Raw genomic sequence first — 57,671 nt, 5'->3', positions numbered from 1 at the left:
TTTACTTTTTGCCCTCTTTTGTACAAGATTTCGTTGTAGTTATCCAAAGTTTCCTGCAAAGGCGCAGAAAATAGCAGATCATATCTCTTTTGCAGGCAATTGCACAACTCCTTTGCCATTTCCACTGTTGGAAAGGTTTTCCCCGTTATTTGTTTTAGCGAAACCGGATTTGTCACGCCATCGGCAAAAACGGTCTGGTTGATGTTGAGGCCAATCCCCACAATGGCAAATTGCCAATTCTTGCCGGCAAGGACGTTTTCTATTAAAATTCCCCCTGCCTTTCTGTCACGCCAGTAAATATCATTTGGCCATTTAACCGCAACATCGTCAATCGCATATTTTTTAAAAAAGTCATAACAACCGGCAGCAATTGCCGCGCTTAAGAAGAATTGCCGGGTGACCGGAAGCCCCGAAGGCTTAAGCACAATGGAAAGCATGATGTTTTCCAGCGCCGTGGTTTTCCATTGGCGCCCCAATTGTCCCTTTCCGGCCGTTTGTTCGTGGGCAAAAAAAGCCGCTCCGTGAGTGGCCAATCCTTCATGTGCCATTGCCATGGCATAGTTGTTGGTGCTGTCAATACTAGCCAATTCGGTAAAAGGGAAGCCTATAGTTACCATACATAAAGAAGTTGGAAAAGATTATTACTTTTGAGCGTTGCGAATGTAGTATTTTCTTTATTTTGAGATGGTAAAGGCCGCTGAAAAACAGGAATTGAGTTTCAGCCACTTTTTGAAAACCGTAAGGCAACTTTTGAATGTAGTTTACTTTAGTTACGGGGCTATTTTAGCTAAGAAACATCCCCGGAATCACAATAGCAACCTACTAATATTTAATTACTAAAAGATTTCATTATTGGAACAATTGTCAGTATTAGCTACCCGCAAACGTAGCAGTGTAGCAAGGTTAACGAAGAGCTCCAAAATCCTCAAGGTCATCATTCATGCTATTCAGGAAAAAAAGGGTGAAAACATAATAGCTATGGATCTTCGAAAAATCCCAGAAGCAGTTGCAGATTTTTTTATCATTTGCCAGGGATCATCCTCTCCACAAGTAAAAGCTATATCAGATTCTATAGAAATGGAAGTGAAAAGCCAGTGCGATGAAATGCCTTACAGGCAGGAAGGGCGCTCGGCTTTACAATGGGTGCTGATAGATTATGTGAACGTTGTCGTGCATGTGATGCAACCCGAAACCCGCAAGTTCTACAAACTCGAAGAAATGTGGAGCGACGCGGAAGTAACTGAGCATAACGGCTAGGCATTGAACCAACAAAACAACATAGCAATAATTTAGAACAAGACTAATATCATGTTACCAGAAGATAAACAACCAAATAACAAAGGCCAGTTCCCAAAGATGCGTCCCAAAGATGACAGAAACGCTCCGAAAGGACCAAAATTCAACATCTATTGGGTGTGGGGAGCTATCGCAGCGATCCTGCTCAGCTTTCAGATTTGGGGTTCGTTCAATCAGGACGGACAAAAGATAAACCAGTCCGATTTTTTTCAAAACATGCTGATGAAAGGCGATGTTGATAAAATGGTAGTGGTTAGCAACAAAAAGGTCGTAAAGGTTTTCATTAAATCAGATAGTCTTAAAAAGGCTTACTATCAAAGCTTTACCTCAAAAAATTCAATGCGTGTTGTAACCGATAAAGGCCCGCAATTTGAATTTGAAATTGGTGAACCTAAAATATTTGCGGACGACCTTCGCGAGTTTTATACAAGAAATCCGACAGTTAAAGCGATTACACCCAATTACGAAAGCGAACCTGAATGGCTCACTCAGTTTCTGGGATATATTTTCCCAATTGTGGTGATAGTGCTGATCTGGATATTGCTGATGCGTAAAATGGGTGGCGGCGCCGGCGGAACCGGCGGCCCCGGCGGCATATTCAGCATTGGAAAATCTAAAGCTACACTATTCGATAAAGGCACAAAAGTAAACATTACTTTCAGCGACGTAGCCGGTTTGGACGAAGCGAAAGTAGAGGTGATGGAAATAGTTGACTTCCTGAAGAATCCGAAAAAGTATACGTCGCTCGGAGGTAAGATACCGAAAGGTGCATTGCTTGTAGGCCCTCCGGGAACAGGTAAAACGCTTTTGGCAAAAGCCATGGCAGGTGAAGCGCAAGTTCCTTTCTTCAGCATGAGCGGTAGTGATTTCGTTGAAATGTTTGTGGGTGTGGGTGCGAGCCGTGTGCGTGACCTGTTCAAACAAGCGAGAGAAAAATCACCTTGCGTAATATTCATCGATGAGATTGATGCGATCGGTCGTGCACGCGGTAAAAACGCGATCATGAGCAACGACGAGCGCGAAAGCACATTGAACCAGTTGCTGGTGGAAATGGATGGATTTGGTGGCGACAGCGGAATCATCGTTCTGGCGGCAACTAACCGTCCGGATGTTTTGGATACCGCACTATTGCGTCCAGGTCGTTTCGACAGACAGATCAGCATTGATAAACCGGATGTGAAAGGTCGTGAAGCGATCTTCAAAGTGCATCTGAAACCAATCAAAATTTCAAACACTGTAGATATTCATAAACTGGCTGAACAAACTCCGGGTTTCGCAGGTGCAGATATCGCCAACGTATGTAACGAAGCTGCATTGATCGCTGCCCGTAAAGGTAAAGCCGGTGTGGAAATGGAAGACTTCCAGGATGCAGTTGACAGAGTGATCGGTGGTTTGGAGAAAAAGAACAAGATCATTTCTCCTGACGAGAAAAAGATCATCGCTTACCACGAAGCCGGACACGCTATTTGCGGTTGGTACCTGGAACACGCATATCCTTTGCTGAAAGTTACCATCGTTCCGAGAGGTACTGCTGCATTGGGTTACGCTCAATATACTCCTAAAGAACAATATCTGTACAACACAGATCAACTGTTGGATCAAATTTGTATGACGTTGGGTGGACGTGCAAGTGAAGAGATCTTCTTCAACAAAATTTCTACCGGTGCACAAAACGACCTTCAGCAAATTACACGCACTGCATATGCAATGATAACTGTGTATGGCATGAATGATAAAATAGGTAACGTAAGTTTCTATGATCCGCAAACGGAAAATTCATTCACCAAACCATACTCTGAAGAAACTTCCAAAATGATTGACGAGGAAGTAAGAAAATTGATTGATGCTGCTTACGAACGTACCAAGGCTTTACTTACAGAGAAGAAGGGCGATGTAGCAAAACTAGCAGAAGCATTATTGGACAAAGAAGTTTTGTTCCAAAGCGATGTAGAAGTTTTGATAGGAAAACGTCCGTTTGAAGAGAAGAAAGTGCTGGACGTAGACGGCAAAGATCATGGTAGCAGTTCAACAATGGGAGAGATCAGTGAAGGCGTTCCTCCTTATGATAGCGATGTAACAAACAAAGCTTTGAATAATTAGTTGAGAATGGAGAATTGAGAGTTGAGAGTTGAAAATGCCTGTATCGTTGGTCATTCAAGCTTAACTCTCAACTCTCAACTTTCAACTCTCAACTTTCAATTGATATGAACGTTTCACCATCCAAGGAAAATATTTTAAAGAAAATAAGAAAGGCGTTGAGTAGTTCAACGCCTATTCCTTTTTTACAAAGTGAGGGAAATAGCTCTGTATTTCAGCCCTCACGACAAGAATTGGAAGTGCAGTTTGCCGAAGAATTCACCAACCTGAAAGGCAAATTTGTGTATTGCATGAACAAAGAAGAGTTGGCCCATCAGCTTTCTCAGCTTGCAACATCCAATCAGTGGGAAAAACTATTTTGCAATGAAACAGCCCTGCGCAATAACTTTTCAGGCACTCTGGGCCAGTGGTATACAGATGATCTCAAGAATTGTGATGCAAGCATTACCTCATGCGAATGTTTGGTTGCCAGAACAGGCACCATTGTAATGAGTGCGGGTCAGGAAAGCGGACGCACCGTGAGTGTGTATGCGCCCATTCATATTTGCATCGCTTACACAAAACAATTGGTGTATGATGTGAAGGATGGACTGCTGTTTATGAAAGATAAGTACGGAAATAATCTGCCTTCCCTGATCACTTTTGCAACCGGTCCCAGTCGCACAGCTGATATTGAGAAGACATTGGTTGTAGGTGTACACGGTCCGAAGGAGGTGTATTGTTTTTTGGTAGAGGGAGGCAATGACTGAATAACTGATTAACTGAATAACTGAATGGTTGAATACCAAAAAGTCTTCATAGCATAGAATCACTCAGTTAATCAGTTATTTAATAGTTCAATATGTCAACCTGCTTGTTCGTATATGGCACACTTCGAAAGCCCTTTCCAGCGCACTCGATGATAGAAGAATATTTTTCCTTTGTTTGCAACGCGCAGATCAGGGGAGTGCTCTATGATGAAGGCAATTTTCCTGCGGCTGTTCCAACGGACGCGCAGCTGTTTATACAAGGAGAATTGTATAAGCTGAAAAACGATGATCTTTTTGTAGACGCGTTTGCCAAACTCGACAAGTATGAAGAAACGCAGAGTGAATTATTTGTAAGAGAAACTACAACTGTTTTTGCCGATAATAATTCAATAAAAGCGTGGATCTACTGGTACGGTAAAAGTGTTGAAAATTTAGACGTGATAGAATCCGGAGACGTAGTGGAGTATTATAACAATCAAAAAAATAAAGTGAAGTAAGAATGGAATTGGCGCCCAATAAAAAAGTTTATTTTCTATCAGATTTTCATTTAGGTGTTCCTGATCATGCAACAAGTCTCACCAGGGAAAAACGCATTGTGGAATTTTTAAGCATCGCACAAAAAGATGCCGCGCACATTTTTATTGTAGGCGATCTGTTTGACTTCTGGTATGAATACAGAAAAGTGGTACCAAAGGGCTACGTGAGGATTTTGGGAAAAATGGCAGAGATCACAGATAGTGGCATTCCAATAACATTCTTTGTAGGCAATCACGATATGTGGATGCGGGATTATTTTGAGAAAGAATTAAACATTCCTGTTTACTACGAGCCGAAAGAATTTGTTTTCAACAACAAAACATTTTTAGTGGGTCATGGCGATGGCCTTGGTCCCGGAGATCACGGTTATAAATTTATCAAGAAAATATTTCGCAATCCCGTTTGTAAATGGCTGTTTGGCGTGTTGCCACCAGCAATAGGCGTTGGTGTTGCAAACTACATGAGTCATTCCAGCCGCGCTGCAACAGGTGAAAACGACAAGAAGTTTTTAGGTCCCGAAAACGAATGGTTGATCATTTACAGCAAAGAGATTTTGCAAAACAAACACTACGATTACTTCATTTTCGGACACAGGCATTTGCCAATAGATTTTGATCTTGGCCAGAACAGCCGTTACATAAATCTTGGCGACTGGATTTACTACGACAGCTACGCAGAGTTTGACGGCAATGACCTTCACTTAAAATATTACAAGGCTTGAGAAAGTTTTTAGTCATATTATCCCTCGTTGTATTCAATACCTCATTGGCTATTGCATTTCCTTCCAGCAATGATGCACAGGTTGTCTATCAACTAACCCAGCCTGCTAACGTCAGTCGGGCAGGAACTAACAACCAACAACTCCTCACTGACACTGTTCCCCCGGGCGCAGACCTCAAATTGCTGCAAGTGATCGAAGGAGACATCATCAATTTCACCGTTGACAACCTGGGCAATGTTTATCTCATCAACAGTAAATACCAACTTAAGAAACTCAATGAGAAGGGGGATTCTGTGGGTGTTTTCAATGAAGTGAGACGATATGGCAACCTTACTTACATCGATGCAACAAACCCTTTAAAGTTGTTGTTATACTTCCAGGATTTTACAACGGTTGTGGTGCTTGACAGGGTTCTGAACAAACGCTACACTTTTGATTTACGTCAGCAAAACATAATGCAGGCACGAGCCATCAGCCAGTCGTTCGATAATGGCATTTGGGTATATGATGAAGTAGAAGCAAAGCTTAAAAGGCTTGACGACAATGGAAATGTGATAGATAATAGCTCTGATTTTCGTGTGTTGTTCAGTACGCCGCCAACGCCTGTTGATATTGAAGATCATAACAAACTGGTTTATCTCTACGATCCCAAACAAGGGCTGTTCATTTTTGATTACTATGGAAGTTTAAAAAATAAAATTGCTTTGCTGGGTTGGGAAGATTTTCAGGTGATTGACAAAACTGTTTTCGGCAGAAAGGGTAACGTATTGGAAAAATATGAAACCGGCACACTCATGCTAAACGAACAGGCATTTCCTTCCCTGCTTACTAATGTAGAAAAATGCCGTATCTCTGTAAATAAACTGTACTGCCTTTCCGGTGGGAAAGTCTATGTGTATGAATTGTGAGAGGAGTTGTTTGTTGTTAGTTGATAGTTGTTAGCAGAAGCCGCAAGGGACTGTCTTAACTATAAGTCTAACAACTAACAACCATCAACTAACAACTAATTTGAAATGAATTTCCTTCAACACGAATTTCTTAGCAATACTATTGAGAGCTATATCATATGTGCGATCACGATTTTTATTATCCTGATCTTTAAAAGATTATTCTCAAAATATATAGCCAGCATACTTTTCAGGCTTATCAAGAATACATCCTGGAAAGTGAGCCGTGAATCTTTTTTTGACCTGCTTGTGCAACCACTTGAAATTTTCCTGGTGCTGCTTGTCACATTTGTAACGTTGGATAAACTCACCTTTCCCGCAGCATTTCATTTCTCCATACATAAGGTAACCGCTGAGCAAATTATTGATTCCATTGGCAGCTGTATTATCATTATCGCATTCATCGGAATGTTGTTGCGGTTTATTGATTTCATCGCTACCACCATGCAGGACAATCAGGCGCAGTTTTCCCATCATGTGGCGCAGACGAAAATGGTTTCCTTCTTCAAAGACTTTTTTAAAGCGATCATTATTCTGATAGGCATTATACTAGTCATTCGTTTTGCATTTCATAAAGACGTTACCAAACTGCTTGCAGGTTTAAGTATTGTGGGTGCAGCCATCGCTTTGGCTGCAAAAGAAAGTCTGGAAAACCTGATCGCTTCGTTCATCATCTTTTTCGATAAGCCTTTTCATATTGGCGATAGTGTGAAGGTGTTAAATATTTCCGGTTCTGTAGAAAAGATTGGATTGAGAAGCACAAGGATCCGCACGGATCAAAAGACCTTTGTGACCGTACCCAACAAGCAAATGGTGGACAGCGTATTGGACAATCTTACATTGAGAAGTTTGCGCCGGGGAGATATCCGATTGGAAATAAGTTTGTCTACCTCTGCCGATACGATGCAGCAAATAGCTGACGGCATAAAAAGAATACTGGGCAATCCGGTTGTAACAAACAACAATGTAACCTTCAGCGACATTACACAAAACGCATACATTTTAACCGTGGAATATTACACTGGTGTAATTCCCCAGGATGATTTCAACCAGCTAAAGCAAACGATCAATTTGCAGGTATTACGATTGCTGGAGGTAAATAAAGTGGAGCTTGCGGGCAAGGACACGAGGATAATTATAGGGAAAGAAGCTTAATGCAGAACGCCCAATGCAAAACGCCTGACACTTAATACAAAATCATAACAAATCGTGAGAATCATGAGAATCAGCGTTCGTTCTCTACATGTTAGCTTTCAACTCCAACAAGAAGGCCTTTAGTTTTTGCAATGAAACGGTAATCTCAAATTGCTGATCAGCTTTTTTCTTTTGATTTTTAATGTAGTCTTTCGCGCCTTCCATAGTGTATTTTTTCTCGCGCAAAAGATGGTAGATCATGTGAATGTTTTTTACATCCACCGGGCGGAAGAAGCGGTCGCCCTTTCTGTTTTTCTTGGGTTGCAGAAACCCGTCGAATTCATTGGCCCAGAGGCGCAGCAAAGAGTAGTTTACATGAAACATTTCCGCTACCTCACCAATAGAATAATATTGTTTTTGAAAAAGCACCTCATCATCGGGAATATTGATAAGGTCAACCTCCGCATTCATTTCCTTGAATGACTTACGGCCGCGTTTGCCCGGTTGTTTAGGCAAAGAAGAAGCCGCTTTAGGCTTTCTGCCCCGCGTAGTTTTCGGCATTGTTGTTGGCATAGTTACGTGAATTTTCGCTGTCGGCATCGGTGCGACGACCTGCACAACTGGCGTGATTTCAGAAACCTCGTTTACAACGGCGGGAACCGGGGAAGATGGAGATGCTTCTTCAGATGCAGGAACTTCATTTGGCACTGCACTGACAGGCGGAGTCGGAACCGGTTGAGCCGGCTCTTCAAATCCAAAATCCAATGCTGTTTGTCGAAATTCCCTCATCATAGGCTTGGTAAAGATACAATCCTTGATGGTAGTGGCACGGGGATTTACGTGACTGTGGAAAAGTCGTTAACAGTTGAGAATGGAGAGTTGAGAGTTGAAAATGAGTTGAGAGTGGATAGTTGAGAATTGAGAGTTAAGGGTTATCTCAACTCCTGGTTTGCAAAAAAGAAAACCGGTTTGAAGAATGGTCTCCAAACCGGTTTAGTCTATTTAAACAACTCTCAACTCTCAATTCTCAACTCTCCACTCTCCACTCTCAACTCTCCACTAATCAAAGCTCTGGTTGCTCGCCGCGGCCATCTTAAGCAGGCGGTCGAATTGTTCAGGTGTTAAGTCGTTATAGAAAAAGTAAACAGGATCGAGAGGTTTACCGTTTTTGTGTACTTCGTAGTGGCAGTGCGGGCCGGTAGATTTTCCGGTACTGCCCACATAGCCGATGATCTCACCGCGCTTTATCATTTGGCCGGGAGAACATTTCACCTTCACCATGTGACCGTACAGTGTTTCGTAACCGTAGCCGTGGTTAATGATCACGTGGTTACCATAACCATTACCGGTATTGCCCGCAACGGTAATAGTGCCGTTTGCAGTAGCATAAATCGGTGTTCCCTGTGGAGCAGCAAAGTCTAGACCAGCATGCATTTTAACGGTTTTGTACACCGGGTCGATACGGTGACCGAAACCAGAAGCAATGCGGCTAAGATCTTTATTGCTCACCGGCTGAATAGCAGGAGTGGCTGCCAGCATCACCTCCTTATTTTTTACAAAACCCTCAATTTCGTTGTAGGATTTATCCTCGTATGCAATGCGCATCGTAAGATTGTTGAGCGTGCGTGCAATGGAACCCGAAAGATCGCTTTCATCCATACCCTGCAACAGTTCCAGCTCTTTTTTCTTTTCCATTTCCTTTACTCGGGCACTGTCCGGAATGGGATCTGCTTCGAAAATGGAGCGGTAAACATTATTGTCGCGTTTTTCGAGGTCTCCCATTTGTTGCTGCAGCTTTTGAACACGGTCCTGCAGAACAGCGTAGTTATTTTGCATATTCTCAAACCGGCCACTCATTACTTTTTCTTTCGGAGAATCTATATATCGGAAGGCGATGGCTACAATAATTAGTGAGGTAACAATACTCGCGGCTATAAAGCCCAACACTCGTAACAGTTTTACGTGTAGAGGGGTTTCAAGCTTTTCATAGCGAAGGCTATTGGTATTATAGAAATATTTTATTTTTTTCATGGCCACTGCGAAAAAAACACGCGTTTTGTTAGCGTCAGCGTTAAAAATACGTTTTCTAAGGAACTGACAAATTAAAAATTACTCCAATTATAAAACCTGAAAATAGCTGTAACTATTTTCACTCCCTATCTTTGCACTCATTTCTTCCGGAGTTATCCACAAATATAGTTTCCCGGAAGGCAACTAACAACCAAAGATTGTTCCGTTTATGCTAACAAGTGCAGAGATACGTCAAAAGTTTCTAGATTTTTTTGCTTCCAAAGGACATGCAATTGTGCCTTCGGCTCCTATTGTCGTTAAGAATGACCCTACATTGCTGTTTACCAATGCGGGCATGAACCAGTTTAAGGATTATTTCCTGGGCAATAAAAAAGCGCCTTCTTCACGCATAGCGGACACTCAAAAATGTTTACGTGTTAGTGGTAAACACAACGACCTCGAAGAAGTAGGTGTTGACACCTACCACCACACCATGTTTGAAATGCTAGGCAACTGGAGCTTTGGCGACTACTTTAAAAAAGAAGCCATTGAATGGAGCTGGGAGTTACTAGCAGAAGTTTACGGAATTCCTAAGGACAGATTATACGTTACCATATTTGAAGGCGACGCGAAAGAGAATTTGCCTAAAGACGAAGAAGCCTTTAACGAATGGCAAAAATGGATAGCAGAAGACAGAATTCTCTTGGGTAACAAAAAAGATAATTTCTGGGAAATGGGCGATACCGGCCCTTGTGGTCCTTGTACAGAAATCCACGTAGACTGCCGTCCCGACGACGAAAGAAAAGCAGTGGACGGAAAAACATTAGTAAACAATGATCACCCGCAGGTGATTGAAATTTGGAACAATGTATTTATCCAGTTTAACCGTTTGAAGGATGGTTCACTTGAACTGCTGCCAGCAAAGCACGTTGATACTGGTATGGGCTTCGAGCGCCTGGTGAGAGTTTTGCAACAGAAAACTTCCAACTACGATTCGGACGTATTTACAGGGACAATCGCGGCTACAGAAAAAATCACCGGCAAGAAATACGATTTCTCCGATACAAAACAGGCAATCGCCTTCCGCGTAATTGCTGACCATATAAGGGCTATCGCGTTTACCATCGCAGACGGACAATTGCCAAGCAATACCGGCGCCGGTTATGTGATCAGAAGAATTTTGAGAAGAGCGGTTCGTTACTACTTCTCTTATTTGGATATGAAAGAACCACTGTTGTATCAGTTGATGCCGGTTCTTGCAGCGCAATTCAAAACTGTGTTTCCTGAACTGTTCCAGCAATTGGATTTTGTAGGCAAAGTGGTGAAAGAAGAAGAAGATGCTTTCTTAAGAACACTTGAAAAAGGGTTGAAGAAAATAGATGAAGTAATTGCTCAAACGAAAGGAGCGGCGATCAATGGAGAAGCTGCTTTCGAATTACTCGATACATATGGTTTTCCGATTGACCTTACAAGATTGATCGCTCAGGAAAATAATTTGAAAGTGGACGAAGAGGCTTTCGAAAAAGCATTGACACAACAAAAGGATCGTTCCCGTGCTGCAACAGCGCTTGACACAGAAGATTGGGTGGTACTGAAAGATACAGCCAATACAAGTTTCGAAGGTTACCATACTTTGAATACAGAAACCAAAGTAACCAAATACCGCAAAGTAAAAGCGAAAGGAAAAGAATCGTTCCAGATCGTACTGGAAGCAACTCCGTTCTATGCTGAAAGTGGCGGACAGGTTGGCGATACAGGTATTTTGCTTTTCGACGGCGAAGAAATTGCGGTAACCGATACCAAAAAAGAAAATGATCTAATCATACATTTCGCAGAGAAATTGCCTGTAAACATTACAGCAGTTGTGTCTGCAAAAGTGGCTGATGAAAAACGCAGAAAAACCCAGGTGCATCACTCTGCTACGCACTTGCTGCATGCGGCATTGCGTAAAGTGTTGGGTACACACGTGGCACAAAAAGGTTCGTTGGTAAATGAAGAGCATTTGCGTTTTGACTTCTCGCATTTTGCAAAAGTTACCGATGAAGAAATTGCGCAAATCGAAGAGATCGTAAATGAAAAGATTCGTGAAAATATTCCTGTTGTAATAAAAGAACTGCCAAAGGAAGAAGCGATACAACTTGGTGCTATGGCACTTTTCGGTGAAAAGTATGGTGACCGTGTTCGCGTGGTGATCATGGATCCTAAATATTCAATCGAACTTTGCGGTGGTACACACGTAGGCGCGACGGGAGAGCTGGGTTTCTTTAAAATAAAACATGAAAGTGCCGTTGCTGCTGGTGTTCGTCGTATCGAAGCAATAAGCGGCCACGCAGCGGAAGTGTTTGTAAATGATCATTTGCAAACATTGGCTAGCATAAAAGAAACGCTGAAAAATCCGAAAGATGTTGCAAAAGCAATTGAAAGCACACTTGCCGAAGCAGCTGATCTTAGAAAGAAAGTGGAACAATTTGAATCCCGTTTCCTCGGAGCTCTTCGCGAAGAAATCATCAAAAAAGCAACTGTGATCAACGGCGTAAGCTTTATTGGTGAAGTGGTGGAAGTAAGCAGTGCCGATGCGTTGAAAAAGCTTTGCTTCGATCTTAAACAAAACCTTGACGAATACGTAGCCGTTCTTTGCGCAAATGTAGATGGCAAAGCATCCGTTGCAGTAGGCATCAGCGATAAAGTGGTTGCTGAGAAAGGATTGGATGCAGGCAAGATCATTAAGGAACACGTTGCTCCACTCATCAAAGGCGGCGGCGGCGGCCAGAAAACTTTGGCAACTGCAGGTGGGCAAGATGTAAGCGGTTTGGAAGCAGTGATTGAGAAAGTGAAAGGGCTGGTGTAAGCTAATTTTTTAAAACCTATATATACCCAAATACTTCATGCTTTTGCGATGAAGTGTTTGGGTATTTTTATTGCACATAGATGAACTTAGATAAATATCCTGTGGTTGCCAGTAATTCTTCTTTTGTTTATGAATTTGTAAGCGAAGGAAAAAATGGAAAAGTTGCGAAAATTATAGTTTATAGTAAAACCCACATTCCTAATTTATACAACCTTGTTTTAGGCGATAAAAATCTTAAAACAGGCGAAATTGATGATGCCGTGACAACAAATAATGGAGATAGCCGTAAGGTTTTGGCAACGGTGGCGTCAACGCTATATTCATTTACACAGAAATTTCCAGATGTCATGATATTTGCCGAGGGTAGTACCAGATCAAGAACGAGACTTTATAAGATAGGGATATCAAATCATTTAAATTTGATCACGCCCGATTTTGAAGTTTTTGGATTTACATTGAAAGATGAGTGGGAATCATTTAATAGCAAAAGCGATTATTCCGCTTTTTTGGTTATACGAAAAAAGAAGTAACTTCGAAAATATGAAAAAGGTAAAAAACGATAATAAAGGTGCTATCATTATTAAGGTAGACAAAAAACTCGATACATACCTGAAAAGCAACTTTGTTAAGCAGAAAGTCGCTAGGGCTAATGAAATTTTACGAACAGCTGGACTTCCAAAGTTTGAAAAATAGTTTAATTGTTATAACTAATAATAAGAAATACTTAAAGCGGTTACCAGAATACTGGTAGCCGCTTTTCTTTTTCAACTCCTCGTAGCGTGTTTGTTTCTTAACGACCGCTTTCGAATTGACACAACATAGTGTGATGCGCACGAGTGCGAATGCGATTCGCCCCTACCCATTAAATATCAACCAGTCCCTAAAAAATAGTTAAAAGGAAAAATTGAATTGCGAAAACTTTCGTATATCGGAAAATGAAGTATATTTGATCTACGAAAAAAAACGTACTTAGTTCATATAAACATTCTGGTATGAAAAATTTTATAAAAACCTTCGCTCTGTTTGCAAGCGTTCTCGCCTCAGGAACCCTATTTGCACAGGGTGTTAAAAACGGGGTTAAGTCAAAAGATAAGGATAAGCTTGATCAGTATGATGAAATCATCATTAAAAAGAAAAGCGATAGCGACAAGGATCGCAAACTTACTATTGAGATCAACAAAGGAGTGGTAACTGTTAATGGCAAAAAAGTAGAGGAATTTAATGACGACGACCTTGCCGTTATCCAGAAAAAAATAAGAATTCATGTCAATGCGGACGACATGGCTTTTGATGTTGCACCAATACCTCCGATTCCCCCCATGCCACCAGGCGCAAGAGCAAATCCTCAGTTTCGCAAATCCTATTCAATAAACATGAATGATTCGAGAGGTTTTCTTGGCGTAAAAACTGAGAAAGACAATGGCGCGAAAGTAACGGAAGTTACAGAAGGTACTCCCGCAGCAAAAGCAGGATTAAAGGTTGGTGACATCATTACCAAAGTAGACGACGCTGCTATCACATCTCCCGAAGATCTTTCAAAAGCGGTTGGCTCATACAAGCCCAATGAAAAAATAACCATCACTTACAAGCGCAATAAAAAGGATCAAAAAGTTACTACAACCCTGGGCAAACGTCCGCCACAAGCAATGACCTATAATTACAATTTCGATGAACCTCAGGATTTCCATTTCGATTTTGACCAGAAAGAACTGGATGAGCAGCTGAGGTCTCTTGACGAAATGCGCGGCGATATGAAAGTTTACGGTTTCCGCGGCCCTAATGCCGGTCCAAAACTAGGCATCAAAGCCCAGGACACCGAAGATGGCAAAGGAGTAAAAGTATTAAGCGTTGAGGATTCTTCCAATGCTGCTAAGTCTGGCTTGAAAGAAGGCGACATCATCACTTCTTTTGATGACAAATCAATTGCCAATACCGAGCAACTGGTTGAAGCCTCAAGAGAGGCGAGAGAGAAAAGCACCATTCCGGTAAAAGTTACCCGCAATGGCATTAACCAGGACCTGGAAATAAAAATTCCAAGGAAGCTAAGAACCGCGAATTTATAATCAGTATAAACAGCCGATCGTTTGGGGCATGAGCGCATAGCTTGTGCCCTTTTTTAGTGACTGAATAACTGAATAATTGAATAACTGAATGGAAAGCCGCCATAGTCGGCTCTCCAACTAATTGTTTGAATGTCAACATTCAGAGAGTCATCAGTTATTCAGTTACTTAGTTATTCAGTTATTCAATGATTCTGCCATTCAATAACTCGTTTATTCGATTATTCCGGTAGTTTTGCAGATATTCTCTAAAGAGGCAATTAACTATGGTACAAGGTAAAGACAAGTATGAAGTGGTTATAGGACTGGAAGTGCATGCACAGTTGCTTACAAAAAGTAAACTTTTCAGCGGTGACAGTGCGACGTTTGGCGGTGAAGCAAATACGCATATAAGTCCAATCACGCTCGCCTATCCCGGCACATTGCCTAAATTAAACAAAGAAGCAGTAGAATTAGCCATTAGATTGGGTTTGGCTTGCGGTTGTGAAATTGAACGCATCAACTATTTTGCCCGCAAAAACTATTTTTATCCCGATCTACCAAAAGGCTATCAAATATCACAGCACACAACGCCCATTTGTAAAGGAGGTTTTGTAAACATTCGCACCGGCGACGGTAAACGCGATGTGGTACTAAACCGTATTCACCTGGAAGAAGATGCAGGAAAAAGCATTCACGACGTGGATGATAAAAACACTTGCGTGGATTATAACCGCGCCGGCGTTCCACTGGTGGAAATTGTAACAGAGCCGGACCTTCACAGCAGCGAAGAGGCTTACGCTTACATCACTGAACTGCGCAAACTGGTTCGTTATCTGCATGTTTGCGATGGTAACATGGAAGAAGGCAGTTTGCGTTGCGATGCCAATATTTCCATCCGCCTGAAGGGTGAAACAAAACTCGGAACCAAGGTAGAGGTGAAAAACCTGAACAGTATCCGCAACGTAAAAAAAGCGATTGATTACGAGGTAGACAGAATGGTGGAACTGGTAGAAAAAGGAGAGTCGATCACGCAGGAAACACGCAGTTTTGATGCAACAAACGATACTACGTTTTCTCTTCGCTCAAAAGAAGAAGCAAATGACTACCGCTATTTCCCTGATCCGGATTTGCCGCCATTTATAGTGAGTGAAACACAACTGCAAAAAATAAAAGACGCAATGCCTGCATTGCCGGAGCAACTGGTGAACAAATACATGGAGCAGCTGCACCTGCCTGAGTATGACGCCCGTGTAATTTGCGACGACAGCGGAACCATTCAATATTTTGAGAAACTCATAAAACATGGAAGCCACGCAAAACCGGCTGCAAACTGGCTACTTGGCCCCGTTAAATCTTACCTCAACGATCACAACGTAATTATTGAGGACTTTACTTTGACGCCGGAAAAGCTGGCTGATGTCATTGAACTGGTGGAAAGCGGTAAAGTAAATTTCTCCATTGCTGCACACAGAATTTTCCCTGCACTTGTGAAGGATGGTTCTAAAACAGCGCTTGAAACTGCTACGGAAATGAACCTGTTACAGGAATCAGACACTGACAGCATAGCAACATGGGTAGATGAAGTGTTGGCCAAAATGCCCGATAAAGTGGCGGAATACAAAAAAGGAAAGAAAGGCTTGATCGGTTTGTTTATGGGCGAAGTAAAAAAAGTGTCAAAAGGGAAAGCTGATCCTAAAGTAACTACTCAATTGCTGACAGAAAAACTTAGTCAATAATTTTCAACGATAATAAATGCAATATTTAAGAAAAACATTACTGGCAATTACCTCTGTGTTATTGCTTTTTACAACGGCTTGCAACTCTAAAAAAGATGGTGCTTTCAAAGTAATCGTACACTACAAAAACGCTGACAAATTGATGTACTTACCCAACTCAGGCGATTCTGCCAAAGTGGTAAGTGCTGTGAAAGTGTTTTTTGAAGAGATTCCTTTTGGCGAAGATCAAAATCCGATCTTACTGGATACCGGTGTGTTAAAAGCAAATGATGGAACGCTTACCCTGAAAGGAAATGGCGCACAGGAAAATATCTACCAGTTGTCCGTAGAAAACGGCCCGATTGTAGCGTTGATCAACGATGGAAAAGAAATTACTGTCGACATCGATTTTGCGAAGCACAAAGATTACTACTCAATAAGTGGTTCTGAAGCAAGCACCCAGCTGAAAGATTACCTGTACACTTACAGCGATAAAATTTACGGTGCCAATGTAGCATTCAAAGCAATGGATAGCCTTAAGAAAAGTGGCGCTTCCGATAGCCTTATTATTCTTGCTACAGAAAAAAAGAATAATGAGCTGGACAAATTGAACAGCTTTATCAATGGCACATTGGCAAGCAACAAATCTCATCCTGCGATCAATCTTTTCATACTTGGGTTTTCGTCACGCTCCTTCCAAAAGGATATGTTTGAAAATGCCTTGAATGAAAGCGTGAAAAAATTTCCTGATTATAAACCTTTGACGCAGTTAAAAACAAACTACGACAACCAGGCTAAACAGGCACAACAACAACAGCAAGAGGCTCCCCAACTTATGTGGGTTGGCAAACAAGCACCCGCATTGACATTGCCAGATGTAAATGGGAAGAATGTTTCCATTGCAGATTTTAAAGGCAAGTATTTACTGGTTGATTTCTGGGCGAGCTGGTGCGGCCCTTGCAGAGGCGAAAATCCTAATGTAGTAGCAGCTTTCAACAAATACAAGAGTAAGAATTTTGCCATTCTTGGCGTGTCGTTAGACAAAGAAAAAGAGCCATGGCAAAAAGCAATAGCAGCAGACAAACTGGCCTGGACGCATGTAAGCGATCTGCAATACTGGAATAGCAGCGCGGTGAAAACTTTTGGTTTTGAAGGCATTCCTTACAATGTATTGATTGATCCACAAGGAAAGATTATTGCAGAAGCTTTAAGAGGAGAGGATCTTGATAAAAAGCTTGCGGAAGTATTAAAGTAAGGAAAAATTAAAAATTCAAAAGTCAAAACGATCTCCGACAGTTTGAGATTCTTTTTTACTTTTTACTTTTGAATTTCAATTGTAGTGTACCAAAATTTCTACAAACAGTGAAAATATAATGCAAAGATGGTCCCTATGGCCATCTTTTTTTATTTATAGTACAAATCATGTTCCCGGCGTAATATTTTAAGTGTTTTGGCTTTTAAAGCTGAACATTTATGAAGCTGGAAGACGTTTATGCAGCACTAAAGACATGGATATTAACTCATGGAGGACATATACTTCTCGGCATTGTTATATTCGTCATTGCACAATGGCTCATTAGGATATTGAAGAAATGGATCAGGAAATTAATGACCAAAGAAGACGTTGATGCTACTTTGCAGCCTTTTCTTATCAGCATGATCACAATCGCTTTGCAATTGCTTCTGGTGTTTGCGTTAATGGATATTATTGGTGTAAAAGTAACCATCTTCACCGCGCTGATTGGTGCTTTTGGTGTAGCCGCGGGTTTAGCGCTGTCCGGCACTTTGCAAAACTTCATGAGTGGCATTCTTATCCTTTTATTAAAACCATACAAAGTAGGAGACAGCATTACAGCACAAGGCAATTCCGGCATAGTAACATCCATTCAGATATTCTACACTGTGGTGCTCACCTACGATAACAAAACTGTCATCATTCCCAATAGCAAGCTATCCAATGAAGTAATTGTAAATACCAGCATGGAGGGTAAGCGCAGACTGGATATTGAAATGAAATTCAGCTATGGAATCAACTACAATGACGTAAGAGACACGGTTTCAAAATCATTGACGGAGCATAAGGATGTATTGAAAGAACCTGTGTTTAGAATAGGCATATCATCGTTCGACCCAGACGGATATAAAGTGATGATCAGCGCATGGCTTGAAGCACACGGTTTCATTGATAACCAAATGATCATCCAGGAAAAAATACTGGAAGATATTATTTCGGCAGGCATTAAGCTTCCGGGAATGACGTGAAAAGGAAGGAACGCAGATTGTCATGATTGTCATGATTATGATGATTGGTTAATGTGTTTTCCAGTTCATAAAAAATCATGACAATCTGCGTCCCGCGTATTTAAAACTCAAAACATGCTTCATCCTTCTTCCACATATCGCATACAATTCAACAAGAACTTTACGTTTAAAAATCTTGCGTCCATCATCGATTATCTGGAGGAACTGGGTATTTCGACCATTTATGCATCGCCTGTTTTTAAAGCAATGAATGGAAGCGATCATGGCTATGATGTGGTTAATCCAAACATTATAAATGATGAAATCGGGTCGCTCGAGGAGTTGCGGATTTTGTCAACAATATTAAAGAAGAAAGGCTTTTCGTGGATACAGGATATTGTGCCCAACCATATGTCGGTGATCGATACTAACTATAGATTGTGGGATGTTTTGGAAAGAGGGCGAAGTTCCACGTACGGAAACTATTTCGATATCGATTGGGACCATCCGAAACTTAAAGACAGAATCATGTTGCCCTTTCTGGAAGCCAATTTGCAAAAGTGCATTGAAGCAAAAAAGGTGGTATTGTGCTTTGCGGAAAACGGGTTTGAAATATGTTACTACGAAAATCATTATCCGGTGAAGGCAGACAGCTACGAATTGTTGCTTTCGCAATGTGGATTGGAGAAAGGAACCTACGAAGAAGATCTGGAGGAATTTCTTGCGGGCAAGCACGCCGATTATAAAAGCTGGCAGGAGAAAAAAAGGCAATTCATTGAAAAGCTTTCTTGCGTTAAGGAAAAAATAGAAGACGGTGTAAAGCAAATCAACAACAACAAAGACTTGCTCCTGCGACTGGCAAATGATCAGTTTTACAAGCTCGAATGGTACGAAGAGTCGGACAGAATAATGAACTACCGGCGTTTCTTTACCATCAATAGCCTGATTTGTGTGCGCATTGAAGATGAAAGCGTTTTTAACGATTATCACCAACTCATAAAACAATTGTACGATGAGGGATTGATTCAGGGACTGCGGATCGATCACATCGACGGCTTAAAAAATCCTGCCGGTTACATAAAACGATTGAGAAATTTACTTGGAAAAGATTGCTACATCATTGCCGAGAAAATTCTTGAAATAAAGGAACAGCTGCCTGAGTCTTTTGATTTGGAAGGAACAAGTGGCTACGAGTTTCTTTCTTACATCAACCAGGTATTAACGGATATGAAAGGTTCCGAAGAGCTGGTGTCGTTTTACAACCAACATGCACCTGATTTTCAAAATTATTATGACATCGTTTTCGATAGAAAATTTTCTTTCCTTGAAAAATATATGCGCGGTGAATGGGACAATCTTATGCGTTTGCTCATCTCGTTAAATATTATAGAAGGCAGATCAATAAAAGAGGAAGAACTACATCGGGCATTGGGAACATTCATGGCGGCGTTTCCCTTATATCGTGTTTACATTGATCAATTTCCCATTGATGATATTAGCAGGGAAATTGTTAGCAAAGCATTTGAAGACGCTGAAAACAGGGCATCCCATTTGAAACCTGCTTTGCACGCGTTAAGAAAATTGTTTGATGATCACAATGAGAAACAAGCCGAACGTTTGCAATTCATTCAACGCCTCATGCAGTTCACCGGGCCGCTTGCTGCAAAAGGAGTGGAGGACACTACGTTCTATTTATACAATCCCTTGATCTCACACAATGAGGTGGGAGATTTGCCTTGTGTGCTGGGTATTTCTGTAAATAACTTTCATGAGAAAATGCAACAGCGGCATCAGGCTAATCCTTTGTCGCTTAACAGCACTTCCACACATGACACAAAACGTGGAGAAGATGCCCGTGTCAGGATCAACGTTTTAAGCGAATTGACAAATGAATGGACCGCACTTGTCACTCATTGGCAACAAATAAATGCGCCATTTAAGAGGCGTGTGAAAGAGGTGCAGGCACCCGTTTTCAACGATGAGTATTTTTTATACCAAAGTATTGTGGGTGGCTTTCCTGAAGACTTAAGTACAAACGATGAAAGTAAAGATCGATTAAAATGGTTCTACACAAAGGCTTTGCGCGAATCAAAATATTTCAGCACACCATCAAGGCCGGATGATGATTATGAAAAAGCATGTATGGAATTTATCGATGCATTGTTTGATCCCTCACATGCATTTTTATCCAGCATTATTCCATTTGTTAGAAAAGTGAAATTGTATGCTGAAGTTTATAGCTTGTCGCAGGTTGTAATAAAATCAACGGCACCGGGCATTCCCGACTTTTACCAGGGCAGCGAGCTTTGGGATCTTAGTTATGTTGACCCTGATAACAGGCGGCACGTAAACTATGATTTGCGAAAAAATCTGATGAATGAATTGATACAAAACGAAAAGCGCTCCTTACAAGACGCCCTTTGCTGGTCGCAAAATAAATTGCTTGTCGGCGGACAAAAAATGTTTACTACCCGAACTATTCTTCAATACCGCAAAGCAAACAATGCATTGTTTATCGAGGGAGATTATATTCCGTTAGAGATAGAAGCAGGCAAGCGAAAAGTAATTGCTTATGCAAGAAAGAAGGACGATAAATGGGTCATCGTAGTTATTCCAACTGGATTGGTCGCAGCACAAAAAACAGGTTGGGAAGAAATTAGTATTCCTATGCCAGCAGATGCTCCTAAGCAATGGAGAAATATTTTTACTGGTGAGATAATTAATACCAATGGACAGTTGGAGCTTAAAGATATATTCAATCAGTTTCCTGTGGCGGTTTTCGAGAGTTACCACTAAGGCACTAAGTACACTAAGGCAACCATAAACTTTGAACAACCCTTAGTGAAACTTAGTGTCCTTAGTGTCTTAGTGGTAAACTATGTATTTTGCACACAAAATAAGTTCGATGAAATCTATCCTGACCGCACTGATATTTTTAATTGCACTGACTGCCAACGGTCAAACCATAAACAAACTCACGTTTCTCAACGAGTTTGACATCCCATATAACTTTCAGTTTCAAAATACCACTGTCGGCGGATTGTCTGGCATCGACTACAATCCGAAATTGAACGAATATTATCTCATCTGCGACGATCGGGCGGTTATAAACCCAATAAGATTTTACACAGCAAAAATTAATTTGAAAGCAGATAAAATTGACACCGCTTTCTTTATTGCGCAAACAGCACTCCGTCAATCGAACGGCGCATTGTATCCATCCTTAAGCACTGACCCTGCCCACGCTCCCGACCCTGAAGCCATTCGTTTTAATGGCACAAAAAAATATTTCGTCTGGACATCAGAGGGCGACAGGATCATCAAAGACGGCAATGCTATTTTACAAGATCCGGCAATCATCATAATGGACAACAACGGGAAAGATATCGGCCATTTTCCATTGCCAGCCCAGTTCCTTATGACGAAAGATGAAAAAGGGCCAAGACAAAACGGTGTGTTTGAGGGTGTATGTTTCACAGACAATGACAAAACAATGTACGTAACCACCGAAGCGCCTTTGTACCAGGATGGGCCCGCCGCCGGCTTGAAAGACACAACGGCTTACGTTCGCATTTTGAAATATGATGTAGAAAAGAAAAAGTTATTGGCGCAATATGCTTACAAGCTCGGCCCAATTGCGCACGCACCTGCGCCCGCAGATGGTTTCAAAGTAAACGGAATAGTTGATATTTTGCCAATTGGCGCCGATGAATTCTTGATCACCGAAAGGTCATTTTCAACAGGCGTAAAAAACTGCACCATCAAAGTTTTCAAATGCAATTTCAAAACCGCACAGGATGTATCGAGCATTCAATCGTTGAAAGTAAACCGACCAAAAGTGTTGGTGAAAAAGCAATTGTTGTTAAACATGGATTCATTGAACATGTATATTGATAACGTGGAGGGTGCAGCGTTCGGTCCGCGTTTATCAAACGGCAAGCGCAGCATGATCTTCGTTTCCGACAATGATTTTTTACTGGGGCGGAAAACGCAGTTTTTGTTGTTCCAGGTTGATTAGTGCGAAATCAAGTCAAAAGTCAAAAATTAAAAGTCAAAAAGCTTATACTAAACGACTTAGAAACAGTCAACACAGGCTTTTTACTTTTTATTTTCTACTTTTGACTTAATACTAAACACATATGAACATAGCAGGATATATAGACCACACGATATTAAAGCCAACCACTACGTTGGCAGAAGTAGAGAAGTTGTGCGGTGAAGCTGTTAAATATGGCTTTGCGGCCGTTTGTGTGCCGCCTTCATTTGTAAAACGCGCAGACGCCATTCTGGATCCCACAGATGTAAAAGTGGCGACAGTTGTAGGTTTCCCTTTTGGCTATTCTGCCACTGAGGCGAAGCTCGCGGAAACCGTTTTGGCCCTTGTAGATGGTGCCGACGAAATAGACGTCGTGATCAATCTCATCGCGTTACGCATGAACGACTGGGATTTCCTGGTAAAAGAAGTGAAGTTGCTGGCGGAGGTGATTCATAATAAAGGCAAAGTTTTCAAGCTAATTGTAGAAAGTGGCATTCTTTCTGATAATGAAATAATAGAATGTTGTGAAAAACTGGGCGGTGCGGGCATCGACTTCATGAAAACCTCTACCGGCTATGCGGAAAAAGGTGCAACTGTGGAGGCCGTTCAACTTATGCGCAAGCATTTGCCATCAAATATCAAGATCAAGGCATCAGGCGGTATCAGGGATTTTGAATTTGCGAAAAAACTGGTGGATGCGGGGGCTGACAGATTGGGATGCAGCGCCAGCGTAGCCATCGCAACAGGAGATCCTTCATTCGATACGAAAGGGTATTAACAGAAAAAAATAAAACTATGAAATGAGCCCCGCCTACCGATGGTGCGGGGCGAATTCCCCGCCCGACAACGTCAGTCAGGCGGGCATTAGGCCCAAATAAAATAAAAAATAAACTGATGAAACTCGCATTTGTGATGTTCATGATCTGTACCGTGTTTTATGCAAACGCACAAAACACAACCAGTGTGGCAGTAAAAAAAGATCCTCGCATTGACATGCTTATAAAAAAGCAAATGCAGATCAACGAAGCCACCACTCGTGCTTCCAGAAGCTCTGCGCAGGGTTTCAGAATACAGGTGATTAATACAAACGACAGAAACAAAGCGATTGCCGTTAAAACCAGGGTATATGAGCTTTATCCTGATCTTAAGGCATACCTCCTGTACCAAGCTCCTTATTTTCGCTTGCGTGTAGGCAATTTTAAGACGCAGGAAGAAGCAATGGCCTATCAGAAAAAACTGGCAAAACAATTTGACAACACGCTTATCGTTAGAGATATTATCGAAGTGAAGCCAGATACGCTGGACGATTCGAACTAATTGTTTCCTTTTTACTCCTAAACATTCTATGGATTTATCAGAAAAAATAAAACAACTGGCTGCAACATATGCGGACGAATTCATCGACGTTCGCCATCATTTGCATGCCCATCCTGAACTGAGTTACAAAGAATTTGAAACATCAAAATTCGTTCAGAATAAATTAAAGTCTTTCGGTATTCCTTTCACCATCATGGCGGAAACCGGCGTGGTGGGCATTATTGAAGGTAAAAATCCGTCATCACGCGTTATTGCATTGCGTGGCGATATGGACGCGTTGCCAATCCAGGAAGAAAACGAAGTGGCTTACAAATCAACCAACGCAGGCGTAATGCACGCATGCGGCCATGATGTTCATACTACCATTTTACTTGGTGCAGCTAAGATATTAAATGAGTTAAAGAACGAGTGGGAAGGAACAGTTAAGCTGATCTTTCAACCCGGTGAAGAAAAAAATCCAGGCGGCGCCAGCCTTATGATAAAGGCAGGTGTACTGGAAGACCCGGTGCCACAGGGCATATTCGGCTTGCATGTTCACCCCGGACTTGAAATAGGAAAAGTAAGTTTCAGAAGCGGAAAAGTGATGGCAAGTGCAGATGAGCTGTACATGACCATTCGCAGCAAAGGCGGCCATGCCGCGGCTCCGCATTTAACAACAGATACTATTTTGGTTGCTTCGCACCTTGTGACAAGCCTCCAGCAAATCATCAGCAGAAATAGAAATCCGCTAAATCCGTCGGTATTGTCCATTACATCCTTTCAAGGCGGTTATACTACCAATGTTATCCCAAGCGAAGTGAAACTGATGGGTACTTTCCGTGCGCTGGATGAAGAGTGGCGCTACAAAGCACACGATCTCATTCGTAAATTATCAACAGAGCTGGTACACTCCATGGGAGCAGAGCTTGATCTGTTGATTGATGTCGGTTATCCAAACGTATACAACAACGAAGCGCTGAATAGTGTTGCAGTCGCGCTTGCAGAACAATTCTTAACGAAGGAAAAAGTAGAAGAAACCGAGGTGAGAATGGGTGCAGAAGATTTCGGTTACTACTCGCAGGTTATTCCTGGTTGCTTTTACAGGCTCGGCGTTATGAACGTAGAAAAAGGAATTACTTCCGGCGTACACACACCAACATTCAACATCGACGAAAGTGCGATTGAAATAGGAATGGGAATGATGGCGTGGCTGGGAAGCGTAGCAGAAATTAGGAATTAGAAATTGGAAATTAGGAATTAGGAATTAGGAATTAGGAATTCATTCAGTGCAACATACAGAGGATTGGCTTTATCTCTGCATTGTAAAAGGCTTCGACAAGCTCAGCCTGACAACCCGTTTACGCTTTCAGGCTGAGTTTGTCGAAGCCTTCTTAAACATAAGTTATATCAGCAGATTTAGAACTAAAGTCGACCGTCAACATCAGTTATTCAGTTATTCAGTCATTCAGTTATTGCCCCGGCAACAACTCTCAACTCTCAACTCACATGAACCTCCAACACTGGGAAAACGCCTTCATCAACTACTTACACGAGCACTATAAAAGTGATGATGCGGCGCATGATCTCAAGCATTTTAACCGTGTTTGGAAAACAAGCGTGTACATTAATAATGCGGAAGGAAATGTTGCTGATCTGCTTGTATTGCTGGCTGGCAGCTATTTTCATGACTATGTAACCGTTCCTAAAAATAGTCTCGATAGAAGCAAAGCCTCAAAGTTAAGCGCCGATAAAGCAGTAGAGATATTGCAAAATGATTTTCCCGATTTTCCCGGAGAGAAATTACAGGACGTAGCACATGCCATTCACGCACATAGTTTTTCTGCAGGCATACCTCCTCAAACCATAGAAGCAAAAATATTGCAGGATGCGGACCGCATGGAGGCACTGGGAGCCATCGGACTTGCACGTGTGTTTTACACAGCCGGTTTATTCAAATCAAATCTTTTTCATGCCGACGATCCTTTCGGAAATGACAGAACTTTAAATGACAGTCATTTTGCGCTGGATCATTTTGCGCTAAAACTTTTCAAATTGCCTGCCTTAATGAACACCGCTACAGGCAAGCAACTGGCAGAAAGCAATGTGGAATATCTTAGGACGTTTGTTGCGAAATTGAAGCGAGAAATTGATGGTGTTTTTGATTAGGAATTAGGAACTGGAAATTAGGAATTAGACATACTTATCAGGTCACCTCCAACTTCTAATTCCTAACTCCTAATTTCTAATTCCTGATTGTTTGACGTATTTTACGGCAAACACCTAAACGCCTCAAATCTTAAACATGGAAAAAAAACGATTGGTACTTGCCGCAATGGTTATGATTATGACAGAAACATTTGCGCAAGCCCCCTATCCCTCAACAAGAAAAGTAGATCAGGCCGATAATTACTTCGGCACTAAAGTTTCAGACCCTTACCGCTGGCTGGAAGACGACAACAGCGAGGAAACAAAAGACTGGGTCAAAAAACAAAATGGCGTTACCAACGCCTATCTCGCAAAAATTCCATTCAGAGCAGATGTAAAGAAACGCCTGGAAGAATTGTGGAACTATCCCAAATATGGCTCGCCATTTAAAAAAGGCAAATACTACTACTATTATAAAAATGATGGTTTACAAAACCAGAGTGTTTTGTACAGGCAAAACGCAATCGACGCGGCGCCAGAGGTTTTCCTGGATCCAAATAAGTTATCAGCGGATGGCACTGCAGCCCTTGCCTACATTGAGTTTTCGAAGAATGGCAAATACGCGGTATATGCCATTGCACAGTCTGGCAGCGACTGGCAGATCGGCTATGTGATGAATGCGGAAACAAAGCAACTCGTTAGCGACAAAATCGATTACATCAAGTTCGGCAGTTTTTCATGGAAAGGTGATGAAGGCTTTTATTACAGCCGTTATCCAAAGCCCGATGAAAAAAATATGCTGGTGCAGAAAAATGAATTCCAGAAAGTTTATTATCACAAGCTGGGAACATCGCAAAGCAGCGATGTGTTGATTTGGGAAGATAAACAGCATCCGTTGCGCTATTGTCGTGCTGACATTTCTGAAGATCAAAACTTTCTTTTTATAAACGTAACGGAAGGAACCAGTGGCGGAGAAATATTGTACAAGAACCTTATAGACACGAAACAAAAAGACTTCAAAGTTCTGGTGCCTGGATTCACAACTGAACCTGCTGTAATAGACAACTATGGTGACAAGGTTTTGTTAAGAACGAATGAAGGCGCACCAAACTTTAAAGTGGTGCTGGTAGATCCTAAGAATCCGGCAAAAGAAAATTGGCAAACAATCATTCCTGAACAAAAGGATGCATTGCAGGGCGTTGCCACAGCAGGTGGATTTCTTTTCACCAGTTATTTGAAAGATGCTTCCACAACGGTGTTTCAACATACCTATGAAGGAAAACTCATAAGAGAGATCGGTTTGCCGGGAATTGGCTATGCCTCAGGGTTTGGCACCGACAGGCAGTATAAAGAGTTGTTTTATACCTACACTTCATTTACCTATCCGCCCACTATCTTTCACTACGACATTGCGTCGGGAGTATCAACCGTTTTCCGCAAATCAGAAGTGAAATTTAATGTAGATGATTATGAAACAAAACAGGTGTTTGTAACGTCAAAAGATGGTGCAAAAGTGCCAATGTTTTTAACCTATAAAAAAGGGATTAAACTGGACGGAAATAATCCTGTGTTGCTTTATGGTTACGGCGGATTCAATATAGCACTCACACCTTCATTCAGCATATCCAATATGTTCTTTGTTGGACAAGGCGGCATCTATGCACAAGTAAGTTTGCGTGGCGGAAATGAATATGGTGAAAGCTGGCACCAATCAGGAATGTTGTTGAACAAACAAAATGTGTTCAACGATATGATCGCCGCTGCAGAATGGCTGATAGACAATAAATATTCCAATAAAAATAAACTGGCCGTTCGTGGCGGTAGCAATGGAGGGTTGCTCGTAGGTGCAGTGATAACGCAACGCCCCGATCTTTTCAAAGTGGCCATTCCGCAAGTAGGCGTAATGGATATGTTGCGCTATCAGCGCTTCACCGTTGGCTGGGGCTGGGCCGTGGAATATGGCAATGCTGAAAAAAGCGAAGCAGATTTCAAGAACCTGTACAGTTTTTCACCCTTGCACAATTTGAAAAAAGGAACCTGTTATCCGGCCACATTGGTAACAACCGCGGATCATGATGACAGAGTAGTGCCGGCGCATTCATTCAAATTTGCCGCGACACTGCAGGAATGCCAAAGCTGCGACAATCCTGCATTGATACGCATCGATAGCAAAGCCGGGCACGGAGCGGGCAAACCCACCAGCAAACAAATTGACGAAGCAACAGACGTCTGGAGTTTTGTGATGTATAATTTGGGAATGGAGTTTAGGAAGTAGTTGAGAGTTGAGAGTTGAGAGTTGAGAATTAAGAATGCTGGCTGCAAATAAAGAACTCTCAACTCTCCATTCTCAACTCTCCACTAAATTGACTTCTTAGCGAAACTTCTCTATCTTGTTTTTTTAACTGGTAATAAATCCTAAAAAGCACCAAATGAAAAAAGTATTAAAGTACATCCTGCTGTTTGTCGTTGCAGTTATTGCAATCGTGTTAATCGCCGGAGTTTTTATTTCCCGCGATTTTCATTTTGAAACAAGCATAGTTATAAACGCTCCTAAGGAAAAGGTTTGGCAAAACGTTGGAACCCTTGCCGGAATGGATAAGTGGAACCCCTGGAATGAACGTGATCCGAATATGCAGAAAAGCATCCAGGGCCAGGATGGAACTGTTGGCGCCGTTTCGACATGGAAAGGAAACAAACAAGTGGGAAGTGGTAGCCAGACGATCAAAAAAATAGATGCACCAAATAGCATTGAAACAGACCTTCATTTTATAGAGCCATTCGACAGCCGTGCGGTTGCCTACGTAAATCTCACCGACGAGCAAGGCGGTACAAAAGTGGTATGGGGATTCGATAGCCGTTTCCCTTATCCGTTCAATGTACTGTCAAAGTTCATGAATATGAAAGAAGACCTCGGCAAAGACTTTAACGGGGGCTTGGCGAAATTGAAAAAAATAAGCGAAAACGAATAGAAAGTTGCTAGTTGTTGGTTCCTGCCCGACTGAAGTCGTTCGGGCGGCGATAGTTGTTAGAATATCTCCAACTGTCAACCATCACTCTCAACTCTCCATTATCAACTCTCAACTTTATATGCAACACACTCTCTATGAAAACCAACTGCAGGAAGTGCATGGGCACTACAATGCAGGAGACTTTGACCTGGCACACAGGCGCTTGCTTGATTGTGTAATTGAAACGGCAGATATGCCGTTATTTGAAAAAGCGCTCACTTACTGCGAATGGCTGGATGCTAACGGTGAATCTTCCGGAAAAGAAACCATCCGGTCAAAAGCTTTTGAACTGCTCGAAACGCTACAGCATGCTTCCATCATTGACGGATGGAAGGAAAGCAATCAACTACTCACCGCGACAGACATTTCAAAAAAATATTCCAAAGGAAATTTTGCACTCAACAACATCGATGTTTCTCTGAGCAAAGGAGAGATCATAGGATTGGTAGGTGAAAATGGAAATGGTAAAACAACGCTGATGCGCTTGCTCAACGGTGAGCTGAAAGCCGAACAAGGCAAACTCGATTATCATTTTGCAAAAAATGATTCGTTGTATGAACTGCGTTCAAAGTTGCTGTACGTGCCTCAACGCATACCACGCTGGTGGGGAAGTTTGATGGAGAATTTGCAGTTCACACTGGCGCAGCACGGCGTTAAAGACAAAAACAATTTGTTGTGGGCCGAAATAATGGTGGCAAGACTGGGCCTGCGTCCTTACAAAAATTTAAGCTGGACAAGACTATCATCCGGTTACAGAACAAGATTTGAGCTCGCCAAAACCTTACTCCGCAATCCGCAAATATTGTTGTTGGATGAACCATTGGCAAACCTTGACATCAATGCACAGCAAACCATTTTGCAGGATCTGAAATTTTTGTCTGGATCTATTTCCCGTCCATTCGGAATGATGATCAGTTCGCAGCACATTTACGAGGTTGAAAAAGTTTCCGATAGTATTATTTTTCTAAAAAATGGTCATGCTCAATATCAGCAACAATTGTCGGCAGTAAGCGAAGATGCACCAAAACAACTTGTGTTGGAAATGGAAGCCAGTGCAGATAGAAATGTTATTGCTGCTGCGTTTGCAGAACTTCCGGTGGAAAAGATCCAATATAATGGAAATGTTTTCATCATTTATTTCCAGGCTGGCACATCAATGCAGCAAGTGTTAAGTGCGCTTGCAAATAATAGTGTGGAGGTAACCTATCTCCGGGACATTTCAAATTCATCACGCCGCTTCTTTGCGAACTAATTAACCCCAACCATGAAAAAATTCAATAACTGGATGCTCACCAATCATCCGCTCATATGGAACACAAGATTTCATATCATGTTGCCTTTGGTGATTTTGTTAAATATCATATTTTTCTTCTGGGGTTATTGCCAGGATATAACATTAAAGAATATTAGTTACTTCCATTATTATCAGTTCGGTTTTATAAACGGTGTTGCAATTCTGGTGGGCATTATGACGATGTTGTTATGGCTTATTTTTTATCTAAGACACAATGCCTTTAAGGCGCTATTGCCTCTTTCGATGTTTCATTTGCAGAAAGAGTTTGCAATTGTCCTGATCATCTTCCTGGGACTGATTTTCCCTATTATGATTGCTCACAAGGGCATGAACTATAAAATAAACAGGATAAGTAAAAGTGTAAACACTCCCAAAGAAAAACGTATCATATTCCTCGCACAACATTTTCTGCCGTTTGAGCTTGGCAGGTTCAACGCAAAAAAAGTTTATCAGCCTGGTAACGACAATGATACGGGCAGATTTGAACAAGGTATGATCCCTGGAGTGAGTTATTTAAATTATCGGGGTAGTGAGTATTACAACGAAGGTTATATAATAGATAAGGATAGTTTATTAGATATTAAAGCAATAAGTTGGTTAAAAGATCACAGAAAGGATTCAATCATTACTTATATTGACAAGTATCTTCAGTTGTGTAAAAAATATGGAGGAGAATATAAATTCAACTCCACGGCCCATGTGAGCTCCATTTTTTCAACAACAGATTTGCTGGTAAAGGAAGAAATACCGACGGATAAGTATGACAAAGACGAGAAGGTTAACAATCGCTACATACAAACTCCATACGTTTCCCTGAATGCCATTGAGGAAATAACTGATGCAAGAAAAGGTTTGAAGCTTGAGCAATATTTTGCATGCGCCATAGTTGCGCTCGGGTTTTGCTTTGTATTATTTTCTTTTAGAATTACGCCAATTAAAACCTGGATATCAGCTATTGTTATGGCAGTAATACTCACGGTTGGCACGGTAACACTGTATATAGTTTCGAACAATGAAAGAATTTTGATATTATCACCAGTTGTTCTGGCTGTAGCCAGCTTGTGCATAAGTGCAGGTTCAATTTTTCAAAAAAAGAGGAAATATTTAGCTGGTGTTACTTATTTACTGACCTGGATCGTTTTGCCGTTTTTTGTTTTAGCTGTTTATGGTTTTTTGTATGAGTACACACAGTACGGTTATTACGAAGACGTAACGTATATTAAAAACGGTTTTACCCATCAAATGCATGACTGGTTAAAAGATAATGACAAAAATTTTCTTATCGCCAATTTCATTTTCGCCTTACTTATGGCACTCTTCGTAATGATACCACTGATTAAAAAATGGAGAGCGAATCCGGAGGAGTAGCAGTTTAGTTGAGAGTTGAGAGTTGAGAGTTGAGAGTTGAGAGTTGAGAGTTGAGAAAAATGTAATCGTTGAAGATACCGCATTTTAGTTTTAAATGCGAAATGCTCAACTGTAAAGAACTCTCAACTCTCCATTCTCAACTCTCAACTCCTAAATGTCAATTTCCACCGGCTTGCCCGGCTCCAGCTTGATCACTTTCTCCGCAATATGTGATTTTGCAAAATGGTTCATGGCTTCCTGCGATTTTTCCTGGAAATGGTCCCAGCCTTCCCAGTGTGTGGGAATGAGGTGATCCACGTGCATCATCTCTGCCACTTCAATGGCTTCGTCTGCAGTAAAGGTGTAGTACACATCTCCTGTGCTTGCAGGAATACCAGCTTTGCCAACATTAAGAATGGCAGTGTTTACTAAAAAGCGTTCGGCCACGTCCCTTACACCTTCAAACAATACAGTATCGCCGGAAATATACAGCACACCATTTTCCTGCTCCTTCCATTCAATAATAAAACCGATCACGTGGCCCATTTTTGCACTTACTTCTTTTGTAGAAGCGTGCTGGCAAGGCGTAGCAGTGATGGTAAGTTCTTCCACGTTGTCTGCTTCTACTTCAAGCGATTCCCATTCTTCCAGTGAGTGAACATTGTTAAGTTGCAATTGCTCTACTGCCTCTTTGGTGGAAATTACGCCCGGGACAGTTTCTATGAAAGCTCTGCCTGCATCATCAAGATTGTCTTTATGTTGGTGATGGCTTAACAACACAAGATCAATTGCGCCAAGGTCGGCTGTTGACATTGCAGGGGAACCTGTTTTGTGCAAGTAGGTCTTGCCATCTGCACGCAAATATTTTTTGCCCGCCTCATCAAAAGCAGGATCAGTAAGTATTTTAAAGCCATTGATATCTATAAGCAAACACGCCGTGTCGATTTGTGTAATGGTAACTTTCATGAGCTTTATGTTTTAGGAATTAGAAAATAGGAATTAGGAATTAGAATCTGTGCAATCCATTGCTAAAGCTGCGACCTTTCTAGTTCCTAATTTTTAACTCCTAATTCCTTCTTTAAAAATGTCATTTCACTCCAAAACTATAACATTTCAATACACTGCTTGTTTTATTTGCCCTTGCAAATAACAACCTTTGTTTTGTTGATGAAGAGCAACATGGTTTCATAGTAGTTTCTTTGGTTACAGTTGGGGTGTATTGTAATCAAATATGAACGGCAGATTAGTGATGATCGCAACGTTATGTCCCGGCGAAGAGAAGGAATGGTGGTAAGGCCGGGATATAACTTGATCAGGAATTAGGAGTTAGGAATTAGGAATTAGTTTCTGTGCCAGATGTTTAACAATCGGCTACCCAATTCTTAATTCTTAATTGTTAATTCCTAATTGTCTTTATTTCTTCTTCTTTTCTTTCGATGATTTCGCAAATTTGTTAAACGCCAGGCAGAGACTGATCCAGTGATCAAATTGTTTTTTTGTTTTCATCGCTTCCTCGCTTACGTACACATAGCCTTTTGCAACGCGGTCGCCCATTACCATTTCGCGCACACCGTTGTGTTCAAGCGCCGCGTCCACTTCGTCGGGGCCAATACGGCAAAGCATTTCTTCTTTATTTACACCAATGCACATTTTATCATCTATCATAAAACAGATGCCGCCGAACATTTTTTTCTCCTCCAGTGTCTTCTGATCAACCAGTGCGTCGCGAACGCGGTTAAGTAGTTTTTCGTTGTAAGTCATAAGGCGACATTTAAATATTAAATCTACAGGCTGTAGTTTTTAGTCATTTCTATTACCACTAAGTCACTAAGGACACTAAGTTTCACTAAGATTACCCGATTATCAAGAATGCCTTAGTGAAGCTTAGTGTCCTTAGTGTCTTAGTGGTAAATATTCGGGAGGTGCACTCTGGTGACTGTCACTTATACAAACGGATTGCGGCTCTCAAAATAAGATCGATCTTTTTCACAGGAATATCTTTCTCCGCATCTACCAGCAATATTTTCATTCTCGCTCTTTTTTCCGTTAGCAAATCCGGATGATCAAGTTTGTTTCCTTCCACTATTCCTATGTATGGTTGGTTGTATTTTTTGTGTACCCACAAATAACAAAACATTTTTCCATGAATGCAATACATCGGCATTCCGTATTTCCAGGCCTCCGTTATATCGCTGTCCATTGCAAGAATATGCTGCCTCAAAAACTGCAGACAGCTTTTGAAAGGTTCCTCTTTTTGAAGAAAATAATTATCGATGGGACGAAGCATAGATCAAATTGTTAGCTAATATCCGGGAATTTTTAAAAGGAAAAAAGTAGAAAGATAGATGTATGATAAATTGATAAATGTATTGATTGTTAACGTTTTGAATCAAAAAAACGGTCATGGCGTTTTATATTCAAAAGTTTTGAGTCACTTTTGATTAGCCGTCACGATTTTCTGCAATAAACAAGTTGAAATTTTTATTTGTTATTAGAATCTGCAATCGCGGCCAACACGTTAAAATTCAATGTCCGACGGCTCGTAATGGCCATTTTCGTATTTTGCGGCCCCATTGCTGAATTATATATAAATCAGCTGAAGTGAGCAACACCCAACCAAACGGATTCATCCGGGCGGGCAACAATGTTGAAGGGGTGGTTACTCGTCACCTAAATTTTACATATGCAAAAAAAGCTAGGACGCGAACAGGCGTTAGAATATCATGCCATGGGACGACCAGGCAAGATAGAAGTAATACCAACAAAAGAAGCTAAGACACAAAGAGACCTTTCACTTGCCTACTCTCCAGGGGTGGCAGAACCTTGCCTCGAAATCAAAAAAAATGTAGAAAACGTTTATAAATACACCGCCAAAGGAAACCTGGTGGCTGTGATCAGTAATGGTACGGCCGTTCTTGGTTTGGGCGACATTGGTCCCGAAGCAGGGAAGCCCGTGATGGAGGGAAAAGGTGTATTGTTCAAAATATTTGCAGACATCGACGTATTTGACATCGAGATCAACGAAAAAGATCCTGAAAAATTTGTGCAGATCGTAAAGGCGCTTGAGCCCACTTTTGGGGGGATCAATCTTGAAGACATCAAAGCGCCGGAATGCTTTTACATTGAACAGGAACTGCGCAAACAACTTGCTATTCCTGTAATGCACGATGACCAGCACGGAACGGCCATCATCAGTGCTGCGGCTTTGCTGAATGCACTTGAGCTGCAGAAAAAGAAAATAGAAAAAGCAAGATTTGTGGTGAGTGGTGCCGGTGCTGCCGCCTTGTCCTGCCTTAAATTATACCTGGCGCTTGGAGCAAAACTTGAAAACGTAATGATCTTCGACGTCAACGGTTTTGTACATGCGGAAAGAACAGATCTTGGCGACACTGCCAGAGAACTGGCATCTCCTAAAAAACTTGACATTAATTTGGCAGGAGCCATGAAAGACGCAGATGTGTTCATCGGGCTTAGCGCCGGAAACATCGTTACCGCAGAGATGGTAAAGAGCATGGCAAAAAATCCGATCGTATTTGCCATGGCAAACCCCACTCCGGAAATCGACTACGAAATCGCCATCGCGGCCCGTAAGGATATCATCATGGCAACCGGACGAAGCGATTATCCTAACCAGGTAAATAACGTGCTTGGTTTTCCGTACATCTTCCGTGGAGCGCTTGACGTAAGAGCTTCTTCTATAAATGAAGAAATGAAACTCGCTGCCGTTCACGCCCTGGCGGAAATGGCGAGGAAGCCGGTTCCCGACATCGTGAATCTTGCGTACAACGAAAAGAACATCATGTTCGGCCCGACTTATATTATTCCAAAACCACTTGATCCGCGCTTGCTCGAAACGGTTGCTCCGGCTGTGGCCAAAGCTGCAATAGAAAGCGGTGTGGCAAAATCTCCTATTCAGGATTGGGACGCTTATACCGTTGAGCTGAACAAAAGACTAGGTTTGGATAACCAGTTGATGCGTGTATTGGGCAGCAAGGCCCGCAGCCAACCTAAGCGTTTGGTATTTACTGAAGCAGACAACCTGAAAATATTGAAAGCGGCACAATTGGTCTTTGAAGAAGGTGTCGCATATCCTATACTGTTAGGTGATGAAAAAAAGATCCATCAGCTGGCAGAAGACAACCAGATTGACCTGGAAGGATTCCCGATCATTGATCCGAAAGACAAAGAATACAGCGAGAAGCGCACACAGTACGGAGAGATCTTCTTCAAAAAACGCCAGCGCAAAGGGGTTTCTAAATATGAATCCATCAAAATGATGCGCGACCGCAACTACTTTGGTAGTATGATGGTGGAAACAGGTGAAGCCGATGCAATGCTTTCCGGTTTGACAAGAAACTACGCAGATGCGATCAGGCCTGCATTACAGGTAATAGGTAAAGAAGATAGCGCAGAGAAAATCGCAGGTATGTACTTGTTGCTGACAAAGAAAGGTCCTTTGTTCATGGCAGATACAACAGTAAACTTCAACCCGACTGCTGAAGAGTTGGCCGATATTACTTTAATGGTGGCGAAAGAAGTCAGGAACTTTAACCTCACGCCGAAAATTGCCATGCTCAGCTACAGCAACTTCGGCAGCAGCGCATCACCGGAAGCGCAGCTAATGGCAAAAGCAAGGGCCATTGTAAAAGAAAGGAATCCTTCGCTTATAGTAGATGGTGAGGTGCAGGCAAACATCGCTTTCAATCAAGACATCTTGAAGGATAACTATCCGTTCAGCGAATTGGTGGGGCAGGATGTGAACACATTGATCTTCCCTAACCTTGCCGCTGGCAATATCGCTTATAATATTCTGAAAGAAGTGGGTGGTGCAGACGCCATCGGGCCAATATTGTTGGGTCTGAAAAAGCCGGTACACATTCTGCAACTGGGAAGCTCCGTGAGAAGCATCTTCAACATGGCGCTCGTTGCCGTGATCAGCGCCCAGCAGAAGTGTAAAAACATTTCCACAGAGGAAGAAGTGAAGAAATCTCCCTGGTGGAAGAAGTTTAATAAAGTAGCCAGAGAGATCTAATGTGCCTCTCACGAATCTTTACTACTGAGGCACTAAGGACACTAAGCCTCACTAAGGGTTGCCTGAATTCGGGTTTTCTTAGTGAAACTTAGTGTCCTTAGTGCCTTAGTGGTAATAAAAAAACTTGCTCTTTCTTTGGTGTATAAATATTATCAGCGTGCATTTTTTGAAAGTATTTCGTACACCGTACTTCGTACATCGTACACTTTTCCCGATTTACGTTTACATTTGAGCTTTATTAGGGAATAAGATTTTCAATTTGTTATAAATGAAGTTATTTACCGAAACAGGCAGGTATTTGTTGATGCTCAAAGGAATGGTTTCCAAACCGGAAAACGGGAAGATGTACTGGAAGGAGTTTATGCATCAATGTTCAGATATTGGCATAGGATCTTTGGGAATCGTAGTGATCATTTCCTTTTTTATGGGTGCCGTTTCTGCGGTTCAGACAGCTTATCAGCTGGTAAGTCCCATCATCCCCAAAAGCACCATCGCACAGATCGTTCGTGATACGGTAATTCTTGAATTTGCCCCAACACTGGTTTGTATTGTACTGGCTGGTGTGGTGGGTAGTAAAATTGCCAGTGAGCTTGGCAACATGCGTGTGAGCGAGCAGATCGATGCCCTGGAAATAATGGGCATTAACAGCAAGGCCTATCTCGTGATGCCAAAAATTCTTGCGGCATTACTGGTAATACCAATGCTGGTAGTGGTTTCTGCGGGCCTCGGAATACTTGGTGGCCGCATTGCCGGAACGGCGTCCGGCATTTTGAGCGCTACGGATTATACCAAAGGGCTGCTCCAAAACTTTACGCCCTACAACGTTTTCTTTGCCATGGCAAAATCATACACATTTGCTTTTTTCATTTCCAGTATACCCGCTTATTACGGATACAATGTAAGTGGCGGTGCCCTTGAAATTGGTAGAGCCAGCACAAAGAGCGTGGTTGTAAGCTGTGTGCTTATTTTGATGGCGGATTATGTGTTGTCTGCGTTGTTGTTGTGACAAAAAGTAAAAATTAAAAATTCAAAAGTAAAAATGGTTGCTCCGTTTTTAACTTTTGCCTTTTAACTTTTGAATTATTCTTCTTTATGATTGAAGTAAAAAACTTAAAAAAAGGTTTTGGCGATAAACTGGTTATCAAAGGTGTGGATGCCACGATGCAAGCGGGCAAGTGCAACCTTATAATCGGTTCGAGTGGTAGTGGTAAAACGGTATTTATGAAATGCCTGGTTGGCCTTTTTGAACCGGATGAAGGAGAAATTCTTTACAGCGGACAAGACCTGGTTACCATGACCGATGAACAAAGAAAAGAAACCCGCAAACAAATAGGAATGCTTTTCCAGGGCTCTGCGTTGTTCGACAGTTTGACAGTGGAGCAAAACGTAATGTTTCCGCTCGACATGTTTACCAAAGATTCTTACCAGGATAAATTGAAAAGAGTGAACGAAGTATTGGACAGGGTAAACCTGAAAGACGCCAATAAAAAGTTTCCGGCAGAGATAAGCGGTGGTATGAAAAAAAGGGTGGGGATTGCCCGTGCCATTGTGCTCAATCCCAAATACCTCTTTTGCGATGAGCCCAACTCTGGCCTCGATCCGCAAACCTCGCTGGTAATTGACCAACTGATTAAAGAGCTTACCACGGAATATAATATTACCACAGTGATCAATACGCATGACATGAATAGTGTGATGGAAATTGGTGACAATATCATTTACATGTACCAGGGTGAAAAAGAGTGGGAGGGAAATAACAAAGAAATAATCTTCAATAAAAACGAGAAACTCAACTCCTTCATTTTTGCCTCCGAGTTCCTTAAAGACGCCAAAGACATGCGTATGCTGGAGGTAAAAGGCAAGATTGACAACGACCGCAACATGGACGAGCTGCTGAACAGCGACGAGGACGTGCTGAACCCATAAGCAATTAATAATTAATAATTAAGAATTAATAGAGGTGCATACTTGACGAAAGTTATACTGCAAATCTGTTTAGAAATTAGAGGGCGGTATTCAATAAAGAATGCCGCCCTCTTAATTATTAATTATTAATTATTAATTCAAATTCCCGCCTCTTTGCCTTACTTTTGCCCAACTTAAAAAAAAGCGTATGAGCGTTTTAGTCAACAAAAGTTCTAAAATTTTGGTTCAGGGCTTTACAGGAACAGAAGGAACGTTCCATGCCACCCAAATGATCGAATACGGTACCAATGTAGTAGGTGGCGTTACGCCAAACAAAGGCGGTACCTCTCACCTTGACCGTCCGGTTTTCAACACAGTAGCAGACGCCGTAAAAGCAACAGGCGCCAATGTTTCCATCATATTTGTACCGCCGGCATTCGCAGCAGACGCCATCATGGAAGCTGCAGAAGCAGGTATTGAACTGGTAGTTTGTATCACAGAAGGTATTCCGGTTCAGGACATGGTAAAAGCTAAAAACTACTTGCAAGGCAAAAAAACAAGATTGATCGGGCCAAACTGTCCTGGTGTAATCACTGCCGGTGAGTGTAAAGTAGGTATCATGCCGGGTTTCGTATTCAAAACAGGTAAAATCGGTATCGTATCTAAATCAGGTACCTTAACATATGAAGCAGCAGACCAGGTTGCAAAAGCTGGTTTGGGTATTTCTACTGCGATCGGTATTGGCGGTGATCCAATCATTGGTACACCAACTAAAGAAGCGGTAGAATTGTTGATGAACGATCCTGAAACAGAAGGTATCGTTATGATCGGTGAAATTGGCGGTAGCATGGAAGCTGATGCAGCAAAATGGATCAAAGAAAACGGTACTAAACCAGTTGTAGGTTTCATCGCTGGTCAAACAGCGCCTCCGGGTCGCCGTATGGGCCACGCCGGTGCGATCATTGGCGGTGCTGATGATACTGCAGCTGCTAAAATGAAGATCATGGCTGACTGCGGTATCCACGTAGTACAAAGCCCCGCTGACATTGGTAAAAAAATGGCAGAAGTGATTAAAAAGTAACAAGCAGACTTTTTCATAAAAAAAGAGAGCGCAAATTTTATTTGCGCTCTCTTTTTTTATTAGTGGAGAATTGAAAGTTGAGAGTTGAGAATGCTTTCTGTGAAACCCGTTAGATCATCTAATGACAAACCGATTTTGGATGTGGTTCTAAGCCCCAGCGGGTCGAAACGTTCGTAGCAAAAAATGCATTGGTGACCTTTCAATACCAGCTCCGTAGGAGCGATATGTTAATTTACGTGTCGCTCCTACGGAGCTGGTATTAGAATTACACCTTGTCGGATTTTTCTACCAACGTTTTGCTCCTACGGAGCAGGACTTTGCGGATTTTAAATTCCCAATTTTTGTTGCCTTTAAAAATTGCAAAGCAGAAACCTTGCATTTTTTTTCTCTGACGCACCTGAAACCTCAGTTATTCAGTTATTCAATCATTCTGTTATTGCAAAAAAGCCCGAACCAACTGTCCGGGCTTTTACGATTACGATCCGTAATCATAGGGAAAGTATTTTATTAATGTCTGTGATGACCACCATTTCTGTGGTGATGACGATGATGTTTCTTCATCCCTTTATGAAACTTGCGATCATTTTTCTCGAAAGATTTGTTATTCATTTTTTCCTCCCTGTTAAAACTTCCTGGCTTGTTCATTGCACTGGAATTATGCGCAGGATAATTAACGGCATATTTTTTAGAATAATCATTTTGAGCTTGTGTAGTGGCCACTGTAAGAAGCAATCCTGCTGCTATCAGTATGGTAAATTTTGTTTTCATAATTGATCATTTACATATAAGAAGGCTGTTGAGAAATTATGTTTAAAATGAAATCGTTACGACATTGTTAAAGCAACAGAATTGCTTCAATACTTGTCAAGGCTATGTGTAATCCTATTATTAATTGCATCTTCATTACAAGATTGATAACTTGAATAAATTTTTTAAGCGCATGACTAATAAAATCCTTCTATGGCTGGCATTGTTGCTATTTGTTTTTTTATCTCCGATGATCATGAAAGCGCAAACGCCAAAAACCAACTATGATGTGTTATGGAAAAAAGTGGATTCGCTTTACTCGAAGAAAGGCCTTACAAGGTCTGCCCTCGATGAGGTGAACAAAATATATGCGCTGGCGAAAAAAGAAAATGCTCAGCCGCAAATTATAAAAGCGCTGATATACAAATCTGGGCTGGAACAAAACCTTAACGAAGATGCCGACATCAAGAACATGCAGTTTTGGGAAAAAGAAATTGCACAGGCAAATGTACCCGCAACAAAAGCACTATTAAACAGCATAGCTGCAGACAAATACAATCGCTACTTTCAAAACAACCGCTGGAAATTTTATAATAGAACCACAACCGTGGATTTTAAGAAAGACGATCCTTCCACGTGGAGCTTAGAAGACTTACAACAAAAAACTTCCGACTTGTATCTCGCTTCCATAAAAGACGAAAAGTTATTGCAGCAAACAAAACTCGATGTCTACGACCCTATATTGGTCAAGGGAAATGTACGTTACCTGCGCCCAACACTATATGATTTGCTCGCAAATCGTGCACTTGAATTTTTCAAAACAGATGAACGTTATGTTACAAAACCTGCGTATAATTTCGAAATAACGCAAGCTTCAGCATTCGATCCTGCTGCAGACTTTATTCATCGCAAGTTTGAAACAAAAGATACAGCTTCCCTTCACTACAAAGCATTGATGATCTATCAGAAATTAATTGCTTTTCACATTGATGATCAAAAGCCGGATGCTCTGATAGATGCGGATTTGCAAAGAATTCAATTTGTAAAGCAATACTCAGTCGCAGAAAAAGCAGACGAATATTATTACAATTCAATCAATCATGTAGCCCATCAGTACGAGAGTTATCCTGCTGCGGCGCAGGCCTGGTATTTGGTGGCGCAGTGGCATGCTGATAAAGCTTCTGGCTATACACCAACCGGTGATACAGCAAACAGATACGAGTACATAAAGGCAAAAGAGATCTGCGAAAAAATAGCACAACAAAAAGAGGAAAGCGAAGGCAAGGCCAATTGTACAAATCTGCTGCAGCAAATACAACAACGTCAATTTAATCTTACGACAGAAAAAGTAAACATACCGGGTCAGCCATTCAGGACATTGGTTACCTATAAGAATATTACGAATCTGAATTTTCGGGTAGTACAGCTGAGCGAGAATTTAAGGGAGCAATTAAAGCAAAGATATGACGACAGCTACTGGAGACAGGTTGCCAACTTGAAAGCGCTGAAATCGTGGTCGCAAAATTTGCCAGATACAAAAGATTATCAATCCCACAGTGCAGAGATAAAATTAGACGCATTGCCGGTGGGCGAATATCTAGTGCTTGCAAGTGCTGATGACAAATTTTCATTAGAGAAAAATCCTTTGGCTGTTCAGTATTTCTATGTGTCCAATATTAGTTATGTAAACAACGATAACGAGTATTTCGTACTTCATCGTGAAACAGGTAAGGTGCTTGCAAATGCACAGGTGCAAGTTTGGGAAAATTACTATGACTACAATTCACGAGGTTACGTAAACAAGAAAGGCGAATTATTGAATACTGACAGCAAAGGTTACTTTAAACTAAAAGGCGATACCTCAAAGCAATATAAAAGCCTGCGTTTTGAAATAAATTATAAGGAAGACCATCTGTTTCTCGATCAGGCTACTTACTCTTTTAGCCGTAATGAAAACGAAAAAGAGGAAGGTCAGGCAGTCTATGAAAGAGTGCAAAGCAAAGTGTTCTTATTTACCGACAGATCAATATATCGCCCCGGGCAAACTGTTAACTTCAAGGGAATAGCAATCACTAGAGATTTTGAAACCAGGAAGCCAAAGATTCTATCGGGGATTGAATCAGCCCTTTTGCTATATAACGCAAATGGCGAACAGATCGATTCATTGGAGTTCACTACTAATGAATACGGTTCGTACTCTGGAAAGTTTGTGCTGCCATCAAGTGGATTGAACGGGATTTTTAGATTGGAAAGCGACGATATTGCTGGAAGTGTTTCGTTTTCTGTGGAAGAATACAAGCGTCCAAAGTTTTCTGTGGAGTATGATAAGCTCACAAACGCCTATCGCGTAAATGACAGCGTTACAGTAAAAGGAAATGCGAAAGCGTATGCAGGCAATAACATTGATGGCGCAAAGGTTAAATATCGTGTTATGCGTGTTGCAAGATTTATTTATCCCTGGTTGTATTCCTATAAGGGTGGTTTTCCGATAAACAACAGATCAATGGAAATTACGAGCGGCGAAGCAACTACAAACGCAGATGGTAGTTTCACGATTCGTTTCAAAGCCATTCCAGACGAACATGTAAGTAAATCATTAGAACCGGTATTTGATTACAAAGTAATAGCCGACGTAACCGATATAAACGGTGAAACGAGAAGCGGCGAAATGACCGTGACCGCCGGATATAAAGCGTTGCAACTACAAATCGACCTTGCACAAAATGCATCGTTGTCAATTGATAGCTTAAAAAAGATATCAGTAGAAGCAAAGAATTTTAACAACCAAAAGACAAGTGCGCAAGTGCAATTGAAGCTCTACAAATTGCAACAGCCAGACAGATTGATTCGCGAAAGATATTGGACACAGCCGGATCAGTTTGTGATGAACTATGATGAGTACATTAAGTTGTTCCCTAAAGATGAATACAATAACGAAAGCAAAAAAGAAACATGGAACAAAGGAACAGCCATTGCACAGGTAAATGACACTGCAAATCATGCCATATCAATTGACCAAAGTGCATTGAGCGCTGGTTGGTATATGATAGAAGCAATAGCAAAAGATAAATACGGCGACTCTATAAAAGATGTAAAATATGTTTTGCTGAATGACAACAAAAGGAAACAGTTGCCTGTAAAAATGTACCTCACAGGAATGACCGATAAACACGTTGTGGAACCCGGAGAAAAAGCAACAATCACAATAGGAACCGCGGCAGATGATGTTACACTGATTCAACAAACAGGTAAGAATGTTGCGGGAGAGCAAGGCCCAAGTCAATACAGCATCATTACACTAAATAACGAAAAACGGGATGTAAGTGTAGCGCCAACTGAAGAAGACAGGGGCGGCATTGCAATGAATTATTTTATGGTGAAGGATAATCGCTTTTATGTGAGCAACAATGGCGTGTCTGTTCCCTGGAAAAATAAGGAGCTGAATATTGCCTATGAAACATATCGCGACAAAATGCAACCGGGCAGTGAAGAGAAGTGGAGCGTTAAAATAACTGGCAATAAGAAAGAGAAAATAGCCGCAGAAATGTTGGCAAGCATGTACGACGCTTCGCTGGATCAGTTTAGGGATCATGCCTGGGAAATGCCAGTTGTTTGGCCATATAGTAATTTATATGCCAACTGGAATGGCAGGAATAATTTTGTCTCGGTTCTATCAGGCGAAAAATACTCGTACGATAACAACAATGTTTTCTTTGAAAAAAATTATGATGTGTTAATTACGTCGAATGATATACGTGTCAGATCAATGCTGGCAGCCCCAGGTACAATGTTACAAGGACGGGTTGCCGGAGTTGATGCAAAAGCTAATGATGAAGTTGTTGTTGTGGGATACGGCACAGCGAAAAAGAAAGATGTAGCCGGAGCTTTGCCTTATATCGCAATAAGAGGGGATGCCAGCGCTGACTCTGTGACGCCAAATAGAGAAGAAGAAACGGCCGCGACACCAATCCGGAAAAATTTCAACGAAACCGCCTTCTTCCTCCCTGATTTAAAAACAGATGCAGAAGGAAATATCAGCTTTAGTTTCACCATGCCGGAGGCATTGACAAAGTGGAAGTTCCAGGCATTGGCACACACAAAAGATCTTTCATTTGGCTACTCAACTGTAGATGTGGTAACACAGAAAGAACTGATGATCCAGCCAAATGCACCACGCTTTTTACGCGAAGGAGATAAAATAGAACTGAGTGCGAAAGTGGTGAACATGAGCGACAAAGAATTAACGGGAACGGTACAGCTTGAATTGCTGAATGCATCCACCATGCAAGGCGTAGATGGTTGGTTCCAGAACATTCAGCCGCTGCAATACTTTACAGTTAGTGCAGGGCAAAGTTCTCCAATGAAGTTTAGTGTAAGCATTCCTTATGGTTACAACAATGCTGTGGTATATCGTTTTAAAGCCATCTCCGGAAATATAAGTGATGGAGAAGAAATGGCATTGCCGGTTGTTGCAAACAGCATGTTGGTTACGGAAAGCATGCCGTTGAATTTGCGTAATACCAATTCCAAATCATTCACATTTGAAAAGTTATTGCAATCAGGTAAAAGCGAAACACTGCAACAACACGCTTTGACAGTTGAATACACTTCAAATCCTGCCTGGTATGCAGTGCAGTCATTACCTTACTTAACTGATTTTCCTTACGAATGTGCGGAGCAAACATTCAACCGTTACTATGCAAATGCATTGGCAGGAATGATTGCGAACAAAGCGCCTAAGTTGAAAGCAATTGTAGAAAAATGGAACGCAACGGATTCTTCCGCTTTGCTGAGCAATCTTCAAAAAAATGAAGAACTGAAATCTGTATTACTTGAGGAAACACCCTGGGTATTGGAAGCAAAGAATGAAGCACAGCAGAAGAAAAATATCGCATTGTTGTTTGACATGGTGCGTATGAATGCAGGCTTGCAAACAACCTACGACAAGCTAAAACAATTGCAAAGTGAAAACGGTGGATTCGTTTGGTTCAAAGGCGGCCCGGATGACAGGTACATTACGCAGTACATTGCCAGCAGCATTGGTCATTTGAAAAAATTGGGAGCACTTCAACAAACAAAACAGGATTGGAACGAAATTTCAAAAAATGCCGTTGCCTATCTCGACAAGAGAATAACTGATGATTATAATGAGCTGGTAAAAAAGAAAGTGGATTTAAAGAAAAACAACCTGAGCTATATCGCCATACAGTATTTGTACATGCGCAGTTTCTACAATGATATCGCCATTCCCGGTTCTGCCATGAATGCGATTAGCTACTATAGAAAACAAGCGCAACAATATTGGTTGCAACAAGGCATTTACGCAAAGGGAATGATTGCTCTTGCACTGAACAGAACAGGTGATAAAGCCAACGCCGCCGCAATCATTAAATCGCTGCAACAAAATGCCATTGTTAACGAAGAACAGGGCATGTATTGGAAAGACGTCAGATCTGGTTATTTCTGGTACGAAGCGCCAATTGAAACGCAATCGTTAATGATCGAAGCATTCGCTGAAATTAAGAACGATACCAAAACAGTGAATGATCTTAAAACATGGTTGCTGAAAAACAAACAAACCAATAACTGGAAAACAACAAAAGCTACTGCTGATGCGTGTTACGCATTGCTGTTGCAAGGCAGCGATTGGTTGAGTGAAACGCCAAATGTTTCAATCAAATTGGGTGATAAGACTATCAGCAGCACAGATAGTAAGACAGAAGCTGGAACGGGATATTTTAAAACAACTATTGACGGAGCATTTGTAAAACCGGAGATGGGAAATATCACAGTGAATGTTACCGGTAATTCAAACACTACAACGTCGTGGGGAAGCGTGTACTGGCAGTATTTTGAAAGACTGGAAAACATTACGCCGTCAGCCACACCGCTGAAGTTGACCAAGAAATTGTTTGTTGAAAAGAATACAGATCGCGGCCCAGTGCTACAACCGGTAAATGAAAATGAGGTATTGAAAGTGGGCGATAAAATAAAAGTACGCATTGAACTTCGTGCAGATCGCGACATGGAATATGTGCACATGAAAGACATGCGTGCAAGCTGTATGGAACCTGTGAATGTGATCAGCACATACAAATGGCAAGACGGTTTGGGCTATTATGAGAGCACTAAAGACGCGAGCACCAATTTCTTTTTCAACTACATAAGAAAAGGAACTTATGTTTTTGAATATCCATTGTTTGTAACACACGAAGGAAACTTCAGCAACGGCGTTACAACCATTCAATGCATGTACGCGCCTGAGTTCGCAAGCCACAGCGAGGGCATACGTGTGAACGTGGAATAATATTTCACGCAAAGGGATTTATCAAGGGAGCCGACACAGCAAGAGTGTCGGCTCCTTTTTATTTTATCATTGTCAACTGGTCTTTGCGTCCTTGGTTTTCTTCTTTGCGCCTTTGCGTGAAACCTTTAATGCGCAACTGATCAAAATCAACTTCATCAGAGTGACATCTCTCATTATCTTCGCAGCATGCAAACAGATTATATTATTGTTGGACAAGGCATTTGCGGGACGTTTTTAAGTTGGGAAATGCAGAAGGCGAATTTGTCATTCGTAGTGGTTGACGACGACCAACCTTTTAGTGCAACAAAAGTGGCTTCTGGCGTAATCAATCCCGTTACCGGACGACGCATTGTAAAAACCTGGATGATCGAGGACTTGATGCCGTTTGCATGGAACGCGTACACTTCTATTGGCAAAGAGCTAAACATAAATTGCATTGACCAAAAAAACATCATCGACTTTTTCCCAACCCCACAAATGAAGCTCGCATTTGAAGGAAGATTTGAAAAAGATCAGCAGTTTCTTTCACTGCCAAAAGATGAGAACGATTGGCGCGATAAAATAAACTACGACTTTGGGTATGGCATCATTGATCCCTGCTACTGGATAGACCTGCAGGCACTTTTACATGCCCAGCGAAATAACCTTGTCAACAGGAATCAGCTCATTGCAGAACACTTTGATATAAGCCAGTTGCAGGTTGAAGAAAACAAAATAATTTACAAAGACATTACGGCTTCAAAGATTATCTTTTGCGACGGAGCAAATGGCTTCAGCAATCCTTACTTTAAAAATCTGCCTTACGGTGCAAATAAAGGAGAAGCTTTGCTGGTAGAAATAAAGGATCTGCCCTCCGCAAATATTTTGAAGAAAGGCTACAGCCTTGTTCCATGGAAAGAAAATATCTTTTGGCTCGGCTCCACTTATTTGTGGGAATTTGAAAACGCAGATCCTTCTCCGGGCTTTTACCAGTTTGCCAAAAACTGGCTTACGCAAACAGTAAAGCTACCGTTCGAAGTTCTTGATCACATGGCCGCTATACGCCCTGCAACATTAGAGCGCAGGCCATTTGTAGGATTCCATCCGCAATACCAAAACATAGGTATTCTAAATGGCATGGGCACAAAGGGTTGCTCCCTGTCTCCATTCTTTGCAAAACAATTAGTAGAAAATATTATCGAAGACAAACCAATCATGCCTGAGGGTTCGGTAGGAAGATTCGCCAAAGTGCTGGCGAGGTAGAATGATGAGCGAGGGGTGAGCGTCCTCAAAACAATTCAGGCATAGCCTATGGTTTTGAAGGCTTCGATAAGCTCAGCCTGACAGCGTAATCGTGATGTCACGCTGAGCTTGTCGAAGCCTTGCTCATTTAGCGGCGTGGATAGCCTCTTCGAATTACCCTTTCCCGCTATCTTTGCCGCTTAACACTTAAGCAACCCTCGGCAATGAGTAACCAACCCATGTATTCCATTCCTGAAAGATTCAGGAAAATAGAAAACCTTCACATTGTATTTTGGCTGATTAAAGATATGAGCTGGGCGATGCTTTGGAAGCCCCTCGGCATCTTCATGATATTTCCTACCGTTTCTGTAGCCTTGTTAATTACATGGCAAACAAGACATCTTAAAGCAGAACTTTATCACAATCTTGCAGTTGATTTCTGGATATTCGCCAACTGCTATTGGATGGCCACAGAGTTTTTGAACAGGGATGACCTACGCTATTACACGATCATTCCGTTTGGCATTGGACTAGTGTTCATTGCCATTTATTATCTGTTCATTTTACCTAAAGAAAAAAAGGCCGCGGAGCTCGAAGCGTAGTAGGAACACTGATCTTCATGATTGCCATGATTATTAAGATTTTATTTTTCGAAAAAAAGAACAACGAAAGTGATTGCAGCCGAAGCGAAACTGTGGCTGTATATATATTAGATAAACAGTCTTAAATAAAAATCTTAACCAATCATGACAATCATGAAAATCTGCCTGCCCGACTAATGTCATGCAGGCGGGCGTTCTTGTATTTACGCTAAATACTTGTTGTAGTATTTTCCCGTAATCACACTATTGGGGTCTTGGTTCAAAACCCGTACCATGGCATTATAGAGATCAGGAAGTTCGTTCAGCATGCGCATTGGACTCTCGAAGAAAGTCTCTACACTTACTGCCCAAAATTCATGATAGTTGGTAGCTGCGTAGTCTCCCAATAAAGTCTTTCTTCCTTTTTGCATTTCCTGGAAAACAGGTCTTGCTACTTTGGAGAAATTCTTGAATTCTTTTTTAAAAATTTTGTCTTCTTCTGTGCGGGTAATAAAATTTACATAAGCCAATGCGTGGGCCATTTCATGCAGGCCAACATTGCTATTGTCTTGTGCATTGTGCAAGCCATGCAGAAAATCATCCCATGACAAATAAATGCCTGTGCTATCCACATGACCCATAAATGGCAATGAATAGTAGCCGTAATGATAATCATGCTGCAGCACATAGATATCATGGAAATAGTTGAGTGAAAATTTCTGCAAGCCAAGTGTGAGTTGCGTTGCCACTGCGCTGATGAGAATAGGCATATCCTCACGTTTTTCTATGCCAACGTAATGAAATTTTTTTGACCGCCTGAACAGGTAAGTTCTGAAAAGCATCTTGTGCTGTTCTTCTGAGCTGAGCCTGTTGAAATAAGGAATGTTTTGCGAAATAATTGTCCGGTAGTAAGCTTCGTGTTGTGCAAAGCCTTTTTTTCGATGGTAAAATATAAACTTCTCAAAGCGGGATTGTACAGCGCCAAAGAAGAGTATGATTAATAACACCGTACCTAAAATGTACAAGATTTCCATAAGGGTTCTGTTTTCTTTTGCGAATGGTGAATGGAAGCAAACGGTTCAACACACGAGTGGATTAAAAGCTTGAACGGTTTTTTCGCTAGGAGATGTGTAATAGAAAATTAAAAACGGGAATGGAAATTGGATTTGATGTTACCAAAATAAAAACTTTTTTTCATTTATAAAAGTGTCCCGCCCGGTTCTCGCAGTAAGAAATTTAAAAATAGTAAAAGTACTATGCGTTGATAATTAAGAATTAAGAATTAGGAATTAAGAATTCTTTGTGTGCAACACCGTGATAAGGTTTCTAAAACCTCATTCTTTTTAGTCCGGTATTACTGCTTCGTTTCTATATCGAAGTAGCACAGGAAGCATTCTTAATTCCTAATTCTTAATTATTTCCAAAATACAACTCACCCCTTCCCACGCAACTTCATGCAGCGTTTTTCGCAGTTAACACCTTTCCACATTCTCTGACAAACAAATACTTACTTTTTTTACACTCGATTTGAGTCTTGTAAGACCAAGATGATAGATCGAAATTGTTCCGTTACACCTCTTGAATGCATTTCCAGAAATCATGCTAATCCGTTTATGTATTCCGGCGATTTGATTTTCTTAAAATAAACAACATACAAACCTAAAACCTTTATTATGACACGATTCACAAAAAAAGCTGCGATGTTCATTCTATCTGTAGCAGTAATGGCAGGATGTAAAAAGGATGACAACAAAAACAGCAGCAAATCCAAAACTGAATTGCTGACGAGTGGCAGTTGGAAGCAAACCAGCATTTATTTTACTCCCGCCGTAGATTGGGATCTGGATGGTCACACAGAGAATGAAGTGATAAATCTTTATCCACCATGTAGCAAAGATGATTTGCTGACTTTTAAAACAAACGGTACGGCTGTAAGCGACGAAGGTGCTTCCAAATGTGATCCCTCAGATCCCCAGGTAATAGAAACAACTAACTGGAAGTTTTCTGACAATGAAACAAAGATTATGATTGGAGACCCAGGGGCCGAAGAAACAGCTCAATTACTTGAACTCAGTTCTACTGTACTAAAGGTGAAAATCACTATGGTAGAAGCGGGTGTTACTTATACAGAGACGCTTACGTTTGGACATTAGGAGTTGAGAGTTGAGAGTTGAGAGTTGAGAAATCTAAGCCCAATAAGATACAATTTGTTTCGAAAGTTCTAAAGCGCCTGCAGGCTATGCCTCGCAGGCACTTTTTTGTATAAGGCCCAATAACTCTCAACTCTCCATTCTCAACTCTCAACTATTTCCGCAGCTATGTAATTCAAATTACATTTTGTACCTTCTACGGAGTATTTTTCCTAATAAGCCTTTCCTGCCTGTATAAAAAAAGACTTCTTTTTTATACCCGATGTACGCTTTTGTGCGACTATGTGAGTAACAACCAACCTGCATTTCTTCTTCTTTCACGATTTTTTGAATTCGTATCCAGCCATCTATGCAAGACCGCTATCGTATTCTTGACTATTCGTATTTATTCTAAAATAACAATAAGAACCTAAAACCTGTATTATGACAAACTTCACAAAGAAAGCAGCGCTGGTCATTCTGTCCGCAGCGGTAATTGTAGGATGCAAGAAAGATGACAATAATAACGGCAGCAGTAAAACACAATTGATTACATCCGGCAATTGGAAAGTAGCCAGCGACTATTATGACCCTGCGGTGGATTGGGATGGAGATGGCCACACAGAAAATGAGGTGTTCAATTTATATAGTGCGTGCGATAAGGACGATATTCTTATTTTCAAAACAGATGGCAGTCTTACGCTTGAAGAAGGTGCTTCCAAATGCGATCCATCAGATCCGCAGGTGATCGAATCCACAGCATGGAAGTTTTCAAACAATGAATCTATACTACTTGTGGGGCCTTCAGGTTCTGAGCAATCTATACAGCTGCTTGAACTTAGTTCAACCACCTTGAAAATAAAAGTGATTTTTACAGTTCAGGGAGTCAGCTACACAGAGACAACGACTTATGGCCACTAGAGTTGCGGGTTGTTAGTTGTAGGCCTCCCGGCAAAGGCTGCATGTGACGTCTAACAACTAACAACCATCAACAAACAACTTTTAAGTAAAACTTATTTTTTTGTTTGCCTTCGTTATAATTTTCTGCGACTACTGCTACAAACGACTTGTCTTGTTTTTTCTTGTCGCCGGCAAAGTATCTCCACCTTTCCATGCAAAACCGTTACTGCGTTCAGATTCATTTATAAGCTTCCCGAAATAACCACACAATTAACAGCCTTTTTCCTCTGGTAACACATCTCCAACTTTCATGCAAAACCGTGGTGTTCTGGTTTATTTACAATTTTTTCCGAAACAACAATACACACCTAAAACCTCTATTATGAGACAGTTTACAAGAAAGGCTGCGATAATGGTTTTAACCGTAGCTGTAATTGCAGGATGTCACAAAGATGACAACAACAATGGCGGATCAACTAAAACGCAATTGCTAACCTCCGGCAGTTGGAAACTTACAAGCGAATATTTTGATGTTGCCCTGGACGTTAATGGCGATGGCCGTGCAGAGAATGAAGTGATAAATGTTCTTCCCTCATGTTTCACAGATAACCTTATAAGTTTTAAGGGGGACGGCACGGTTACCCGTGATGAAGGCGCATCAAAATGTGATCCGTCAGATCCTCAGTTGATAGAAACAACCAACTGGAAATTTTCGGACAATGAAACTAAAATAATGATTGGAGACCCGGGATATGAGGATGTGGGCCAGTTGGTCGAGTTGAGCGCAACGGTCTTGAAAATTAAACTCGGAGACCCCGGCAGCGGCATCACCTTAACATTTGCACACTAAAACAGTTGAGAATTGAGAGTTGAGAGTGAAATTATGGAGATATATAGCTCTCCACTCTCAATTCTCCACTCTCCATTACTCCAAGTCTGGTCTGCGCTCCGTAGTTCGCGCCACCGCTTGTTCATAGCGCCATTGTTCAATCTTCTTTGGGTCGCCGCTTAGTAATATCGGTGGCACTTCCCAACCACGAAAATTGGCAGGCCGTGTATATACAGGCGGTGCTAACAAATTATCCTGGAAGGAATCAGTAAGGGCAGAAGTTTCATCGTTCAATACACCGGGTATGATACGTCCGATGGCATCCACCACTACCGCCGCCGCAAGCTCTCCACCGCTGAGAACATAATCACCGATGGAAATTTCAAGCGTAACAAAATGCTGGCGAATGCGCTCATCAATGCCTTTATAGTGTCCGCAGATGATTAAAAGATTTTCGTAAAGAGATAAACGGTTGGCAGTCTGTTGATCAAAACGCTTGCCGTCCGGCGTCATGTAAATGATCTCGTCATACTTTCTTTCATTTTGCAAATGCTCGATGGCGTTTGCCAGCGGCTCGCACATCATTACCATTCCGGCGCCACCACCATATTGATAATCATCCACCTGTCCGTATTCATTCACGGCCCACTGTCTTAGCTGATGCACATGCACTTCCAGCATACCCTTTGTTTGTGCACGTTTCATAATAGAATGAGAAAAAGGGCTTTCCAATAATTCCGGCAATACAGAAATGATGTCGATTCGCATGCTGCAAAGATAGCGGCGCAGCCGCTATTAATTTGAAAATTTGATGATTTGAAAATTTGAAAATTGGGGTCTCCGCCGCCCAATCATTTCGTACACCGGTCAAAAAGCCCGAGTGATATTTTGAATGCCACACACAAAGAATTTTCAAATTTTCAAATCATCAAATTTTCAAATTGGCGAAAATTCTTCCAATTTTCGCCCTATCTTGTTCGCACTTACCAAACCATGCACCAAATGCTTTTTTTGCAGATACTCTTCTGGATTTGTTTATTTATTGTGTTTTATGCTTACGTGGGTTACGGATTTATAATTGCTTTCCTGGTTGCAATAAAAAAGCTTTTTACACCCAAAAGTCTGGCAGGGCAGAATTACCAACCAACTGTTGCGCTGATCATTGCTGCATACAACGAAGAAGATTTTATTCTGCACAAACTGCAAAACACCAAAGAGCTCGACTATCCCGCAGATAAACTACATGTCATTTTTATCACCGACGGCTCAACCGACAAAACGCCGGAGCTGGTAAAAGCGAACAGCAATTTTGAACTATTGCATTCGCCCGAGAGAAAAGGCAAAGCCTTTGCGATGAACAGAGCGGTACAATTTGCGAAAGCAGACATACTCGTATTCAGCGATGCAAATACGTTATTAAATAAGGAATGCATTTCTGAACTGGTTAAACATTACGCTTCGCCAAAAGTGGGAGGTGTAGCGGGCGAAAAGAAGATCATCAAACAAACAGACGATAAAGCTTCCGCGGCGGGAGAGGGCCTTTACTGGAAATATGAATCTGCATTGAAGCGTTTGGATTCAAGCCTTAATACCATTGTGGGTGCCGCCGGAGAACTTTTTTCTGTGCGTCGCGAATTGTATGAGCCCGTACAGGAAGGAACGATCATAGAAGATTTTGTATTGTCGCTGCGCATCTGCATGAAAGGCTATCTGTTTAAATATGAGCCAAAAGCATTTGCGATTGAAACCGCTTCGTCATCAATGAAGGAAGAGCAGAAAAGGAAAGTACGTATTTGTGCCGGCGGTTTCCAGGCCATGCAAATGCTGAAAGACTTGCTAAACATTTTTAAATACAGGCTTCTATCATTTCAATACATTTCTCACCGTGTGTTGCGCTGGGCAGTGTGTCCGCTGTGTTTGGTCATTATGTTCTTTGCAAATCTGCTGATCGTCATTCTCTCTCCATTATTATTGTATAAGGTGATCATGGTTGCACAGATTGTCTTTTACACATTGTCCTTCATCGGCTGGCAATTTGCCAATAGAAATATCAAGATCAAAAGTTTATATGTTCCTTACTACTTTGTATTTATGAATGCTGCGGCGTTCATGGGCTTCAACCGTTTCCTGAAAGGTAACCAAAGCGTTATCTGGGAAAAGGCGGGTAGGCAGAAGCTTGCGTAGGAGTTGAATAACTGAATAACTGAATAACTGAATAACTGAATAAACTGAATAAACTGAATTGATTCGCTGCACCACGTCATTGCGAGACCCTGCAGAGAGCGAATGACTGGTATTTCAAAACAATATCAAAATCGCAGAGAGCGGGGCGAAGCAATCTTAGGCAGGTCGCCAGCAGAGATTGCTTCGGCCGCTGGTTTTATTTCGGTCTGGCATTAAGTGATTCAACATTCTTTCTCCGCAGGCCTCGCAATGACGACTCGCCTTTATTTAGTTATTTGACCAGTAATCTATTCAGTTCAGTCATTAAAAAGTAATCAGTGGAAATCAGTCCAATCAGCGTCATCTGTGTGCTCACTCCTCAATCCCCAGAATTTGTTTCGCCAGCCCAATCATTCTCGGCTCCCCCGTGTATTTCCCTTTCTCATCTGAAAGCTTCACAGTCGGCTCCCATTCCATATTTTCTGGTTTGGCTTCCATCAGTTTCATGACAATATTCATTGGCTTAACGCCCACATCGTTGGTGAGATTGGTACCTATGCCGAAGGAAATGCCAATCTTGCCCTGGCAATATTTTGCAATCACGGCCACCTTTTCATAATTCAATGAGTCGGAGAAAATGATGGTTTTATAAAGCGGGTTGATTCCAAGCTTTTTATAATGTGCAATCGTTTTTTCAGCAAACTCAATTGGGTCGCCACTATCGTGACGAACGCCGTCAAAAAGTTTAGAAAATTTTTTATCGAACTGGGTAAAAAAAACGTCCGTCGTATAGGTGTCATTCAACGCAATGCCCAGATCGCCGCGATAAACGTCCACCCAATGTTCCAAACCCATAATATTGGCCATTTTAAAGCCATAGCGGGCTGCGTGAAACATAAACCATTCATGAGCATGGGTGCCTATTGGCCGGGTTTTATAAAGCATCGCAAGGTGTACATTACTCGTGCCCACAAAGCTTTTACCGCCGAAACGGCTAAGGGATTCGATGACCTTTTTTTGCACATGGTAGGAGTATCTGCGGCGCGTGCCGAAGTCTGCCACCGTAACGCCCAGATCATTGTATTTTTCAAACTTGCTTTTATTAATAGCCACAATTTCTTCGTCGGAAACAGGAGGTTGATCGCTGAGGCGATAATACCATTCGCTCACCAGGAAAAGCAAAGGGACTTCCCAAAGAATGGTGCGATACCAGAACCCGCTCACCGTAATACTTAATTCTGTACCGGACTGCTCAATAGTTACCTCAGATGGATCGTAGCGGTAGCCTTGCAAAAAATCAAGATAAGTAGGATCAAGATAGGGACAGTTTTTCCGAAGAAAGTCCTTCTCGTCGTTTGACAAACACAAACCCGCCATTGAATCTACCGTCTGGCGCAGGTTTTCACCAAATCCCTCAGGAAAGGCATGCTTGCCGCGATTGATAAATTCATAACGGGCCCGCGCATTCGGAAAAAGTTTAACCACTGCGTACTGCATGGTAAACTTATAAAAGTCATTATCGAGTATAGATAACAGTGAGACGGTGCTGTTTGTAATCATATTTAATAAGATTAAGATAACCAGAATCAAATAAAATGACCAGAAAGTAGGATTAGGGTGAATGGGTAAACTTTGAAACCGGAAATTAAAAATAATGAATCGAATATATCAACTGCACAACACCGATACTCAATTTGCACCTTGAAAATCACAATTCAGCGGGAGAAAGACATATTATATAATATTTTATTATTATATAAATATAGATTGAAAGAACGTGTTTGCAATTCCATAATATAAAAATTAAGGCTAATGCATTTGGTTTATTGATTTTTGTTGCTATTTTTATCGAACAATTCAGTTGATCGTTGTCAACTTTCCAAATGATCGTATATTCAACCCTTGGAAAATCAGGTGTTAAAATATTGCGATTGCCTCCCAAATATCCTGCGATAAATACCTGATTAATTCAATCATCATTCTCTGTAAATAGTCCTTTCAAAACCAAGTCTCGTTTTTATTTCATCAATCCTAATACCCTGATGTGAGCCTATACGAACTCCATTGCTGCCTCATGAAAAATTGAGTTTATTCAAACTTAATTATTCAACAATGAAAAGAACAATTTTAGCGGTTGATGGAAGCAAAGCGATCAGGTTCCTCCTACAAAATGTGTTTGAAAGAAAATACAAAGTTGTAACCGCATCCGACGCTGCTTCTGCAATGTACTGGTTATCCAGAAACGAACTTCCTGATGCGATCATTGCTGATCCTCAATTACCTGATACAGAAAATTGGGAATTGTTGGAGCACCTAAAAAGCAGTGGTCTTTACAGCGATATACCTTTAATTGTATTATCCTCTTTGAATAAAGCCGTAATTGCTGCCAAATGTGATGAGCTAGGCGTGGCACAACATTTTTCACAACCGTTCAATCCAGTTGATCTGGTGAATTGTGTGGACAAAATGTTTACCGGAATTAATAAGTCAACGACTAAGCTCAAAGCAGTTTAAGTTCAACACAGAAACAACATTAAATTATTAAACTCTTACCTGTATGGAACTTGCAATTTTACCTAACATTTCAGCACCGGCATTAGAAAAAACTTTTATTAAACCTGCAACCGTAGAAACAGCAGCTTCAATAAGTTTAGATTCCGTGCCTCCCAAAGAGTTTTTTTATCTGGGTAAAAAAACTTTAAAGATCGACAGGATGATAACTCTGTTCGAAGGAGGTTATGCAGCAGAGACTGTTGATAATGCAATTTCCATTCTTACAAGGATCATCGCAAAAGGCGGAAACCTGCCAGGAGTCTTCATTGCAGACGGCTCCAACAATCTTGCAGCAATTAATAAACTTGCGAATTTTGTTAGTGGTCATGAGGCTCTTGTGAATGTGCCTTTGGTTCTTGAATCTTCTGACATCGAAGCAGAACAAATGGCGCAATACAAAAATTGCAAATTCATTGATGACATCATTTCAATTGATGATGTTGCGGAGAAATTTACACAACGCGTTGTGTTTTTGAGAAAGATCAAAAACAAAAAACACCACGCAACTTTTCAAAAAAGCATTCAAACAAAAACTCCTAAAAAAGTTGATTACAATTATGTTTTGAAAAGGAGTTTGGATATTTCAGTAGCGGCAACATCTCTTATATTATTAAGTCCGATCTTTCTTTTGATTTCAATTGCGATCAAGCTTGAATCACGCGGACCTGTGTTCTATATTTCCAAAAGAGCTGGCAGGGGTTACAGGATCTTCAACTTTTACAAATTCCGCACAATGGAAATGAACGCGGATAAAAAAGTG

The 57,671-nt window shown here is 41.4% G+C and carries 47 protein-coding genes (2 of these 47 running past the window's edge); 37 read left to right on the top strand and 10 right to left on the bottom strand.

The features are described 5' to 3' along the window. On the bottom strand, positions 1-617 hold the 5' portion of the coding sequence (locus KTO63_RS08160) for a biotin--[acetyl-CoA-carboxylase] ligase (protein WP_217790732.1). 124 nt of this gene lie to the left of the window's left edge; 617 of the gene's 741 nt are visible here — the first part of the coding sequence; it begins with the start codon at positions 615-617; its stop codon lies off the left edge, out of view. A gap of 361 nt (positions 618-978) precedes the next feature. Between KTO63_RS08160 and rsfS the strand changes: the two genes are divergently transcribed. The 7 genes from rsfS to KTO63_RS08125 all read left to right on the top strand — a co-directional run bounded on the left by rsfS (position 979) and on the right by KTO63_RS08125 (position 7,502). Further along, on the top strand, positions 979-1,257 hold the full coding sequence (rsfS, locus tag KTO63_RS08155; protein WP_232373085.1) for a ribosome silencing factor: 279 nt from the start codon (positions 979-981) through the stop codon (positions 1,255-1,257). Positions 1,258-1,308: 51 nt separating this feature from the next. Then, entirely contained in the window at positions 1,309-3,396 is a 2,088-nt protein-coding gene (gene ftsH, locus KTO63_RS08150; protein WP_217790730.1) for an ATP-dependent zinc metalloprotease FtsH, read from the top strand. Positions 3,397-3,500: 104 nt separating this feature from the next. After that, positions 3,501-4,142 (top strand): LutC/YkgG family protein, encoded by a 642-nt coding sequence (locus tag KTO63_RS08145; RefSeq protein ID WP_217790729.1) that lies wholly within the window; start codon positions 3,501-3,503, stop codon positions 4,140-4,142. A gap of 92 nt (positions 4,143-4,234) precedes the next feature. Then, the gene (locus tag KTO63_RS08140; protein WP_217790728.1) at positions 4,235-4,639 is read left to right on the top strand and encodes a gamma-glutamylcyclotransferase family protein; all 405 of its coding nucleotides are present in this window, start codon (positions 4,235-4,237) and stop codon (positions 4,637-4,639) included. Positions 4,640-4,641: 2 nt separating this feature from the next. Then, entirely contained in the window at positions 4,642-5,400 is a 759-nt protein-coding gene (locus KTO63_RS08135) for a UDP-2,3-diacylglucosamine diphosphatase (RefSeq protein ID WP_217790727.1), read from the top strand. Continuing rightward, on the top strand, positions 5,397-6,308 hold the full coding sequence (locus tag KTO63_RS08130) for a hypothetical protein (protein ID WP_217790726.1): 912 nt from the start codon (positions 5,397-5,399) through the stop codon (positions 6,306-6,308). Before KTO63_RS08135 ends, KTO63_RS08130 begins: the two co-directional genes overlap by 4 nt. Before the next feature lie 105 nt (positions 6,309-6,413). Beyond that, positions 6,414-7,502: a mechanosensitive ion channel family protein gene (locus KTO63_RS08125; protein ID WP_217790725.1), complete on the top strand. Its 1,089-nt coding sequence runs from the start codon at positions 6,414-6,416 to the stop codon at positions 7,500-7,502. 84 nt (positions 7,503-7,586) lie between these two features. On the opposite strand, the gene KTO63_RS08120 is transcribed toward KTO63_RS08125, so the two are convergent. Both KTO63_RS08120 and KTO63_RS08115 read right to left on the bottom strand, forming a co-directional pair. Next, positions 7,587-8,273, bottom strand: coding sequence for a MerR family transcriptional regulator (locus tag KTO63_RS08120; RefSeq protein WP_232373084.1), 687 nt, complete (start codon positions 8,271-8,273; stop codon positions 7,587-7,589). 267 nt (positions 8,274-8,540) lie between these two features. Next, the gene (locus tag KTO63_RS08115) at positions 8,541-9,512 is read right to left on the bottom strand and encodes a M23 family metallopeptidase (protein ID WP_217790724.1); all 972 of its coding nucleotides are present in this window, start codon (positions 9,510-9,512) and stop codon (positions 8,541-8,543) included. A 208-nt stretch (positions 9,513-9,720) separates the two neighbouring features. Between KTO63_RS08115 and alaS the strand changes: the two genes are divergently transcribed. From alaS to KTO63_RS08030, 17 genes are all read left to right on the top strand, one after another. Continuing rightward, entirely contained in the window at positions 9,721-12,339 is a 2,619-nt protein-coding gene (gene alaS / locus KTO63_RS08110) for an alanine--tRNA ligase (protein ID WP_217790723.1), read from the top strand. An 80-nt stretch (positions 12,340-12,419) separates the two neighbouring features. Further along, positions 12,420-12,869 (top strand): DUF6934 family protein, encoded by a 450-nt coding sequence (locus KTO63_RS08105; RefSeq protein WP_217790722.1) that lies wholly within the window; start codon positions 12,420-12,422, stop codon positions 12,867-12,869. Between the two features lie 10 nt (positions 12,870-12,879). Next, entirely contained in the window at positions 12,880-13,032 is a 153-nt protein-coding gene (locus tag KTO63_RS08100; protein WP_217790721.1) for a hypothetical protein, read from the top strand. 299 nt (positions 13,033-13,331) lie between these two features. Then, positions 13,332-14,402, top strand: a complete 1,071-nt coding sequence (locus KTO63_RS08095; protein WP_217790720.1) for a PDZ domain-containing protein — start codon at positions 13,332-13,334, stop codon at positions 14,400-14,402. A gap of 263 nt (positions 14,403-14,665) precedes the next feature. Next, the gene (gatB, locus tag KTO63_RS08090) at positions 14,666-16,117 is read left to right on the top strand and encodes an Asp-tRNA(Asn)/Glu-tRNA(Gln) amidotransferase subunit GatB (RefSeq protein WP_217790719.1); all 1,452 of its coding nucleotides are present in this window, start codon (positions 14,666-14,668) and stop codon (positions 16,115-16,117) included. A 16-nt stretch (positions 16,118-16,133) separates the two neighbouring features. After that, positions 16,134-17,351: a TlpA family protein disulfide reductase gene (locus KTO63_RS26260; protein ID WP_232373083.1), complete on the top strand. Its 1,218-nt coding sequence runs from the start codon at positions 16,134-16,136 to the stop codon at positions 17,349-17,351. A gap of 218 nt (positions 17,352-17,569) precedes the next feature. After that, positions 17,570-18,358 (top strand): mechanosensitive ion channel family protein, encoded by a 789-nt coding sequence (locus tag KTO63_RS08080; protein ID WP_217790718.1) that lies wholly within the window; start codon positions 17,570-17,572, stop codon positions 18,356-18,358. A 114-nt stretch (positions 18,359-18,472) separates the two neighbouring features. After that, a complete protein-coding gene (gene treY, locus KTO63_RS08075; protein ID WP_217790717.1) occupies positions 18,473-21,133 on the top strand; it encodes a malto-oligosyltrehalose synthase in 2,661 nt (886 codons plus the stop codon). Between the two features lie 109 nt (positions 21,134-21,242). Further along, a complete protein-coding gene (locus KTO63_RS08070) occupies positions 21,243-22,355 on the top strand; it encodes an esterase-like activity of phytase family protein (RefSeq protein ID WP_217790716.1) in 1,113 nt (370 codons plus the stop codon). Between the two features lie 121 nt (positions 22,356-22,476). Beyond that, positions 22,477-23,151, top strand: a complete 675-nt coding sequence (deoC, locus tag KTO63_RS08065) for a deoxyribose-phosphate aldolase (RefSeq protein ID WP_217790715.1) — start codon at positions 22,477-22,479, stop codon at positions 23,149-23,151. A 116-nt stretch (positions 23,152-23,267) separates the two neighbouring features. Then, entirely contained in the window at positions 23,268-23,690 is a 423-nt protein-coding gene (locus tag KTO63_RS08060; RefSeq protein ID WP_217790714.1) for an SPOR domain-containing protein, read from the top strand. Between the two features lie 28 nt (positions 23,691-23,718). Beyond that, positions 23,719-24,909: a M20 metallopeptidase family protein gene (locus KTO63_RS08055; protein WP_217790713.1), complete on the top strand. Its 1,191-nt coding sequence runs from the start codon at positions 23,719-23,721 to the stop codon at positions 24,907-24,909. 266 nt (positions 24,910-25,175) lie between these two features. Beyond that, a complete protein-coding gene (locus tag KTO63_RS08050; protein ID WP_217790712.1) occupies positions 25,176-25,835 on the top strand; it encodes a phosphohydrolase in 660 nt (219 codons plus the stop codon). Positions 25,836-25,971: 136 nt separating this feature from the next. Continuing rightward, on the top strand, positions 25,972-28,089 hold the full coding sequence (locus tag KTO63_RS08045) for a prolyl oligopeptidase family serine peptidase (RefSeq protein WP_217790711.1): 2,118 nt from the start codon (positions 25,972-25,974) through the stop codon (positions 28,087-28,089). Between the two features lie 154 nt (positions 28,090-28,243). Next, a complete protein-coding gene (locus KTO63_RS08040) occupies positions 28,244-28,783 on the top strand; it encodes an SRPBCC family protein (protein ID WP_217790710.1) in 540 nt (179 codons plus the stop codon). 118 nt (positions 28,784-28,901) lie between these two features. After that, complete coding sequence (locus KTO63_RS08035; protein ID WP_217790709.1) at positions 28,902-30,074, top strand: ABC transporter ATP-binding protein; 1,173 nt, start codon at positions 28,902-28,904, stop codon at positions 30,072-30,074. A gap of 12 nt (positions 30,075-30,086) precedes the next feature. Next, positions 30,087-31,484 (top strand): hypothetical protein, encoded by a 1,398-nt coding sequence (locus tag KTO63_RS08030; RefSeq protein ID WP_217790708.1) that lies wholly within the window; start codon positions 30,087-30,089, stop codon positions 31,482-31,484. 150 nt (positions 31,485-31,634) lie between these two features. Here KTO63_RS08030 and KTO63_RS08025 read toward each other — a convergent pair whose 3' ends face one another. The 3 genes from KTO63_RS08025 to KTO63_RS08015 form a co-directional block, all read right to left on the bottom strand. Next, positions 31,635-32,429, bottom strand: coding sequence for an MBL fold metallo-hydrolase (locus KTO63_RS08025; RefSeq protein ID WP_217790707.1), 795 nt, complete (start codon positions 32,427-32,429; stop codon positions 31,635-31,637). Positions 32,430-32,876: 447 nt separating this feature from the next. Next, positions 32,877-33,224 (bottom strand): TfoX/Sxy family protein, encoded by a 348-nt coding sequence (locus tag KTO63_RS08020; protein ID WP_217790706.1) that lies wholly within the window; start codon positions 33,222-33,224, stop codon positions 32,877-32,879. Positions 33,225-33,402: 178 nt separating this feature from the next. Further along, positions 33,403-33,750 (bottom strand): DUF1801 domain-containing protein, encoded by a 348-nt coding sequence (locus KTO63_RS08015; RefSeq protein WP_217790705.1) that lies wholly within the window; start codon positions 33,748-33,750, stop codon positions 33,403-33,405. Between the two features lie 396 nt (positions 33,751-34,146). Here KTO63_RS08015 and KTO63_RS08010 point away from each other — a divergent pair, with 396 nt between their 5' ends. From KTO63_RS08010 to sucD, 4 genes are all read left to right on the top strand, one after another. Beyond that, positions 34,147-36,495 carry an NADP-dependent malic enzyme gene (locus KTO63_RS08010; RefSeq protein WP_217790704.1) on the top strand — a complete coding sequence of 783 codons (2,349 nt, stop codon included), beginning with the start codon at positions 34,147-34,149 and terminating at the stop codon, positions 36,493-36,495. Positions 36,496-36,763: 268 nt separating this feature from the next. Beyond that, on the top strand, positions 36,764-37,501 hold the full coding sequence (locus tag KTO63_RS08005; protein WP_217790703.1) for an MlaE family ABC transporter permease: 738 nt from the start codon (positions 36,764-36,766) through the stop codon (positions 37,499-37,501). An 86-nt stretch (positions 37,502-37,587) separates the two neighbouring features. Then, on the top strand, positions 37,588-38,421 hold the full coding sequence (locus KTO63_RS08000) for an ABC transporter ATP-binding protein (RefSeq protein ID WP_217790702.1): 834 nt from the start codon (positions 37,588-37,590) through the stop codon (positions 38,419-38,421). Positions 38,422-38,608: 187 nt separating this feature from the next. Beyond that, positions 38,609-39,481 carry a succinate--CoA ligase subunit alpha gene (gene sucD / locus KTO63_RS07995; RefSeq protein WP_217790701.1) on the top strand — a complete coding sequence of 291 codons (873 nt, stop codon included), beginning with the start codon at positions 38,609-38,611 and terminating at the stop codon, positions 39,479-39,481. Positions 39,482-39,988: 507 nt separating this feature from the next. On the opposite strand, the gene KTO63_RS07990 is transcribed toward sucD, so the two are convergent. Continuing rightward, positions 39,989-40,249, bottom strand: a complete 261-nt coding sequence (locus tag KTO63_RS07990) for a hypothetical protein (RefSeq protein ID WP_217790700.1) — start codon at positions 40,247-40,249, stop codon at positions 39,989-39,991. Positions 40,250-40,421: 172 nt separating this feature from the next. On the opposite strand from KTO63_RS07990, the gene KTO63_RS07985 reads away from it, so the two are divergent. The 3 genes from KTO63_RS07985 to KTO63_RS07975 all read left to right on the top strand — a co-directional run bounded on the left by KTO63_RS07985 (position 40,422) and on the right by KTO63_RS07975 (position 48,358). Next, positions 40,422-46,535: an alpha-2-macroglobulin family protein gene (locus tag KTO63_RS07985; protein ID WP_217790699.1), complete on the top strand. Its 6,114-nt coding sequence runs from the start codon at positions 40,422-40,424 to the stop codon at positions 46,533-46,535. A gap of 186 nt (positions 46,536-46,721) precedes the next feature. Then, on the top strand, positions 46,722-47,777 hold the full coding sequence (locus tag KTO63_RS07980) for an NAD(P)/FAD-dependent oxidoreductase (protein ID WP_217790698.1): 1,056 nt from the start codon (positions 46,722-46,724) through the stop codon (positions 47,775-47,777). A gap of 203 nt (positions 47,778-47,980) precedes the next feature. Further along, positions 47,981-48,358, top strand: coding sequence for a hypothetical protein (locus KTO63_RS07975; RefSeq protein WP_217790697.1), 378 nt, complete (start codon positions 47,981-47,983; stop codon positions 48,356-48,358). Positions 48,359-48,561: 203 nt separating this feature from the next. On the opposite strand, the gene KTO63_RS07970 is transcribed toward KTO63_RS07975, so the two are convergent. After that, entirely contained in the window at positions 48,562-49,371 is an 810-nt protein-coding gene (locus KTO63_RS07970) for a zinc-dependent peptidase (RefSeq protein ID WP_217790696.1), read from the bottom strand. A 639-nt stretch (positions 49,372-50,010) separates the two neighbouring features. On the opposite strand from KTO63_RS07970, the gene KTO63_RS07965 reads away from it, so the two are divergent. The 3 genes from KTO63_RS07965 (at position 50,011) to KTO63_RS07955 (ending at position 52,216) form a co-directional block, all read left to right on the top strand. After that, complete coding sequence (locus KTO63_RS07965; protein ID WP_217790695.1) at positions 50,011-50,490, top strand: lipocalin family protein; 480 nt, start codon at positions 50,011-50,013, stop codon at positions 50,488-50,490. Positions 50,491-50,910: 420 nt separating this feature from the next. After that, positions 50,911-51,387 carry a hypothetical protein gene (locus tag KTO63_RS07960; protein ID WP_217790694.1) on the top strand — a complete coding sequence of 159 codons (477 nt, stop codon included), beginning with the start codon at positions 50,911-50,913 and terminating at the stop codon, positions 51,385-51,387. Between the two features lie 361 nt (positions 51,388-51,748). Next, positions 51,749-52,216 (top strand): lipocalin-like domain-containing protein, encoded by a 468-nt coding sequence (locus KTO63_RS07955; RefSeq protein ID WP_217790693.1) that lies wholly within the window; start codon positions 51,749-51,751, stop codon positions 52,214-52,216. Between the two features lie 75 nt (positions 52,217-52,291). On the opposite strand, the gene trmD is transcribed toward KTO63_RS07955, so the two are convergent. Beyond that, positions 52,292-52,963, bottom strand: coding sequence for a tRNA (guanosine(37)-N1)-methyltransferase TrmD (gene trmD / locus KTO63_RS07950; RefSeq protein ID WP_217790692.1), 672 nt, complete (start codon positions 52,961-52,963; stop codon positions 52,292-52,294). Between the two features lie 234 nt (positions 52,964-53,197). Here trmD and KTO63_RS07945 point away from each other — a divergent pair, with 234 nt between their 5' ends. Next, positions 53,198-54,379: a glycosyltransferase family 2 protein gene (locus KTO63_RS07945; protein WP_217790691.1), complete on the top strand. Its 1,182-nt coding sequence runs from the start codon at positions 53,198-53,200 to the stop codon at positions 54,377-54,379. A gap of 351 nt (positions 54,380-54,730) precedes the next feature. Here the strand turns inward: KTO63_RS07945 and pncB are convergent, their stop codons facing one another. Further along, positions 54,731-55,918 (bottom strand): nicotinate phosphoribosyltransferase, encoded by a 1,188-nt coding sequence (gene pncB, locus KTO63_RS07940; protein ID WP_217790690.1) that lies wholly within the window; start codon positions 55,916-55,918, stop codon positions 54,731-54,733. Positions 55,919-56,470: 552 nt separating this feature from the next. Between pncB and KTO63_RS07935 the strand changes: the two genes are divergently transcribed. Both KTO63_RS07935 and KTO63_RS07930 read left to right on the top strand, forming a co-directional pair. Beyond that, positions 56,471-56,872 (top strand): response regulator, encoded by a 402-nt coding sequence (locus KTO63_RS07935; protein ID WP_217790689.1) that lies wholly within the window; start codon positions 56,471-56,473, stop codon positions 56,870-56,872. Positions 56,873-56,915: 43 nt separating this feature from the next. After that, a protein-coding gene (locus tag KTO63_RS07930; protein ID WP_232373082.1) for a sugar transferase crosses the window boundary here: on the top strand, positions 56,916-57,671 show its 5' portion. The gene runs 414 nt beyond the window's last position; the window shows 756 of its 1,170 coding nt (coding positions 1-756); the start codon lies at positions 56,916-56,918; its stop codon lies off the right edge, out of view.

This window comes from Pinibacter aurantiacus, assembly GCF_019130065.1.
GTDB classification, from domain to species: Bacteria; Bacteroidota; Bacteroidia; order Chitinophagales; family Chitinophagaceae; genus Pinibacter; species Pinibacter aurantiacus.
Note: the sequence above shows the minus strand (reverse complement) of the source record. Positions and strands in the feature narration are given on the sequence as shown.

What these genes read in the sequence shown, in the direction of transcription:
- KTO63_RS26260 (WP_232373083.1), top strand. Translation starts at nt 16,134, where the DNA reads ATGCAATATTTAAGAAAAACATTACTGGCAATTACCTCTGTGTTATTG.
- KTO63_RS08105 (WP_217790722.1), top strand. Translation starts at nt 12,420, where the DNA reads ATGAACTTAGATAAATATCCTGTGGTTGCCAGTAATTCTTCTTTTGTT.
- trmD (WP_217790692.1), bottom strand. Translation starts at nt 52,963, where the DNA reads ATGCGAATCGACATCATTTCTGTATTGCCGGAATTATTGGAAAGCCCT.
- KTO63_RS08095 (WP_217790720.1), top strand. Translation starts at nt 13,332, where the DNA reads ATGAAAAATTTTATAAAAACCTTCGCTCTGTTTGCAAGCGTTCTCGCC.
- KTO63_RS07955 (WP_217790693.1), top strand. Translation starts at nt 51,749, where the DNA reads ATGAGACAGTTTACAAGAAAGGCTGCGATAATGGTTTTAACCGTAGCT.
- KTO63_RS08035 (WP_217790709.1), top strand. Translation starts at nt 28,902, where the DNA reads ATGCAACACACTCTCTATGAAAACCAACTGCAGGAAGTGCATGGGCAC.
- deoC (WP_217790715.1), top strand. Translation starts at nt 22,477, where the DNA reads ATGAACATAGCAGGATATATAGACCACACGATATTAAAGCCAACCACT.
- KTO63_RS08060 (WP_217790714.1), top strand. Translation starts at nt 23,268, where the DNA reads ATGAAACTCGCATTTGTGATGTTCATGATCTGTACCGTGTTTTATGCA.
- pncB (WP_217790690.1), bottom strand. Translation starts at nt 55,918, where the DNA reads ATGATTACAAACAGCACCGTCTCACTGTTATCTATACTCGATAATGAC.
- KTO63_RS08040 (WP_217790710.1), top strand. Translation starts at nt 28,244, where the DNA reads ATGAAAAAAGTATTAAAGTACATCCTGCTGTTTGTCGTTGCAGTTATT.
- KTO63_RS08100 (WP_217790721.1), top strand. Translation starts at nt 12,880, where the DNA reads ATGAAAAAGGTAAAAAACGATAATAAAGGTGCTATCATTATTAAGGTA.
- KTO63_RS08055 (WP_217790713.1), top strand. Translation starts at nt 23,719, where the DNA reads ATGGATTTATCAGAAAAAATAAAACAACTGGCTGCAACATATGCGGAC.
- KTO63_RS07990 (WP_217790700.1), bottom strand. Translation starts at nt 40,249, where the DNA reads ATGAAAACAAAATTTACCATACTGATAGCAGCAGGATTGCTTCTTACA.
- KTO63_RS08140 (WP_217790728.1), top strand. Translation starts at nt 4,235, where the DNA reads ATGTCAACCTGCTTGTTCGTATATGGCACACTTCGAAAGCCCTTTCCA.
- KTO63_RS08000 (WP_217790702.1), top strand. Translation starts at nt 37,588, where the DNA reads ATGATTGAAGTAAAAAACTTAAAAAAAGGTTTTGGCGATAAACTGGTT.
- KTO63_RS08010 (WP_217790704.1), top strand. Translation starts at nt 34,147, where the DNA reads ATGCAAAAAAAGCTAGGACGCGAACAGGCGTTAGAATATCATGCCATG.
- KTO63_RS08015 (WP_217790705.1), bottom strand. Translation starts at nt 33,750, where the DNA reads ATGCTTCGTCCCATCGATAATTATTTTCTTCAAAAAGAGGAACCTTTC.
- treY (WP_217790717.1), top strand. Translation starts at nt 18,473, where the DNA reads ATGCTTCATCCTTCTTCCACATATCGCATACAATTCAACAAGAACTTT.
- KTO63_RS08080 (WP_217790718.1), top strand. Translation starts at nt 17,570, where the DNA reads ATGAAGCTGGAAGACGTTTATGCAGCACTAAAGACATGGATATTAACT.
- KTO63_RS07975 (WP_217790697.1), top strand. Translation starts at nt 47,981, where the DNA reads ATGAGTAACCAACCCATGTATTCCATTCCTGAAAGATTCAGGAAAATA.
- KTO63_RS08120 (WP_232373084.1), bottom strand. Translation starts at nt 8,273, where the DNA reads ATGATGAGGGAATTTCGACAAACAGCATTGGATTTTGGATTTGAAGAG.
- KTO63_RS08115 (WP_217790724.1), bottom strand. Translation starts at nt 9,512, where the DNA reads ATGAAAAAAATAAAATATTTCTATAATACCAATAGCCTTCGCTATGAA.
- KTO63_RS08145 (WP_217790729.1), top strand. Translation starts at nt 3,501, where the DNA reads ATGAACGTTTCACCATCCAAGGAAAATATTTTAAAGAAAATAAGAAAG.
- KTO63_RS07980 (WP_217790698.1), top strand. Translation starts at nt 46,722, where the DNA reads ATGCAAACAGATTATATTATTGTTGGACAAGGCATTTGCGGGACGTTT.
- gatB (WP_217790719.1), top strand. Translation starts at nt 14,666, where the DNA reads ATGGTACAAGGTAAAGACAAGTATGAAGTGGTTATAGGACTGGAAGTG.
- KTO63_RS07960 (WP_217790694.1), top strand. Translation starts at nt 50,911, where the DNA reads ATGACAAACTTCACAAAGAAAGCAGCGCTGGTCATTCTGTCCGCAGCG.
- rsfS (WP_232373085.1), top strand. Translation starts at nt 979, where the DNA reads ATGGATCTTCGAAAAATCCCAGAAGCAGTTGCAGATTTTTTTATCATT.
- KTO63_RS08005 (WP_217790703.1), top strand. Translation starts at nt 36,764, where the DNA reads ATGAAGTTATTTACCGAAACAGGCAGGTATTTGTTGATGCTCAAAGGA.
- KTO63_RS08050 (WP_217790712.1), top strand. Translation starts at nt 25,176, where the DNA reads ATGAACCTCCAACACTGGGAAAACGCCTTCATCAACTACTTACACGAG.
- KTO63_RS08135 (WP_217790727.1), top strand. Translation starts at nt 4,642, where the DNA reads ATGGAATTGGCGCCCAATAAAAAAGTTTATTTTCTATCAGATTTTCAT.
- sucD (WP_217790701.1), top strand. Translation starts at nt 38,609, where the DNA reads ATGAGCGTTTTAGTCAACAAAAGTTCTAAAATTTTGGTTCAGGGCTTT.
- KTO63_RS08025 (WP_217790707.1), bottom strand. Translation starts at nt 32,429, where the DNA reads ATGAAAGTTACCATTACACAAATCGACACGGCGTGTTTGCTTATAGAT.
- ftsH (WP_217790730.1), top strand. Translation starts at nt 1,309, where the DNA reads ATGTTACCAGAAGATAAACAACCAAATAACAAAGGCCAGTTCCCAAAG.
- KTO63_RS08045 (WP_217790711.1), top strand. Translation starts at nt 25,972, where the DNA reads ATGGAAAAAAAACGATTGGTACTTGCCGCAATGGTTATGATTATGACA.
- KTO63_RS08030 (WP_217790708.1), top strand. Translation starts at nt 30,087, where the DNA reads ATGAAAAAATTCAATAACTGGATGCTCACCAATCATCCGCTCATATGG.
- KTO63_RS07985 (WP_217790699.1), top strand. Translation starts at nt 40,422, where the DNA reads ATGACTAATAAAATCCTTCTATGGCTGGCATTGTTGCTATTTGTTTTT.
- alaS (WP_217790723.1), top strand. Translation starts at nt 9,721, where the DNA reads ATGCTAACAAGTGCAGAGATACGTCAAAAGTTTCTAGATTTTTTTGCT.
- KTO63_RS07970 (WP_217790696.1), bottom strand. Translation starts at nt 49,371, where the DNA reads ATGGAAATCTTGTACATTTTAGGTACGGTGTTATTAATCATACTCTTC.
- KTO63_RS07935 (WP_217790689.1), top strand. Translation starts at nt 56,471, where the DNA reads ATGAAAAGAACAATTTTAGCGGTTGATGGAAGCAAAGCGATCAGGTTC.
- KTO63_RS08020 (WP_217790706.1), bottom strand. Translation starts at nt 33,224, where the DNA reads ATGACTTACAACGAAAAACTACTTAACCGCGTTCGCGACGCACTGGTT.
- KTO63_RS07945 (WP_217790691.1), top strand. Translation starts at nt 53,198, where the DNA reads ATGCTTTTTTTGCAGATACTCTTCTGGATTTGTTTATTTATTGTGTTT.
- KTO63_RS08125 (WP_217790725.1), top strand. Translation starts at nt 6,414, where the DNA reads ATGAATTTCCTTCAACACGAATTTCTTAGCAATACTATTGAGAGCTAT.
- KTO63_RS07965 (WP_217790695.1), top strand. Translation starts at nt 50,011, where the DNA reads ATGACACGATTCACAAAAAAAGCTGCGATGTTCATTCTATCTGTAGCA.
- KTO63_RS08070 (WP_217790716.1), top strand. Translation starts at nt 21,243, where the DNA reads ATGAAATCTATCCTGACCGCACTGATATTTTTAATTGCACTGACTGCC.